42 protein-coding genes and 2 pseudogenes (1 of these 44 running past the window's edge) are annotated in these 57,671 nt (G+C 35.7%); 34 read left to right on the top strand and 10 right to left on the bottom strand.

Annotation, left to right across the window (positions count from 1 at the left end):
* The 3 genes and pseudogenes from HNS40_RS11940 to HNS40_RS11950 form a co-directional block, all read right to left on the bottom strand.
* Positions 1 to 1,757: pseudogene (locus HNS40_RS11940) on the bottom strand (hypothetical protein); the annotation flags it as partial.
* A 21-nt stretch (positions 1,758 to 1,778) separates the two neighbouring features.
* On the bottom strand, positions 1,779 to 3,128 hold the full coding sequence (locus HNS40_RS11945; protein WP_172281068.1) for a T9SS type A sorting domain-containing protein: 1,350 nt from the start codon (positions 3,126 to 3,128) through the stop codon (positions 1,779 to 1,781).
* 47 nt (positions 3,129 to 3,175) lie between these two features.
* Positions 3,176 to 4,957 (bottom strand): T9SS type A sorting domain-containing protein, encoded by a 1,782-nt coding sequence (locus tag HNS40_RS11950; RefSeq protein ID WP_172281070.1) that lies wholly within the window; start codon positions 4,955 to 4,957, stop codon positions 3,176 to 3,178.
* Positions 4,958 to 5,492: 535 nt separating this feature from the next.
* Here HNS40_RS11950 and HNS40_RS11955 point away from each other — a divergent pair.
* From HNS40_RS11955 to HNS40_RS11965, 3 genes are all read left to right on the top strand, one after another.
* Positions 5,493 to 6,323, top strand: a complete 831-nt coding sequence (locus HNS40_RS11955; protein WP_172281072.1) for a serine O-acetyltransferase — start codon at positions 5,493 to 5,495, stop codon at positions 6,321 to 6,323.
* Positions 6,324 to 6,335: 12 nt separating this feature from the next.
* Positions 6,336 to 7,241 (top strand): cysteine synthase A, encoded by a 906-nt coding sequence (gene cysK / locus HNS40_RS11960; protein ID WP_172281074.1) that lies wholly within the window; start codon positions 6,336 to 6,338, stop codon positions 7,239 to 7,241.
* A 256-nt stretch (positions 7,242 to 7,497) separates the two neighbouring features.
* Positions 7,498 to 8,190: an SOS response-associated peptidase gene (locus HNS40_RS11965; protein ID WP_172281076.1), complete on the top strand. Its 693-nt coding sequence runs from the start codon at positions 7,498 to 7,500 to the stop codon at positions 8,188 to 8,190.
* A gap of 2 nt (positions 8,191 to 8,192) precedes the next feature.
* On the opposite strand, the gene HNS40_RS11970 is transcribed toward HNS40_RS11965, so the two are convergent.
* Positions 8,193 to 8,993, bottom strand: a complete 801-nt coding sequence (locus HNS40_RS11970; RefSeq protein WP_172281078.1) for a cation transporter — start codon at positions 8,991 to 8,993, stop codon at positions 8,193 to 8,195.
* Between the two features lie 115 nt (positions 8,994 to 9,108).
* Between HNS40_RS11970 and HNS40_RS11975 the strand changes: the two genes are divergently transcribed.
* Positions 9,109 to 11,538 (top strand): mechanosensitive ion channel family protein, encoded by a 2,430-nt coding sequence (locus HNS40_RS11975; protein ID WP_172281080.1) that lies wholly within the window; start codon positions 9,109 to 9,111, stop codon positions 11,536 to 11,538.
* A gap of 3 nt (positions 11,539 to 11,541) precedes the next feature.
* Here HNS40_RS11975 and HNS40_RS11980 read toward each other — a convergent pair whose 3' ends face one another.
* Entirely contained in the window at positions 11,542 to 12,597 is a 1,056-nt protein-coding gene (locus tag HNS40_RS11980) for an aldose epimerase family protein (RefSeq protein WP_172281082.1), read from the bottom strand.
* An 83-nt stretch (positions 12,598 to 12,680) separates the two neighbouring features.
* Here HNS40_RS11980 and HNS40_RS11985 point away from each other — a divergent pair, with 83 nt between their 5' ends.
* The 3 genes from HNS40_RS11985 to HNS40_RS11995 all read left to right on the top strand — a co-directional run bounded on the left by HNS40_RS11985 (position 12,681) and on the right by HNS40_RS11995 (position 15,976).
* Positions 12,681 to 14,207 (top strand): GIN domain-containing protein, encoded by a 1,527-nt coding sequence (locus HNS40_RS11985; RefSeq protein ID WP_172281084.1) that lies wholly within the window; start codon positions 12,681 to 12,683, stop codon positions 14,205 to 14,207.
* Positions 14,208 to 14,353: 146 nt separating this feature from the next.
* Positions 14,354 to 15,259: a M48 family metallopeptidase gene (locus HNS40_RS11990; RefSeq protein WP_172281086.1), complete on the top strand. Its 906-nt coding sequence runs from the start codon at positions 14,354 to 14,356 to the stop codon at positions 15,257 to 15,259.
* 3 nt (positions 15,260 to 15,262) lie between these two features.
* Positions 15,263 to 15,976, top strand: a complete 714-nt coding sequence (locus HNS40_RS11995; RefSeq protein WP_172281088.1) for a porin family protein — start codon at positions 15,263 to 15,265, stop codon at positions 15,974 to 15,976.
* On the opposite strand, the gene HNS40_RS12000 is transcribed toward HNS40_RS11995, so the two are convergent.
* Together HNS40_RS12000 and HNS40_RS12005 are read right to left on the bottom strand one after the other, a co-directional pair.
* A complete protein-coding gene (locus tag HNS40_RS12000; RefSeq protein WP_216664172.1) occupies positions 15,973 to 16,737 on the bottom strand; it encodes an SDR family NAD(P)-dependent oxidoreductase in 765 nt (254 codons plus the stop codon). The genes HNS40_RS11995 and HNS40_RS12000 overlap by 4 nt on opposite strands.
* A 30-nt stretch (positions 16,738 to 16,767) precedes the next feature.
* Positions 16,768 to 18,327: a hypothetical protein gene (locus HNS40_RS12005; RefSeq protein WP_172281090.1), complete on the bottom strand. Its 1,560-nt coding sequence runs from the start codon at positions 18,325 to 18,327 to the stop codon at positions 16,768 to 16,770.
* Positions 18,328 to 18,588: 261 nt separating this feature from the next.
* Here HNS40_RS12005 and HNS40_RS12010 point away from each other — a divergent pair, with 261 nt between their 5' ends.
* The 14 genes and pseudogenes from HNS40_RS12010 (at position 18,589) to HNS40_RS12080 (ending at position 34,812) form a co-directional block, all read left to right on the top strand.
* On the top strand, positions 18,589 to 19,521 hold the full coding sequence (locus HNS40_RS12010; protein WP_172281092.1) for a M23 family metallopeptidase: 933 nt from the start codon (positions 18,589 to 18,591) through the stop codon (positions 19,519 to 19,521).
* A gap of 391 nt (positions 19,522 to 19,912) precedes the next feature.
* Positions 19,913 to 22,054, top strand: a complete 2,142-nt coding sequence (gene rnr / locus HNS40_RS12015; protein ID WP_172281094.1) for a ribonuclease R — start codon at positions 19,913 to 19,915, stop codon at positions 22,052 to 22,054.
* Positions 22,055 to 22,184: 130 nt separating this feature from the next.
* Positions 22,185 to 22,775, top strand: a complete 591-nt coding sequence (locus tag HNS40_RS12020; RefSeq protein ID WP_172281096.1) for an outer membrane beta-barrel protein — start codon at positions 22,185 to 22,187, stop codon at positions 22,773 to 22,775.
* On the top strand, positions 22,765 to 23,988 hold the full coding sequence (locus HNS40_RS12025) for a CotH kinase family protein (protein ID WP_172281098.1): 1,224 nt from the start codon (positions 22,765 to 22,767) through the stop codon (positions 23,986 to 23,988). The genes HNS40_RS12020 and HNS40_RS12025 overlap by 11 nt, the downstream gene beginning before the upstream one ends.
* A gap of 200 nt (positions 23,989 to 24,188) precedes the next feature.
* Entirely contained in the window at positions 24,189 to 24,794 is a 606-nt protein-coding gene (locus HNS40_RS12030; RefSeq protein ID WP_172281100.1) for a hypothetical protein, read from the top strand.
* A complete protein-coding gene (locus HNS40_RS12035; RefSeq protein WP_172281102.1) occupies positions 24,787 to 26,010 on the top strand; it encodes a CotH kinase family protein in 1,224 nt (407 codons plus the stop codon). The genes HNS40_RS12030 and HNS40_RS12035 overlap by 8 nt, the downstream gene beginning before the upstream one ends.
* A gap of 155 nt (positions 26,011 to 26,165) precedes the next feature.
* Positions 26,166 to 26,744, top strand: a complete 579-nt coding sequence (locus HNS40_RS12040) for a TetR/AcrR family transcriptional regulator (RefSeq protein ID WP_172281104.1) — start codon at positions 26,166 to 26,168, stop codon at positions 26,742 to 26,744.
* Between the two features lie 100 nt (positions 26,745 to 26,844).
* Positions 26,845 to 27,669 (top strand): annotated as a pseudogene (locus HNS40_RS23150) (metallophosphoesterase).
* A 153-nt stretch (positions 27,670 to 27,822) separates the two neighbouring features.
* Positions 27,823 to 28,410, top strand: a complete 588-nt coding sequence (locus HNS40_RS12055; protein WP_172281108.1) for a hypothetical protein — start codon at positions 27,823 to 27,825, stop codon at positions 28,408 to 28,410.
* Positions 28,411 to 28,541: 131 nt separating this feature from the next.
* On the top strand, positions 28,542 to 29,075 hold the full coding sequence (locus HNS40_RS12060) for a methylated-DNA--[protein]-cysteine S-methyltransferase (protein ID WP_172281110.1): 534 nt from the start codon (positions 28,542 to 28,544) through the stop codon (positions 29,073 to 29,075).
* A gap of 502 nt (positions 29,076 to 29,577) precedes the next feature.
* A complete protein-coding gene (locus HNS40_RS12065; RefSeq protein ID WP_172281112.1) occupies positions 29,578 to 30,489 on the top strand; it encodes a proline dehydrogenase family protein in 912 nt (303 codons plus the stop codon).
* A 141-nt stretch (positions 30,490 to 30,630) separates the two neighbouring features.
* A complete protein-coding gene (locus HNS40_RS12070) occupies positions 30,631 to 32,571 on the top strand; it encodes a T9SS type A sorting domain-containing protein (RefSeq protein WP_172281114.1) in 1,941 nt (646 codons plus the stop codon).
* A gap of 398 nt (positions 32,572 to 32,969) precedes the next feature.
* Positions 32,970 to 34,229, top strand: coding sequence for a peptidase U32 family protein (locus tag HNS40_RS12075; protein ID WP_253916330.1), 1,260 nt, complete (start codon positions 32,970 to 32,972; stop codon positions 34,227 to 34,229).
* Positions 34,225 to 34,812, top strand: coding sequence for a sugar transferase (locus HNS40_RS12080; RefSeq protein ID WP_172281152.1), 588 nt, complete (start codon positions 34,225 to 34,227; stop codon positions 34,810 to 34,812). The genes HNS40_RS12075 and HNS40_RS12080 overlap by 5 nt, the downstream gene beginning before the upstream one ends.
* Before the next feature lie 9 nt (positions 34,813 to 34,821).
* Here the strand turns inward: HNS40_RS12080 and HNS40_RS12085 are convergent, their stop codons facing one another.
* The 3 genes from HNS40_RS12085 to HNS40_RS12095 form a co-directional block, all read right to left on the bottom strand.
* Positions 34,822 to 35,574: a hypothetical protein gene (locus HNS40_RS12085; protein WP_172281116.1), complete on the bottom strand. Its 753-nt coding sequence runs from the start codon at positions 35,572 to 35,574 to the stop codon at positions 34,822 to 34,824.
* Between the two features lie 100 nt (positions 35,575 to 35,674).
* A complete protein-coding gene (locus HNS40_RS12090) occupies positions 35,675 to 35,920 on the bottom strand; it encodes a DNA-binding protein (RefSeq protein ID WP_371742942.1) in 246 nt (81 codons plus the stop codon).
* A gap of 122 nt (positions 35,921 to 36,042) precedes the next feature.
* The gene (locus tag HNS40_RS12095) at positions 36,043 to 38,313 is read right to left on the bottom strand and encodes an NADP-dependent malic enzyme (protein ID WP_172281120.1); all 2,271 of its coding nucleotides are present in this window, start codon (positions 38,311 to 38,313) and stop codon (positions 36,043 to 36,045) included.
* A 270-nt stretch (positions 38,314 to 38,583) separates the two neighbouring features.
* On the opposite strand from HNS40_RS12095, the gene HNS40_RS12100 reads away from it, so the two are divergent.
* The 13 genes from HNS40_RS12100 to HNS40_RS12160 all read left to right on the top strand — a co-directional run.
* Positions 38,584 to 39,120 carry an RNA polymerase sigma factor gene (locus HNS40_RS12100; protein ID WP_172281122.1) on the top strand — a complete coding sequence of 179 codons (537 nt, stop codon included), beginning with the start codon at positions 38,584 to 38,586 and terminating at the stop codon, positions 39,118 to 39,120.
* The gene (locus HNS40_RS12105; protein WP_172281124.1) at positions 39,113 to 40,927 is read left to right on the top strand and encodes a hypothetical protein; all 1,815 of its coding nucleotides are present in this window, start codon (positions 39,113 to 39,115) and stop codon (positions 40,925 to 40,927) included. Before HNS40_RS12100 ends, HNS40_RS12105 begins: the two co-directional genes overlap by 8 nt.
* 47 nt (positions 40,928 to 40,974) lie before the next feature.
* The gene (locus HNS40_RS12110; RefSeq protein ID WP_172281126.1) at positions 40,975 to 42,996 is read left to right on the top strand and encodes a T9SS type A sorting domain-containing protein; all 2,022 of its coding nucleotides are present in this window, start codon (positions 40,975 to 40,977) and stop codon (positions 42,994 to 42,996) included.
* Between the two features lie 541 nt (positions 42,997 to 43,537).
* On the top strand, positions 43,538 to 44,074 hold the full coding sequence (locus HNS40_RS12115) for an RNA polymerase sigma factor (RefSeq protein WP_172281128.1): 537 nt from the start codon (positions 43,538 to 43,540) through the stop codon (positions 44,072 to 44,074).
* Positions 44,067 to 45,683 (top strand): outer membrane beta-barrel protein, encoded by a 1,617-nt coding sequence (locus HNS40_RS12120; RefSeq protein WP_172281130.1) that lies wholly within the window; start codon positions 44,067 to 44,069, stop codon positions 45,681 to 45,683. Before HNS40_RS12115 ends, HNS40_RS12120 begins: the two co-directional genes overlap by 8 nt.
* Positions 45,684 to 45,748: 65 nt before the next feature.
* Positions 45,749 to 47,761, top strand: coding sequence for a T9SS type A sorting domain-containing protein (locus HNS40_RS12125; RefSeq protein WP_172281132.1), 2,013 nt, complete (start codon positions 45,749 to 45,751; stop codon positions 47,759 to 47,761).
* 171 nt (positions 47,762 to 47,932) lie between these two features.
* Complete coding sequence (locus HNS40_RS12130) at positions 47,933 to 49,678, top strand: T9SS type A sorting domain-containing protein (RefSeq protein WP_172281134.1); 1,746 nt, start codon at positions 47,933 to 47,935, stop codon at positions 49,676 to 49,678.
* A gap of 1,134 nt (positions 49,679 to 50,812) precedes the next feature.
* A complete protein-coding gene (locus tag HNS40_RS12135) occupies positions 50,813 to 51,349 on the top strand; it encodes an RNA polymerase sigma factor (RefSeq protein ID WP_172281136.1) in 537 nt (178 codons plus the stop codon).
* A complete protein-coding gene (locus tag HNS40_RS12140; RefSeq protein WP_172281137.1) occupies positions 51,342 to 52,982 on the top strand; it encodes a hypothetical protein in 1,641 nt (546 codons plus the stop codon). Before HNS40_RS12135 ends, HNS40_RS12140 begins: the two co-directional genes overlap by 8 nt.
* A 362-nt stretch (positions 52,983 to 53,344) precedes the next feature.
* A complete protein-coding gene (locus tag HNS40_RS12145) occupies positions 53,345 to 55,135 on the top strand; it encodes a PKD domain-containing protein (protein WP_172281139.1) in 1,791 nt (596 codons plus the stop codon).
* 505 nt (positions 55,136 to 55,640) lie between these two features.
* Positions 55,641 to 57,209, top strand: a complete 1,569-nt coding sequence (locus HNS40_RS12150; RefSeq protein WP_172281141.1) for a M81 family metallopeptidase — start codon at positions 55,641 to 55,643, stop codon at positions 57,207 to 57,209.
* A 4-nt stretch (positions 57,210 to 57,213) separates the two neighbouring features.
* Positions 57,214 to 57,573 carry a DUF4180 domain-containing protein gene (locus tag HNS40_RS12155; protein WP_172281143.1) on the top strand — a complete coding sequence of 120 codons (360 nt, stop codon included), beginning with the start codon at positions 57,214 to 57,216 and terminating at the stop codon, positions 57,571 to 57,573.
* 11 nt (positions 57,574 to 57,584) lie between these two features.
* Positions 57,585 to 57,671 carry the start of a TfoX/Sxy family protein gene (locus HNS40_RS12160; RefSeq protein WP_172281145.1) on the top strand. It continues 237 nt past the right edge of the window, so the window shows 87 of its 324 coding nt (coding positions 1–87); the start codon lies at positions 57,585 to 57,587; its stop codon lies beyond the right edge, outside the window.

The raw sequence follows: 57,671 nt of genomic DNA on the forward strand, positions 1-57,671 counted from the left end.
ACATGTAAAAACTCCATGGCTGATAAATCCTGATTACCATCCAATTGAATGCCTTGATAGTTGAAACTAGCATATTTCATCATTTCATTGCCACCAATATCTTCATTACTAACTACAGTTGTTTGTCCCCAGCCTGGATTAAAATCCGTTCCTGCAAGATTTGTATAGCTGTCACTGTAAACAGAGACTACATTTTCTGCATCCTCTGTTGGTAATGGTGCCGCTGCACTTGGTTCTGTGGCTGTTGTTGGCTCTTTATAGAAATAAATATTATCTAAATATATATTAGATGGATTGACTCCTGCTTGGCCATCAAACTTCAACTGATGGATATCGGCCATAGAAACATCTGTGAAATCACCTACTGGAATATCATAACTATTCCAAGTTCCTTGTGTCAGAGGAGTCAATTCATGAAGAAATTCTCCTGTACTAGCACTAATAGGTGTTAACTTCACCACTGTGGCATCTGCAGTCCAAATATCAACATGTAAAAACTCCATGGCTGATAAGTCTTGATTACCATCCAATTGAGTTCCTTGATAATTGAAACTAGCATATTTCATCATTTCATTGCCACCAATATCTTCATTACTAACTACAGTTGATTGTCCCCAACCTGGATTAAAATCCGTTCCTGCAAGATTCGTATAGCTGTCACTATAAATAGAGACTACATCTGCTGCATCCTCTGTTGGTAATGGTGCCGCTGCACTTGGTTCTGTTGCTGTTGTTGGCTCTTTATAGAAATAAATATTATCTAAATATATATTAGATGGATTGACTCCTGCTTGGCCATCAAACTTCAACTGATGGATATCGGCCATAGAAACATCTGTGAAATCGCCTACAGGAATATCATAACTATTCCATGTTCCTTGTGTGAGAGGAGTCAATTCATAAAGAAATTCTCCTGTACTAGCACTAATAGGTGTTAACTTCACCACTGTGGCATCTGCTGTCCAAATATCTACATGTAAAAACTCCATGGCTGATAAGTCTTGTACTGTACCATCATTACTACCTAAATTAATTCCTTGATAGTTGAAATTAGCATATTTCATGGTTTCATTACCTGCAACATCAACAAAAGAAATAGCCGTAGACTGACCCCAATTTGGATTGAAGTTCGTTTCAGCAATATCAGTATATGTTCCGCTATAAACGGAAATTACATCTGCCTGATCATGACTTGGAACTGGAGCTGCGATAACTGGGGCAGCAGGTGCAGAACCAGCATTAAAAGTCATTTCGTCAAAATAAATGATATTATCTTGGTCTCTAGCTGCAAAATCAGGAAAAACGACCAATTTATTATAGGTATTTCCAATTACAGCTGAAAAATCAAAAGTCAATTCTTCCCATTGGCCAGTAAGGGTATTTAGAACGTCATAACTTTCAACATTTCCACCTGTTCCTTCAAGTTTGATTTTTACTTGACTCAAGACATCTTTATAAACCCAAAGTTTAATAAGGCTATTGTCCTCATCAAAGGTAAAACTGCCAATGTCAAGAGTTTCACAACCTGCCCAATCCATTCCGGCATCTAGAGCTGTGAATTTAGCGACTGTAGTAGTGGTATTTCCATCACCATTAAAAGGATTTGGAATTATTTCTAGGGGAGGGTTGGTGCTGTTTTCGAAGGTAGCCCATGTCCAATCTGCTCCATTTCCACCAGCTTCAAAATCAATCGGATTATTTTGAGCAAAACCGAAAGCCAGTGAAAATATTAAAATAAACGTACTTATATATTTCATTGCGATAAGTTTAATATTTCATTATTGAATAATACATTTCTTAACATCCACAAAGCTTCCAGCCTCTATTTTAATAAAATAAATGCCCGCTTTTTCATTGGTGATATTCCATTCTACCTGATGAGTTCCTGCCTCAAATACAGTATTCACTATAGTTGAAATCCTACGTCCAGAAATATCAAGGATGCTAATCTCTGTTTGTTCCTGACTAGGAATTTCAAATTTTATAGTTGTAGCATGAGAAAAAGGATTGGGTTGATTATCATATAATTTATAGTTGCTTAAGCTGGAATAATCGTCAAGTCCCACTATATCTTGATAATAGAAAACATTATCAACAAAAATAGTTCCTTGAGGAGCTTTCACCAATATTAACTGAGCAATATGGTCTCTATTCAATAAATCTGTGAAATCACTTAGAGCAATATCGTAAGATATCCATGTTTCTATTTCTGGAGCAGCAAAAGTAATTTCATGTTCCGTATCATCACCCCCACCATAGGCAGCATCGGCTCCAAAATCTACAAGTTTCACTTTAAAATCATTAGCATCTGGAGTCCAAACATCTAAATGAAAATGAGTCATTGCAGTAGCATCTATCAAGTTTGCTCCAACCGTTTCGATTCCTACATAATTAAGTGCAGTGTATTTTTTTGTAGGATTTCCCTCAATCATTACATCTTCTAATGCAGCTTCAGACCAATCAGTTCTCCAAGTATCAACAGTTACATCATCATATACATCACTAAACATAGAAATTACGTTTTGAGAATCCTGAGTAGGTTCTACTGCAGCAGTTTCTGGCTCAGCACCTGTTCCACCACCACCTTGTTCAGAGAATGTAATATTGTCAAAATAGATAATATTATCTTGTGTTCTTCCTGCCAGATCAAAATCAGGAAAAATAACTATCTGATCATATCCATCTTGAACTTGACTGCTAAAGTCAAATGTTAGTTCTTCCCATTCATTTACAACTGTATTTGCCACTTTTATTTCGCCCATAGACCAACCATCGGGTTTTACGAGTTTAATTCCAACATCGCTGATAACTGATTTCCAAACCATTATTTTGATTGTAGCATTACTTGCATTTATTGAATAGCTGCCTATGTCTGATCCATGCATGGATTCACAACCTACCCAGGGGGCACCTGTTTGACGGGCTGTGATTTTGGCTACTGTAGAAGAGGTATTGACCCCTGTCATATCGGGGTTTTCGATAATTTCCACTGGTGGATTATCATCGTTTTCGAATACCGTCCAGGTCCATTCAGCACCATAACCACCGGATTCAAAATCAATAGGAGCATTCTGAGCATTCAATCCTATAACGGATAAAAGCGAAATAATAAGTATTAGATTTTTCATAGATTTTGTTTTGATATTATTTAATTGTTTTAATTATTTTCTTTTCTTTATTGGATAATAGTTTTCTTAACTACCTCACCAGAAGCTGTTTTTAAGTGAATGAAATAAATTCCAGGATTTAAATTTTTAGGACTCCAAGTAAACTCATATTGACCTGATGGTCTAAAACCTTTGACCAAATCTTCTATTTTACGACCAAAGATGTCATAAACTATCATTTCTATATCACCAGAGTCCTCTAATTCAAATGCAACAGTAGCCTGAGTCATTACGGGATTTGGATTTATAGATAATAAAGATTTATTACTTAGGTTTTGTGTCTCAATGGCAGCCACCATTCCCCCATCATAATAAATATCATCTAAGGCAAACTCACAATTGGCTCCATTCACCTCAAGTATTACAAATTCATAACTTAACATCCGCAGATCGATGAATTCTCCTCTTAAATCAGAGATGGGAATGCTGGCTTGTCCCCACTCACCATTCCTTACCAAATCATATTTAGTTTGGTTCGCTGGAAACTCTACGTAATTTTGATTTCCCCAAGCATCAATCACGCCTATCTGAAAACTCACATGAGCAGGAATTTTAATTCTGAATTTCAAATATCCTTCGCCAAAACCCAAAAGATTAATAGGTTGAGCCGACATAATTCCAGCACCAAACCAACCTAAACCATTACTAATCCAACTAATGCCATTTTCTCCTTCGTAAGGTGGGATATTACCATCTGATAGCGTACCTTCCCAAACATAAATATGTGCAGGTTCATTAGTAAATAGGGCATTATTAGTGGGTGTTTCGTCGGTAAATATTCCAAATGTTTCTAATTGTTCTTGAGGAGGTCCAACATTAACACTACCCTGACCATTCCATTCCATTACTTTTATATAATCAACATACATTTCAGCATCAAAAGGCATTGAAACAGCCTCTCCACTCCCTGGGTCGCCAAGATTATAAGCATCTGTAAAGGCTCCGCCAATAGCCATATTTACAATCAAGAAAAAAGGTTGATTAAACTCATCACTAATAGAATCTATGTAGAATGTCTCAGCAAATAAATCATATTCAATATCATTATCGATTACTGTAAATCTCAAACTATTTTCATCCCAATAGGTACGGTAAATAAGGTATCTATCAATAAGCGGATCGTTATGATTAAAATAAGGTCTGCAGTACTCATCATCCGGATCCCATGCAAGGCTAGCTGCTCCAGAAGGATTATCAGGATTTATAGCATCCTCACTAAAAAAGATGGCATTAGAACCAACCATTTGATTCACTGTAGAATTATTTAATCCATTGCCTCCATTATGTCCATCATGTAAGTCTCTGAAAGCTTGCTGATGTCCCATTTCCATGATGTCTATTTCTCCTTTAGTTGGCCATGAATAATTGGCGGTGCCTAACATCCAAACTGCTGGCCAACCACCTAAATCTATATTAGGAATTCGAACACGAGTTTCTACCACTCCATATTGAAGAGAAACTTTCGATTTGGTATTGATTCTCCCGGAAGTGTAATTTAAAGGGTTTCCCCATTGGTCCACTATATTTGCACCTGATTCTTGTCGTGCTGTTATACGAAGGGCGAAATTCCCAGGTTCTTCTGAAACTTCCTCAATAGTGACATTATCGCTCTGATAAAACTCTAATTCACCATTACCCCATCCCCAACTACCATTTCCAGTCTCAATGATCCAATTATCAAGATTATTAAAGTCTTCTTGCCAGATTACTTCGCCTACTTGGGAAGAAGCATTAACAACAAATAAAAAAACAAAAACATGGATAAATAAATAATGTAAAGTATTGCTCATATAGTCTTTTTGTTAAAGGTTAGTTAACAAAACTCGGTATAATTAACTGGTTAAGACAAACTTTCCACTACATAATTAATACATCATTATCAATAAACACTACACTATTTATACATCATTTTCATTTTTTAAACACTGTATATCTGGCTTTTATATTATACGCAATTTACTCAAAAGCTATACTACAATTTAATTGCTTTTTAATTTTACTAAAAATCATAGAAATAGATAATTATTCGAATGAGCAATTCATTGACAACCATAAAAACCTTACATTTTCATCCACTTCATTATTGATATCTTTAATGAAGTGGATGGTAAAAAAGGAATAAATTAACATGCCATCTATTTATTGAAAACCAAATAATCAATACTTTTGCCCCATGATAAAAAACATACACATTACTAATAATTGTTGTTGCTCTTGGGAAACCAATAGTGATAGGGTGATGTGTATTCGAGAAATTTAGAAATCAAGATATTAATATATACAGCCCTTTCGAAATTCGAGAGGGCTTTTTTTATGCTAGAAAAAATGAGAAAAAACAACTTTATACAATCCCGTGGTCAGTTTTTGGAAAACAGCTTAGGCAGAGTTCCCCGTAGAAAAAAGGTTCATGATTTCCTCAATGAAACCATAGGCTATCTATTTCCTATTTTATCATTCTTTGATAATGAAGATGAAGAAATAAGCTTGGATGATATTCTAGTTCTTCTAAAAGAAATACTGGAATCTTACGATTCGGGTGTAAGGGATACCAAAGAACTCATCCTCCAATTCAAAGAAGAGTTACCTAAAATCTATGAGACCTTAATCAAAGATGCCACGGCCATTTATGAAGGCGATCCAGCAGCAAAATCCATAGAGGAGGTTATTATATCATATCCAGGTTTCTATGCCATTTTAGTCTATCGAATTGCTCATGTTTTGAATAATTTATCAGTAACTATCATTCCCCGAATGCTTACCGAATTTTCCCACAGCAAAACAGGAATCGATATTCATGCCCATGCTAAAATTGGGGAGTCTTTTTGTATAGATCATGGCACGGGTATCGTGATTGGAGAAACTACCGAAATTGGTAAACATGTAAAGATATATCAAGGAGTAACGCTTGGCGCTTTGAGTGTTTCGAAGAGTTTAGGAGGTAAGAAGCGACATCCAAGCATCGAAGATCATACGGTCATTTATGCAGGTTCTACGATTCTTGGTGGAGAAACTATCATTGGACATCATTCAACCATCGGCGGAAATGTTTGGCTTACTCAGTCTGTAGCTCCCCATTCTGTGGTTCTAAATCAAGCAAAGATTCATTTAAGAAATAACCAACAAGAACAAAAAGATAGGATTGACTTTGTCATCTAAAAACGAAAAGACATGAAAACTCAAAATATATTAGAATTAATAGGAAACACTCCAGTTCTTCAAATCAACAGACTATTTAAACCCAATTTAGAAGCTTGGATAAAACTAGAAAAACAAAATCCTGGAGGAAGCATAAAAGACAGGATTGCTTTAGCCATGATCAATGATGCTGAAGAAAGAGGTGTCCTCCAGAAAGGTAGTATTATCATAGAACCCACTTCGGGAAATACAGGGATTGGATTGGCATTGGTTTCTGCTGTAAAGAAATATCGCTTAATCTTAACCATGCCCGAATCCATGTCCATAGAAAGGCGAAAACTTATGAAAGCTTATGGTGCTGAAATCATACTCACTCCAAAAGAACTAGGTATGAAAGGTGCCATTGATAAAGCCAAAGAATTGCAAGCCGACTTAAATGCTTGGATGCCCATGCAATTTGAGAATCCTGCCAATCCTGAAATTCATAGTCAAACTACAGCACAAGAAATCATAAATGACTTTCCAGAGGGATTAGATGTTTTGATAAGTGGAGTGGGAACAGGTGGACATATTAGTGGTATAGCCTTAGAGTTAAAGAAGCATTGGCCAAACCTAAAAGTAATCGCAGTAGAACCAAGCGACTCCCCCTTTATAAGCGAAGGTAAAGCTGGACCTCATGCCATCCAAGGCATTGGAGCTGGATTCATTCCCAAGAATCTAAATACAGAAATCTTAGACGAAGTGATTAAAATAACAAAGGAGGAGGCTTATTTATTCACCCAAAGAGCTGCTTTAGAAGAAGGTTTATTTATCGGAATTTCCACAGGCGCTTCCCTTGCTGCCATTCATCAAATACAAGAACAATTGGTCGGGAAACGAGTATTGACTTTTGCTTATGATACTGGGGAACGCTATTTATCATTGGAAGATTTGTTTTAAGAATCCTTAATCACTCCAGTCAAAAAAACCAAAGTCCTATTATTCATTATTGAGTCTACTCCAAAAAGCCTTTTTTAGCCACAAAGGCTCAAAGACACAAAGATGCACGAAAATTAAAGCGTTAACGGTAAGCCCTTTGTGTTTTTTTGGTGTCTTAGTGGCGATATCATTTTATTTACTTTTCGGTGTGGACTCATTATTGACATTCAAATGTTGTCCAAGAGTATCAATTTGTATATTTGTTCAAACTAAGGCTATGTGTGGACGCTATTCTTTTGCTCAATTAAGTTCGGAAGTCGAGAAACGATTTAAAATTCATGTGGATGGAAACACCTATGTGGCAAGGTATAATAATGCTCCAGGCCAAAAACTCGGAGTCATTACCAATCATTCACCCAAGCACCTGAGCTTATACCATTGGGGCTTATTACCCTCTTGGGCTCAGGATCCTCGTATGGCTTTTAAAATGATAAATGCCAGAGGGGAGACTATTCAAGAAAAACCAGCATTTAAAGAAGCATTCTCCTCCAAAAGATGTTTGGTACCAGCCGATGGGTTTTACGAGTGGAAGAAGCATGGAAAGCAAAACATTCCCCATTATATCTGTTTAAAATCGAAAGAAATGTTTGCTTTTGCGGGTTTGTGGGAAGAGTGGAAAGATGCAGAAGGAAGAATAAAAAACACCTTTACTATCGTTACTACAGCATCCAATGAAATCATGAAACCATTACATGCAAGAATGCCTGTCATATTACCTCCTCATTTGGAAAAAGAATGGGTTGAAAATCAAAATACAAAAGACTTACAAAAGATGATTCAGCCATTTGACTCTTTAAAAATGGAAGCTTTCGAAGTGAATACCAGAATCAACAAAGTGGAAAATGAGGATTCAGATTTAATTCTGCCTTTTCAAAACAATAAACAGATTTCTTTATTTGATGAAGACTAAACCTAATTGCCAAGCCTTAATATTCTATAAGCACCTTTAATAACAATAATAAATACTAGAGTCCCAATCACCAAGTCTGGAATACTCGATTGCAGCCAATAAACTAATCCTCCAGCCAAAATCACCCCTAAATTAATAATGATATCATTGGAAGTAAAAATCATACTTGCTTGCATATGTGCTTCTTTGCTCTTGGATTTTTGTAATAAAAACAAACTGACTGTATTTGCCAATAATGCTATGAAAGAAATGGAAATCATCATACGAAAATCGGGAGATAATTCTGGATAAATAAACCTCCTCATCACTTCAAACAAACCTACACTAGCTAAGGTAATTTGCAAATAACCTGCTACTCGTGCCACTCTCTTTTTAATTATTATTGAGGAACCAACAACAAGAAGGCTAAGCCCATATACCAAAGAATCAGCTAGCATATCTAAACTATCAGCAACCAAACCCATGGATCTGGAAATAAACCCAGTAACCATCTCTATAATAAAAAAGCCAAAATTAATAATCAAAACGGCCCAAAGCAATTTCCTTTGCTGCTTTTGGTCATGGACTTTTTCTATGCTTTCCCCATTGAATTCAACCGTGTTTAGCCTTTTCCCTCCAAGGTTTAAATCCAATATTCCTTGCTCTATTTTCTCTAGATCTTCAAAATGAATAACCTCAAGTCTACGTTTTGGAATATCAAAATTCAAACATTGGATTCCAGAAATAGATTCCAATTTCATACGGATTAAAGCCTCCTCTGAAGGACAATCCATTTGACTAACCTCAAAAGTTGTTTTCTGCATAAATATATTATTGATTTTACAATGATACTAAAATACCCTTTCCATGAAAGTTTTAAAAATCATTTTAATATTCTATATTTGTTTTGGATCAAAATCATCAACAAAACCTCATAAAATGAAAACTATACTTCAATATAAAAACACAAAGTACTCCTTCATTTTTTTAGTTTTGTTCTATTTAGTGCCCAATTTAGGAGTAGGTCAAACCAATGATAGCATACCAGCTATTAAACCCATACCCATATCAGAAATTACCTTTAAGTATGAAAGCTTATTAAAATCACTGGAAAAAATCCGTGAAAATTCCAAGCGACCCTCATTCGTGATTGAACTAGATACAAATTATCAGAAATATATTTTCGCTATTGATAGCCTGAGTACCAAGGTGATAAAAGATAGCAGCAGATATACACTTCAAAGAATTAATAATTTAATTGGCGAGTGGAATGGATATAGCCTTCGAATACATAACTGGCAAACGGATGTAAGTAGGCATGCACAACTATTGGAAGTCAATTTAGATTCTCTTGAATATAAAAAAAGCGTATGGCTCAAAAGCTTGAAATATGCCGATGAAAAAGAAGCTCCACAGGAAATTCAAAACAGATTAAAATCGGCTATTGATAGTACACAAATGATTGATGATGAAGTATCTGAGATAAACGATCATATGATACGTCTTCAAGATAAACTCATCTATGCACAAAACCAGGTGAGCAAAGTCATTGACTATCTAGAAATAGAGAAATCAAATTATCAAGGTCGTTTATTTATTCTCGATAGCCCTCCCCTATGGAACTACCAATCGGAGAAATCGGTTGAGGATTATTTTGCAGAAATAAAAGCCAATTGGGCAGACCAACAAAGGATACTCAAAATTTTTTATGCTGCATATACATGGCAATTCATTATTCATCTTTTTTCTTTCATTATCCTGATTATCGTATTTCTATATTTTAGAAAAACCTATTCCACCACAGAATTCCCTGGAAATGATCATCGAATAAAACTAGCCATTACCACTATTAATCATCCTATAATATGTGCCTTCGCATTAGCTTTGATGCTCAGCATCTATTTCTATGAAGGAGGTCCAGTAGTGTTTTTTAGTTTCGTTACCTTATTAGCTGCCATACCGGTCATCATCTTATTTCCTAAATATGTTAGAATCGAGAACAAATGGGTGCTCTATGTGGTTTTAGCCGTATTCTTGACCAATGAAATACAAGAGTTCCTGATCGTAAACCCATTAACTAATAGGATATTTCAATTAATCAAAGCCTTTGCCCTTGGTTTTGTTTTATACAAAGCCCATCAAAGCCAGATAAAGAGTAAGGAACATGTGATAGGAAATCCTTATTGGAAAAAAGCAATCTTGTTTTTAGCTCCCCTATTTATGTTATTAATTCTTTCATCTATACTTGCCAATATTGCAGGTGCCTATCAGCTTTCAGAATTATTAGTGAATGGGGTTTTAGATACAACTACTTACGCCTTGATTTTCTTTGTTTTTGGTGCAGTATTCTCTAGTGTTTTGGTAATCCTTCTAAGATCTAAATATGTAAGTTCCATAAAAGTATTTTCACATAAAAACTTGAAATTCGAATCTAGAATTAGCGGATTGATCTTTCTATATATTGCCTTTTTATGGATAAAGATAGTGTTTGGGGCCTTTCACCTCCTCAAACCAATGATAGATGCTTATGAGGCTTTCCTAGACTTGTTTTGGCAAATTGGAGGAGTAAAGATATCGGTAGGGGGAATTATGTCATTTGTCATTATTCTTGCTGGAACTTTCATACTTGCTCGCCTGGTAAAGGAATTGATCAACGATAATGTATTCCCCATTCGTAATTCAACCAGAGGATTGCCAAATGCCTTCTCCATGGTCATCAGATATATGATAGTGGTATTGGGAGTTTATGTGGCCTTATCGGCTGCGGGCATCAACCTGTCTGAATTTGGTTTAATGGCTGGTGCACTTGGTGTGGGTTTGGGGTTTGGTTTACAAAACATCCTCCATAATTTAGTATCGGGCTTAATTGTAAGCTTCGAAAGACCTATTCATGTTGGCGACACTGTAGAAGTTGATAAGCTTCATGGTACTGTTACTGAAATTGGAGTTCGAAGCAGTAAGATTCGTACTTTCGAGGGCTCAGAGGTGATATTACCCAATGGAGATTTGTTGAGCAAACAAGTCATCAACTGGACGCTCACCGATCAAAAGCGAAGACTAGAAATTAATATCAGAACCTCTTTTGATGCCAATCCACATGAGGTTATTGAACTATTGAAGAAAGAAATTTCATTACATCCGAACGTAAATCCAGAACCTAATCCTCTATGCTTATTTGAAGGATATGGCGATTCGGCCTTGAATTTTAGAATCTTGTTTTGGGTTCAATACAATGTAGGCTTATCTACCAAAAGCGATGTCGCTTTAGGTATTTATGATAAACTCAAAGAAAAGAAAATTGAAGCTCCTATTCATCAGCAACGCTTGATTTATCAGGATAGATTTCCTGATCATGGTCATCCCATGTAGTGTTTAATGATGATGGCTATGGCTCACAAGCCCAAATGTAAATTGATTGCGGCTTTTATATATTTCACCAGCCCTAACAGTAATACAAGGAAAGTTGTCATGATTTGGAGCATCAGGAAAATGCTGTGGCTCCAAACAAAAAGCACCATGTCTAATCAATGGTTTTCCATTTCTTCCCATTTCACTTCCATCAAAATGATTACTGGTATATAAGACAACGCCAGGCTGATCGGTAACTAGATCTAGAGTGCGACCACTCTTCTCGTCTACTGCTTTTGATGAAATTCCAAAAACACCATATGCTTTATTGATGATATATACTCTATCAATTCCCTCTTTCATCCCTTTTAAAGCCTCCCCTAGTTTGGCTCCTCTACTGAAATTATAGGGTGTTCCTAGCACATAATCAATCTGACCATCTGGAATCATTTCCCCATCCACATGAAGTGCTTTTTGGGCATTCATCATCACTAGAGTATCATAGATATTATCGTCTTCATTGGACATATTAAAATAAGAATGGGAAGAAAGATTAATGATGGTGTCTTTATCTGTAGTGGCATCAAAATAGATCAATAATTGATTCTTATTATTGAGGATATAGGTGGTTTTAAATATTCTATTACCTGGATATCCACCTTCACCATCTGCTGCTAAAAATGTTAAAACCAATTTCACAGAATCTGTTCGTTTCTCCAATTCTGCGGTCCATGTTTTTTTTCCTAGACCTGCAGCTCCACCATGCAGACTATGCTTTGCTCCATTATTATCTAAGGAGAAATCCCTATCATCAATTGTAAAATGACCCAAAGATATTCTCCCAGCTGTTGGCCCAACAATGGCACCCAGAGAGCTTTCATCTTTTTCATATCCTTCTAAATTGTCCTTACCTAGAACAATATTCTTTAAAAACCCCTTCTCATCTGGCGTGATTATGCTTTCTATAATACCTCCATAAGTAAGTATTTTAATGGTAATCTTATGGTCGTTGGAGAGTTCAATGATGTCGACATTACTGCCGTTTGAGAGTGTTCCGTAGTGTTTGCGAGTGATATTCATAGTCTTTTTTTGAAATGTAACTGTAACAAAAGTAAATATACTTCCGTCACATGGAAAACAACAAAATTATTAAAACAATAATTATGAAGACAAAAATGATACAATTTTTTATTTTAAGCCTGATAGTTCTTTTCCCATTTCTATCAGAAGCTCAAGATGCAAATATAAGCGAACGCACACCAGAACAAAACTTCACTGGTCTTATAGTAGGTGGATATTATAAAATCTATTTAATGAATGGCGATCCAAAATTAGTGATTCATGCTAAGCCTAGCGTTGCTGAAAAAGTTAAAACAGAAGTTAGAAATGGTGTTCTTGAGATTTCAAACCGTCCCATCAGACAAAGTAATCCCATCAGAATAGATATTTATAGTGATTATATTTCTGATTTCGATATCAGTGGTGCGGTGATAGTCGTTTCGGAGGAGCCTCAAAAACCAGAGCATATAAACTTCGAAGTGAGTGGTGCTGCACAAGTAAACCTAGAAGTAGAAACAGGTCATATAGATGGACAAGTAAGTGGAGCTAGCATCTTAGAATTGAGTGGAAAAGCAAAATCCATTAGCTGTAAAGCCAGTGGCGCATCTATTTTGAAGACTTCTCTTTTGCAAGCTGAAAGTAGCGATATCGTGGTCTCAGGTGCTGCTGGTGTTTTAGTAACCGACAAGCGTACCGAGATTCCTGAAGACAGAGAAGTAAATTATGATAATGAAATACAAGCTACCGATGAAGATGGCGAAAAAACAACCTATGGAGTTACTTATGATGGTTCTACTGCAAGAGCAAAATTCTTAGGAATTAAGGTAAATGTAGACGAAGATGATGAGACTGGTGAAGTAACAGTGGGTAGTCACAAATGGGTTTATGATAGTGAGGGTGAAGTAACCCATAAGCGAATTCGTCACAATAGATTTAATGGCCATTGGGGTGGAGTTGGTATAGGAATCAATGGGTATGTAAACGATAAATATTACTATTCACTACCTGAGGAGTATGAATATCTAGATCTTTTATGGCAAAAATCAATAAATGTAGATTTGAATATCTATGAGCAAAATATAAATCTCTCAGAAAATAGAAACTTCGGGTTAGTCACTGGAATTGGATATTCCATCCATAATTATAGCTTTACCAAATCCTTTACCGTCATGCAAGATTCTAACTATTTTGTTGGTGCCTATAACAAAGGAGTTAATGTTCGCAAAAGCAAAATCGTCACCAATTTCATTACCATTCCAGTTTTATTCGAATTCCAAGATAAAAATCCAAGTCCTTTAACAAAGCATCGCTGGCATGTAAGCCTTGGAGCTATTTTTGGCGTTCGTGTTCATGCCCATCAGAAAACCTATTTCAACGAAAACAACAAAGACTATAATTTAGTTCATGCAGTAAGTGGCGATGTAATAGCTACAGCTACTTCACCATCTTATAACAAAGCAAAAGTTCACGACAACTTCTATATGCGTCCTTTTAAAATGGATGCCAGTTTAAGAGTGGGTTGGGGATGGATTAATTTATATGCGAATGTATCCTTAACAGAAATGTTCAACTCAAGTAAAGGCCCAAAACTTTATCCTTTCTCAGTTGGAATTATGTTAGTGAGTTGGTAAAACATCTTGATTATTGATCATACCTTTTGAAGACCCAATGCTATTATAGTGTTGGGTTTTTCTATTAACCTTAATATGATTAAAGAGATATTCTTATATGTAATTGTTCTTATCTTTGCCACGAGATAATATAATGATACCAAATGATGAAGAAACCTATATTGGCTTTTACCGCCTTATTGATTGCGCTTACTTTTCTAAATTCTTGTAGCACTGTTCCAGTAACAGGTCGTTCCCAGTTAAATATGATTCCATCTAGTGAAATGCTATCTATGAGCTTTCAGCAATATGACCAATTTTTGGCTGAAAATCAAGCCAGTCAGGACCAAGCTAATGCACAAATGGTAAAACGAGTAGGCCAAAAAATACAAGCCGCTGTGGAACAATATCTACAACAAAATGGCTATGCTGATTTATTAGAAGGCTACGAGTGGGAGTTTAATTTGGTAGATAACGAACAAGTAAATGCTTGGTGTATGCCAGGCGGAAAAGTAGTAGTGTACACCGGAATCCTTCCTATTACTAAAGATGAGACTGGATTAGCGGTGGTCATGGGTCACGAAATTGCTCACGCTGTAGCTGAACATGGTAACGAAAGAATGAGCCAACAATTAATGCAACAAGCTGGGGCAACTGGCCTAATGCTAGCACTAAGCGAAAAACCAGCCGAAACACAAATGATTTGGTCCACAGTATATGGCTATGGAAGCCAATACGCGGTGATGCTTCCATATAGTAGAACTCATGAAAGCGAAGCCGATCATTTGGGATTGATATTTATGTCCATGGCAGGATATAATCCACAAGAAGCACCAGCTTTTTGGGAAAGAATGTCATCAGTTGGTGGAGCAAAACCACCAGAAATATTAAGTACCCACCCCAGCGATGATACCAGAATCAGCAATTTGAATAAATGGATGCCTGAAGCCATGACCTATTATAATAAATCGGGCGGAACAAGTACTGGAGTGAATAGCAATACCAGTGGTTCGAATAATTCAAATAACTCAGGAACAAATGGAAAACCAGTTCAAATTATTCGTAAAAAATAGAATATGAAGAAACTTCTTCTAGCCATTTTATTATTGGGTATGGCTCCCTTAGCAAATTCGCAAATATTGATCTCATTGCTTTTAGGGGATAAACTAAACTCCGGTGGTATAGAGTTTGGACTAGAGGGAGGTATTAATTGGTCGAAAATTAATGGCTTTGAATCCCATAAATACAATAGAGCATTAAATCTTGGCTTTTACTTCGATATAAGATTAAAAAAGCAATGGAGCTTAAACACAGGAATATTGGTGAAATCCAAGTTGGGAACAGCAAAACTCAGTGCGCATGATTTAGAAGTTTTAGAAGCTCCTACTTATGACTCCATAGGGAATTATGCTCAAGTGATTAATTATTTTATCCTTCCTGTTTTAATTAAATATAAATTTAAGAACCACATGTATGTGGAGCTTGGAGCTCAAGGAGGATTAATGTATAGTGCTTGGACAGAGTTTATTCGCAAATCGGATAATTCTGATGTCAGCATTCGAAATTTTAATGAAGAAAAAATCAACAGAATAGATGCCGGAATGACCATTGGAGCAGGATATAGACTATTGAAGGGGAAAGGGTTTACTCTTGGTGCCAAATATTATCAAGGATTCACCAATGTATATAAAGGCAAATCTGGTTCTGTAAATAGTGGTTTCTTTTTAAAAGTGAATATCCCCATTGGTGCTGGTGATAAAGAAGATAAAAAAGTAGAAGAAAAGGGTTAAGACCTTAAATAAGAAGCCCCATTCACATCAATTATTCCACCGGTAAGGTAATCAGTACCTTCGGATGCCAGAAAAGCTATAGTTTTGGCTATTTCCTCTGGTTTAGAGAATCTCGATAATGGACTTTGATTTTTATAGAAATCTGCATCTTCTCCATCTAATAAATACTGTACCATTTCGGTTTCTATAAAACCTGGAGCCACCGCATAAACAAATACATTTTTGTTTCCTAAAGCTTTGGCCATGGACTGGCTCACTGAGTTTAAACCTGCTTTTGCTGCACCATAGGCTGTAGCTGTGGGCTCACCTCTAAAAGCGCCTCTACTGGTGATGTTTATGATTTTTCCGCCTCCATTCTTAATCATATATGGCGTGGCGGCATAAGAAATATGAGCAGGTGCCAAAAGACAAATATTGATGGTCCGCTCCCAAACATCCATCCAAGATTCTAGGTCGGTTTCTTCTTGGGGATGCTCTTCATAAATACCTGCATTGTTGATTATGATATCGATGTTTCCAAATGCATTTATCACTTGTTCTACCAGTTCAACTCCAGCTTCTTTTCTCACCAAATCTGCTTGAAATAATTGATGGTTTTCACCAGATAATGAACCTATAACAGCCTCCGCCTTTTCTTTGTTTTGATTATAATGCAAAGCTACTCTAGCTCCAGCATTGGCAAATAATTGAGCGGCAGCAGCTCCGACTCCTCGGCTTGCTCCCGTAATTAAAACCATTTTGTTTTGAAAATTGAAATTCATGATATCTGTATTTATGGGCTAATGTCGCCATTATTCATCAATTAGAAATAGTAGAGATATATTTATTTTCTGCTTTGATAACTGAAGCAAATAATAACCTTTATGATTCTGGAATGGAATTTCGCCTCTTCCACCTTCTATAAAGACTTCTCCTTCTCGAATATATTGTCCTTGAAGATTATAAATCTTAAAACCCATAGCTCCTGATATTTCAGAAGAAATAAATATTTGCTTATTGGAATAGTATATTTGAAATACTTCTTCCTTTATTTCAGGAATGTCATCGAATGCCTTTATCACAAAGCTCTGCCTCTTTCCCAAATGGCAGCTATTTGCTGGCCTCACCATAATACTATCTCCTTCATTAAAATTAAAGGCAAATTGTAAATCTACAGCATCCTCCCAAAATGAGGAATCAACAAAAGAAACACCCGGTGGCAATACCCAATAAAAACGATTGGCATTTTCATAATCCATCACCTGAAAAGTATAAATGGAATCTTTGAGCAATTCGCCCTCTGGTCCATCTAACCAGCCTTCTGCTCCCAGAGAATCAAAACAAAGGGGCATATTAGAATAATTATACCAAACATAGCCTTGTAGATTTATATTCTCGGTATAAGCAGAAGTATCCATTAAATAATCTTGTGTATAATCCTCATATACATAAGGAACATTGCCAATAGAATCGAGCCAATCACCTAAATCATTGCCTTCACTTTCTTTACTTGCAAAAATGGGTAAAAATTTGATTTGAGTATTCTGATTGCCCAAAAAACTCATTCTTCTCAATTGGTGATAGAAATAGTAAAGATTCAAGCTTCCATCCTCCAAAGCGGGTTTATAAATGGCTCCCAGAATTCTATCAATGATACCCTGCTCCATTTTATCAGCCAAAACTTCTGCATGATATTCATTTATCCAACCAATATATATTTCAGTACTTACGACACTTGGCACTTCTGTTAAACTGGTATCAGCAAGTATTCCTGCTATAGAATCGATTTTCACCATTTCATCCATAGCAAACTCGAAAGCACCAATACTATCGCAGCTATAAGAATTAGGCTCTAGGTAATAATCACAATAATAGCCTTCATAAATTCCAGCATTATAAGACTTCCAAAACTCAAACTCCAAATTATAGGAATCTAGTCGTTCAATGGAATCTACAATTTCTAAACTTTGGTATTTCTGGTGTATTCTATCGAAGAACTTGGAGGATTGCCCAATGCAGCCCACCTTCATATCATAATTCTCATGCGCTCGTCTCACAAAACTTCGTAAAGCATCCACAGCATCAGGATTATTTCCCAAGGGAACTTGCGAAAGTCCATAAAGAATCATGTAATTAAAACCACAATTCTCCGCATAATCAAATAATTCTTGCTCAGCCATGGAATCACCTAATAGGATCTCAGAACTATCGGCTGAGAAGAAATTATCAATATACATGGCTTTAATCAAAGTATCTTTTTCCATTGATAGACTTGAAGATTCCATGTTGAACAAAGCTCCTTTCGCCATCATATTTTCGGTAAATAATATAGACAAAGCAATAAACAGGAGTATTTTAAGTTTTTTTAGCAATTGTTCAAATTTAAGTTTTCTTGGTATTTCAAATATAGTATAAATCAAGCTCTAAATGAATGTTTTTGCATCATGCTTATCAACAGAAGCCTTTTGAAAACTAGTATTAGGGGCCTTTAATAGTAATGAAAATTATTGCTTTATTTGCCAGATTACGAGAAGTCTTGCTCCAAGTAATCGCACTTAATCAGCTGAACAACACCGATTTTGTGGTTTAAAAAATAATATTACTTTTGCAGCCCGATTTTTTAAAACGGATTTATGATAAGAAGAAAATATTTTTATAATCAAAAAACACTCTCTTATGAAAGAGTAAAACCAAGCGCAAAGCGATTTTTTATGCAAGCAGGATTGGTTTTAGGATTGAGTGTTGTTTTGGCCATTGTTTTCACTTGGACATACTCTCTAAACTTTGATACTCCGGAGGAGGCCCAATTAAAATCACAGAATAATAAACTAGAAACTCAACTCTATGTATATGGACAGAAGTTGGATAGTATTCATGGTTATTTGAGTCAGGTAGAAAAACGAGACGAGGACTTATATAGAGTTTTATTAGGTGAAAAACCTTTGGAAGAGGAAATCAGACTTGCTGGTATTGGAGGTTCTGAAAGTTTTACTTTTAATGAAGACCAATTTATCTCACTATTAGACATGGATAAAGCTCAAGCTCGTGTGGCTGTTCAAAAGTCCTCATTAGATGAGTTGACTTATAAAGCCAATAAACTAGCTGGAGAAATAGTAAGCAGACCAAAAATCACTCCTATTCGCAAAAGCGATATTGTAAGGTTTACTAGCGGTTTTGGCTATAGAAATCATCCAATATATCACATCAGGAAATTCCACGAAGGAATTGACATCACCGCCAGAAGAGGTACCCCTGTTTATGCAGCTTCAGCTGGACGAGTAGTTATTGCAGGTAATATGAAAGATGGTTATGGGAATAAGATTGTGATTGATCATGGAAATGGATATCGCACCTTATACGGTCACCTCAACAAGATTAATGTAAAATTTGGCCAAGAAGTAAAACTAGCTACTAAAATTGGTGAGGTAGGAAATACAGGTGGCTCCATTTCTGCACACTTACATTATGAGGTTCAAAAAGACAGGAGGGTCGTCGACCCTGTTCCTTATTTATATGAGCATTTTAGCGATGAGGAATTCGATGACTTGGTGAGTTTGGGAAAATAAGCTCAAATACATAAGATTTTATAAGAGTTGGGGGTTTCTCTGGCTCTTTCTGTTTTAGAATATTACCATATCTTCAGATTTACAAGTGATACAGATCATTTGAGTAAGTTTACATTTGTCCGAATTTGTATTTAAATCTTTTAAATAATATTGGATTAATATTCTCTTAATCAAGTATTCCACAAATAGTGTATCTTTGCAGCAAATAATAACACATCCGTTTCTATGACGGACAATTTAATACCGTAAATATCCCCCTCTCGAATTTCCGGACTCATATCTAAGATTGCCCTTCATTTCACGGAAAAATAGAATACATATCATTTCGCTATTATTTATAAATTTGATGAATAACAAGCACATATAAATAGCGGAATAAAATTAACGAATAATGAAGAATAAAAACAATAACACAATAGAAAAAAACATACTAAAAGAATTTGCTAATAATCCATTTAGTGCGTTCAATTACAAGCAGATGTCTAAAAGATTAGGGATTAAAGATACGGCTGGAAAAATGCAAGTATTAAACCTAATCCTCAGCTTTTTTGAGCAGAAAATAATTGTAGAATCCAAAAGAGGGAAGTTTCAAATTTCTCCAAAATATATTACTACCCACGGGCAAAAACAGACTAAAATCACTGGAAAAGTAGATATGCAATCTACCGGAAAGGCCTATATCATAAATGATGAAGGCGGTGACGATATTTCTATTTCGGCAGGAAATACCAAAAATGCACTTCATGGCGATAAGGTGAAGGTTTTCATCTTTCCAAAACGAAAAGCTCGCAAGTTAGAAGGACAAATAGTAGAAGTATTAGAGCGAGGTAAAAATAAATTTGTAGGTTCTATAGATGTATCTAAAAACTATGCATTTGTTATACCAGACGATCCTAAAATCCATGTAGATTTCTTTATCGGAAAAGAACATTTGAATAAGGCTAAAAATGGCCAAAAAGTTATCGTTGAATTGCTCGAATGGCCTGAGCATGCTCGTAATCCATTTGCTAAAGTAACTCAAGTTCTTGGAGAGCCAGGCGATCATAAGGTGGAAATTGAAAGCATCGTTTTCGATTATAATTTCGAGAGTGAGTTCCCAGCTAATGTGGAAGCCGATGCCGCCAAAATCCCTAATGAAGTAGACAAGGCCGAGATTAAGAAACGTAAAGACCTTAGAGATACTTTTACCATCACCATTGACCCTTACGATGCTAAGGATTTTGATGATGCTATTTCTTTGAAGAAGTTGAAAGATGGACTCTGGGAAGTTGGTGTACATATTGCCGATGTGAGTCATTTTGTAAGACCAGGAAGCGCCATAGAAGAGGAGGCTTATAAACGAGCTACTTCTATTTATTTGGTGGATAGAGTTATTCCTATGCTTCCAGAGAAGCTTTCTAATCAGGTTTGTTCCTTACGTCCTCACGAGGAGAAACTGGCATTTTCTGCTATTTTCACCATGAATGAGGAAGCTGAAATTAAGTCAGAGTGGTTTGGAAAAACAGTAATAAAATCTGACCACAGATATAGCTATGAGGATGCCCAGCAAATTATAGAAGGCGGAGAAGGTCCTTTCCCAGAAGAAATTTTGAAGATGAACGAGTTATCAACTAAGTTGAGGGACAAGCGCTTTAAAAGAGGTAGCATTAGGTTCCATTCCACCGAGGTGAAGTTTAAGTTGGACGAGAAAAGCAATCCCATAGGCGTTTATGTAAAAGAGCAAAAAGAAGCTCATAAGCTTATTGAGGATTTCATGCTATTGGCCAACCAAAAAGTGGCTGAGCTTATAGGTAAAGTGGATGGTAAGCACAAGGCCAAAACCTTTGTTTATCGTGTTCACGATGAGCCAGATCCAGAAAAGCTAAATACCTTCGCCAGATTTGTGAGCAAGTTAGGCTATAATCTGAAATTGAATAACCGGGAAGACGTGGTGAATTCCTATAATCAGCTTTTTAAAGATATAGAAGGCAAAGGTGAAAAGAATATGATTGAAACCATTGCCATCAGAACCATGTCGAAGGCTTATTATTCCACCAATAATATTGGTCACTATGGCTTGTCCTTCCCCTATTACTCTCATTTTACCTCTCCTATTCGTCGTTATCCCGATTTAATGGTGCATAGATTATTGCAGCATTATTTGCAAAATGGAAACGATATGTCGGCAGTGGATTACGAAGAGAAATGTAAGCACTCCTCCGAAATGGAACGCAATGCAGCTATGGCCGAAAGAGCTAGTGTGAAATATATGCAGGCCGTTTATATGGCCGATAAGGTTGGACAAGAGTTCGACGGTGTCATTAGTGGAGTGAGTAAATGGGGTGTTTATGTGGAAATTCAAGAATCTAAAGTAGAAGGAATGGTTCGTATGAAAGATATGGAGGATGATTTCTATTTCTTAGATGAAGAAAACTATCAGGTGATTGGTCAACGACATGGTAAAGCCATAAAGCTAGGAGACCCTGTTCGTATTCAGGTAAAAGCCATTCATGTTCAGAAAAAGCAATTGGATTTCGTGATGGTGAATGACTGAATATAATTAAGAACATAAATATTAAACTATCATCCGCAGGTTTCTATGATTCCTGCGGATTTTTTTTATTCAATAATATATTCAAAATTCAGACATTTTTTTATTTTTGTGTGCCTTTATAGTGGATAAAATGAAACTCAAAAAATTCATACTCTTATTCCTCATTTGTTTGAGCATAACTGTTTCTGCCAAGGGGAAATGGAATCTTGGCGTGGGCAGTACCTTTGGATATAATCCTACTGAACTATATATTTGGGATTATTCTGTGGAAAAGACCTTTTCAAGTGGCCTATATGTGAAACTAGGATATGAGTGGACTTTGTTTAAAAACTTTGGCATTGGTGTGTTTCCAGGTTTTCAACAACATTACGATGAGGTGGGGATTAATAATATAAATGTCGAAATCTTTAGTTATAATTTTGATTTGCCTGTCGAAATCTATTATCACTTTTATAATGATTGGAGTGTTTATGCGGGAGTATCACTTCAAGACTATAGAGTTATGGAAGAGTTTGCATTAGAGAGAAGTTATAATGCCCGCTTGAATCTAAATTTGGGATTATCCTATTATTTTAATCCTCATTGGTCCATGGAGATTGGATTTTCTACCATTCTCAGCGATCAGCGAGATGCTTTTCTACTTCGCAATTATCCCAATCACCTGATTGTAGGTATGAGGTATCGTTTCAATTTAAAGAGAGGATTGAACAATGATAAATAGATTTTATGCTGCAATTTTTACCTTGATACTTCTGTTGAGTTTCTCCTGCTCAAAGTATAAGGTTAATACCGAAACCAATATTGATATTGAAAACCTAAGTATAGATAATATAGAAACTCAGTTGGATATCATTCATATTACTGCCGATTCTGCTCCATTTGCCTATATGATGGCTTATCCTCATGAGGACATCGAGATAGATGCTGTTTTTAATATGTATTCCCAAGGGGATACCATCATTAGTCATAAAAATATTGAGCTGAAAATAAAGGGAACTTCCACCGTTTTCTATGATTTGAAAAGTCTGAAAATAAAATTCATTAAGAAAGTCAATAATCAAATTATTTCCATCATTCAAGTGGATAGTCCACTTCCGGGTCATCATCTAGAAGTTTTAAAAAAGATCAGCTTAAGAAACTCAGGCAACGATTTTCACGGGACTTTTATTAAAGACATTTCCTATACTGAATTGGCTATTCAGCTCGGACTCGACTTAGAATTGAGTTATTATAAACCAGTGCAAGTGTTTATTAATCATCAATACTACGGCCTTCTCAACCTTAGAACTGAAAAAGATGACAACAGCCTAGGAAAACTTCTTGATGTGGACAATGACGATATAAATATCCTAAAAATATCACATATAGGAGATGGACAAGAAATCATTGGTTTTAGTAGTGGAGATTCCCTCATTATTCAAAATTTTATTGATGCTGTAAAAAGAAATGATACTCCCTATTTACTGGAAAACATTGATCTCAAATGTTTTGCCGATTATATCATTTTCGAAGATTATATAGGAAATAGCGATTGGCCTTATAATAATGTTCAAATCTATAATGTAGGACCACAAGGAAAATTCAGGTTTTTCCTCTATGACTTAGATTTTGCCGCTGATAAAGACAAACTGTTTGTAGCAGAATCTTCCTATAATGGTTTTTTGAAACTTCTTTATGATGCACTAATACAAGATGCTCATTTTGTAGAATTACTCCAAAAAAGACAAGCCTATATTTATGAAAAAGCTACCGTGGAATTGTTTGATCACATCCTAGATATTAATGGGCATCGCATAGAAAAAGACATCATTTATAATATTGGAAAATACCAAACACCCACCAATGAAATCATGTGGTATTATGAACTACAAAGATTGAGTGAGAAGTTTGAAACTCGAAGAAAACTTTTTAAATGGTATTATCAATTGGATTAAATTTTCCATTCACCTCATGTTTTCAGAATGATTTTTATTAAGTATTTTGATTGAAATGGCTTCTTTATTCATCATAAACTCGATAATAATTGGTCTTTATGTACTATTATCGTGTTTACGTACAAATAAGTGTTCAAATATTAGAATGATTAGTTACATTTGCCGCCACAAAAACATCAAATAATACCAAATGTGATTCATTGGGAATTAAAGAATATAAAGTGAAGAAATACATCATTATAGGAGTACTAATCGCATTTAGTTTTCAAACATCGGCAAAAGGGAAATGGGATGTCGGTTTGGGAAGTGTTATCGGGTATAATACCAAAGAATTACAGCTTTGGAAATACACAGCAAAAAGCACTTTTTCCAGAGGCATCTATTTAAAATTTGGATATAAACTATCCCTTGGAAAGAAATTTTCCGTTAGTATTACACCTGGGGTTCAACAGCACCGCGATATTATTGAACTCAATGAAACCAAAGTGAGTGGTTATAGTTATAATTTCGATATTCCAATTGATATTCATTATTGCTTTCTACCCAAATGGAGTACTCATATCGGTTTCTCAATACAAGATTATAGAGCCCTAGAAGATGTGGCTTTAAACAAAAGTTATAATGCGAGATTAAATTTAAACTGTGGTTTTATTTATCATTTTAGTGAAATCTGGGCAATGGAATTAGCATATTCTAGGATTGTAAGCGACAAAATAGATTCTTTTCTATTTAGAAACTATACCAATCATGTTTGTTTGGGTGTTTGTATGAATCTTCAAATACTAAAAAAGAAAAATCATGACTAAACCAGTAATCATTATTAGCATACTCATTATGTTTTTATGCCTATTCTCATGCACAAAATACATAGTAAATGAAGAATATAGTATAGATCCAGCAGCTTTAACCATAGAAAATATTCAAACAGCTTTGAATGTGATTCACATAACTGCGGATACTGTTTTACTTGATTCCATGATGCATCATCCTTCTTCTGATGTGGAAATAGATGCTTTTTTTTCCTATTTCTCTCAAGACCAAAGTATAATAAAAGACAAAAAGATAGAACTCAAAATAAAAGGGACATCTACTGTTTTTTATCCTCTTAAAAGTCTGAAAGTAAAGTTTAAAAAGAAAGTGAATAACATATCCTCTCCCATTTTACAAGTTGATCAATTGCTGCCAAACCATTCAATTAATGAATTAAAAAAAATAAGCCTGAGGAATTCGGGAAACGATTTATATGGCACCTTTGTCAAAGACATCTCGTTTACTGATTTGGCCATCCAACTAGGTCTCGATTTGGAGTTAAGTTATCATCAACCTGTTCAAGTATTTCTGAATGAATCCTTCTATGGCCTCCTCAATTTGCGTACTGAAAAAGATGATAATAGTTTGGGAAAGCTCCTGAATGTGGATAATGATGAGGTGAACATTTTGAAGATATCACATATTAGAGACGGACAAGAAGTTTTAGAGTTTGGCAGTGGTAACGAGCAAATCATCAATAATTTAATAGAGGCTGTTCATACCAAGGATTCAGATTTTCTGCTGAACAATATAGATTTAAATTGCTTTGCAGATTATATCATTTTTGAGGATTTTATTGGCAATAGCGATTGGCCTTATAATAATGTGGAAATCTATAATGTGGGTCCCAATGGCAAATTTAGATTCTTCCTATATGATATGGACTTTGCAGCTAGTGCAGATAGACTTTTTGTGGACGAGACTGGCTATAATGGATTTCTTAAGAAATTATTCGATACCTTAAAAACCGATGCTGATTTTGCGACAAGTTTAAAGCGAAGACAAAAAGAAATTTATCATCAAGCCAGTCCAAATCTTTTTAAATCCATTGTGGAGAAGAATGCCAATAGAATAGAGGATGAGATCAAATATAATATGGCCAAATACGATATTCCTAGAGACCATATAGCTTGGTATTATGAACTGGAAAGATTGCAAGAGCAATTTGAAATGCGTTATCGCAATTTTGGAGATCATTATAAAATACACTAGTCTTTAGACTCCTTTTTCATCGAATTGTTCCAAAGACATTTTATCATATCTATCGTCATCAAAACAATATGAATTAATTATTCTTAAAACTCTTGCACAATTCATAAACTTCTTTTAAGTTTGTACCGAAAAACTAATATAGTCAGGAAATACGAATGAGCGACAAAACAAAAGATAAGATCTTAACAGTAGCCACCAAATTATTTGGTCGTTATGGGTTTAATAAAACATCCATGGATGAAATTGCCAAAATTGCTCGTAAAGCTAAAGGCTCGCTATATTATCATTTTCATAGTAAGGAAATCTTATTTACAGAGGTGGTTAAAAGAGAGTTAACTAATCTTCAAACCATCTTGAATAAGATCAGTCAGAACAAAGAAATGCTGGCAGTTGATAAACTCAAGCAGTATATTGTGGTGAGGATGGATACCATTGCTAATGCTGTAAACTATAATGAAACAGTGCGTGCTGATTTTTTTGAGCATTACGATTTTATTGATGATTTAAGAGAAAATATTGACAATTGGGAAAAAGCTCAGCTCAGAATCATTATTGAACAAGGGATTCAAGAAGGGGTGTTTAAAAACCCTTCAGACTTTGATGTGGCTTTAGATACCATCATCATGCTGCTTAAAGGAATGGAACTCACTTATTTCTTGAAAGACAATCCAAGAAAGACGAATCCACCTTTGGAAAAAGTTGCAGAAATATTAATTAACGGGGTAACTCGTTAATTTTTTTATTCATGATTTGACTAATAAACGATTTAAGTATAATCAAACCATTTCAACTCTGAGTCTGTTCAGGATAATTAATAATTAATACACAAATACGATGAAAATATCACCATGCATATTACGATACTTCGTCTTAGGGGTCTTTTCTACAATCATTCTTTTAGGAAGTCAATCCTGCAGTAAATTATTCGAGTACAGCCCCTATGATGCCAATGTGGAAAATGATCAGCTAAATACCAATGAGATTCAGCTACAGGGTATCAGTAATCAATTCAAATCCCCTTCAGAATTTTCTTTTGGGGTAATTGCCGATGTACATTATCATTATACCAGTTTGGCCAGCATTGTGAAACAAATCAATAATGATGATGAAATCGACTTTGTGATTATCGCTGGAGATATTTCTGATCAAGCCCTATTGACGGAGTATGAGCTTTTTTATTCTGTGATGAAAGACCTAAACAAGCCCTATTAAAACCTCATAGGGAATCACGATTATAATGCCAATGGAGAGAAAATATATGCACAAATGTTTGGAGAAACCAATTATGATTTTGTTTTTCAGAACTCCCATTTCATCATGTTCGATGATGTATTTTGGGAAAGCAATAGAACACCAGATTTTGATTGGCTAGCATCCAAATTACAAGAAAAAAACCAATATGAACATCAATTTGTAATTGCTCACATTCCTCCTTTTGGTGACCAGTTTGATGAAGATTCAGAGGCGAAGTATGCAAAAATAATGGCAGACAACAATGTTTCTCTATCCATACACGGTCATACGCATTCTTACCTCTCTAGAGATTATTATAAGGATGGTATTCCCTATTTGGTGGTTCCATGGCCCAAGAATACAGAATATGCTAAAATATCTGTAAATCAAGAAACCATTATTTACAGAATAGAAAATGCTAATTGAGAAGGTCTCAAATATGAGTTAAATATTGAGCAAATTTAGTAGTTGATAAAGCAAATGATAGTTCTTAAGTAGCTCCATAAATTTAGCTTTTACAGCATAGAAAGTGGGCCTTTCGACTCCGATCAAGGACCACTGAATACAGCAATGTAAAACATGAAAAAAATCATATTCATCCTTATGAGTTTTCTTCTTTTGACCACTGATTTATGGTCACAGAATAAAGCAGAAAGCCAAGAGCATCACTGGATAATTCCTGACTATGCTAAGGTCCAATTTGCAGGGAATATAGGCTATTTTTCAGGAGGTTTTGCTTATCAATTATTCAAGAAAAAACTACAGACGGAGTTTATTTATGGATATGTGCCTAAAAAATTTGCCCATACAGAAATACATACCTTAAACTTAAAAAACACTTTTCCACTCTTACGAAAACAATATTTAGGTTTGGAGTTTACTCCCTACTTGGGTTTTACCTTTAGTTACGAAACCGGAAGAAATTCATTTGTGGAACTCCCCTGCCAATACCCAAGTGGATATTATTCTCCCAATGCCTTTCATCTTTGCTTTCTAGCTGGAGTTTCTGCCAAGAAAAACCTCAATCCTAAGTATTTCATTAAAGGAATAGAATGCTATGCTGAAGTGGTTTCGGTGGATTCCTTTTTTTGGTATAAGCTCAATTCTCGACAGATTAAGCTATACCAAGTGGTGAGTTTGGCTTTGGGTGTAAATTTTTATTTCTAGTTTGGTTTTGGCCATTATTGCATAAATTGTAATGTCTAATCCCAATTTATTTACAGGAGTGTTTTGTAATGAAGGTTTAAAGATTCTCGAAAACAAACTATCTTTACACCAATAAACAAATCACAAACTCCATGTCAGAAAACATCCTCATCAAATATCACAAAACTCCATATGGAGAACTTATGCTAGGTTCCTACGAAGACCGATTATGTCTTTGTGATTGGAGATTCCGAAAAATGAGACCGCAGATTGACAAGAGGATTCTTACTCAGTTAAAAACCGACTATGAAGAAGGTAATAGCGAAGTTATTGAGAAAGCCATCATTCAGTTAGAGGAGTATTTTAGTGGAACAAGAACCCAATTCGACCTTCCTATTTTGCTAGTAGGCTCCGATTTTCAGAAGACAGTTTGGGAAGCGCTATTAGCCATCCCTTTCGGGGAAACCAACACCTATTTAGGATTATCCAAAGACTTAAACAACGAAAAAGCAATCAGAGCAGTAGCTACTGCCAACGGTGCCAATGCCATATCAATCATTGTTCCTTGCCATAGAATCATAGGCAGTGATGGGAAACTGGTAGGTTATGCCGGCGGCCTCTCAGCCAAAAAGAAACTCCTAAAACTAGAAGGCAGTTGGAACCCCTCTCAGTTGTCTTTGTTTTAGTTTCTTACAATGGTATAATGATTTAATGCTACAATAGTCTGGCTATTCTATCATTTCCTCATTCAATCATTTCCACCTTCTTATCTTCTCTCATTCCACCCTTACTTCACTTTACAATTCCTTACTAATCTTTACAAATCCTTAATTCTCTTTACGATTCTCCATAAAATGATATAATGATTGAATGATAAAATGGAACAAAAGCGAGCAACTATGCTTTACAACTCTTTACTATCCTTTGCAATTATCCTAAAACGAAAAGGTCTAATGTGAATGACAGGGAATAACAAATTCTCACAGATAAACAGAGATATTTTCAGCGCTACTCAACAATGAACCTTAATCATTGAACATCAAACATTGAATCTCCTCCACCTACCACTTGTAATTCAGTATTTTACTGACAATATTTTTATCTAGAAAATAGCAAGTATATTGTCCTAAATATTACATTTGCCGCAGACACAAACGTTAAAGTATTCACAATTTAAATGTAAGGGTTATGTTCAACAAAATGATAGCTGGAATGTTGCCTTATATGCCAAAGAAACTGGTATGGCTTTTTTCTAAGGAATATATTGCAGGTGAAACCATTGAGGAAGCCATTAAGTCGGCAAAAAAACTCAATGATGAAGGCATTCTAACAACTATTGATGTATTAGGTGAGTTCATTGAGAATCTTAATGAAGCTGAAGCTAATAAAAAAGAGTATTTAGAGGTAATTAAAGCTGCTGAGGCTGCTAAAATCCAAGGAAATTACTCCTTAAAACCTACTTCTTTCGGTTTATTGATTGATGCAGAAGTAGCTTACAAACATATCAGAGAGATTGTAGCTTATGCCGCCTCCTTCAATAACTTTGTGAGAGTAGATATGGAAGACAGTCCTTGTACTGATCTAGAAATTGATCTTTTCCGTAAATTAAAAGCAGAATTTCCTAAGAATACAGGATTGGTTTTACAAGCTTATATGAAACGTACTTTAGACGATATTAAAGGATTAGAAGATATTCATTCTAAAGACAATCCTATCAACTATCGAATTTGCAAAGGAATTTATGTAGAGCCTGCTGAAATAGCCTTTAAAGGTTATGATTTGGTGAACGATCATTATCTCAAGGATTTAGATTATATGATGCAAAAAGGAATGTATCCTGCCATTGCAACTCACGATAAGCCTTTGGTAGATGGAGCTTATAAATTAATTGAAAAATATAATTACAAACCAGACCAATACGAATTCCAGATGCTTTATGGTGTAACCCCAGCATTGCGTAAAAGCATTATGGATAAAGGCCACCGCATGAGAGTTTATGTACCATTTGGTAAAGAATGGTTTGGATATTCTACACGTAGATTAAAAGAAAATCCTAAAATGGCCATGCTGATCATTAAGGCTATTTTCTTTAAAGGATAAAAAGAAGATAAACACACAAAATATTTTCAACCCACTAGTTTTCTAGTGGGTTTTTTTATTAGAAATACTTTTTGAATTTAAGGTTGCATCTGTAAAACGTTTTTTATACATTTGGTGTTATATATTGTAAAACCATATCTCATGAAAAAAACTTTACTCCTTTTTGCCCTTATTTTTGGAATCATTTCCCTTTCTTCAGCTCAAATATCTAAAGAATCCTATCGGAAATATATGAAGAAACCGGTGGAGCCTAGTCAGAGTAAGGTGGATTATCCTAAGAGGGATATTAAGTTTCCAAATAATAATAACTCAAAAAACGATATTAGCCGGATTCATATAGGAAAATCACCTAATGCATTTTCTATATTAAATTCTGAGCAAAGGCCATTATCATTTGATTGGTTAAATAATACTAATGATCTTGCCCTCTTGATGGTATTTGAAGGCGATCCAGAATCATATTCTGAAATAAATCAAAAAGGAACTATAGTTTCAGCATATTCATTTGAAGGTGTAAGTTGGGATGAATCATTTTTAACACAGACTTCCAATTTTATTACCAATCCATCAGCCGTTTTCATCAATCCAAACGAAAGTGATGATCTTGAAGAATTCTATTCTCTTGTTGTTGGGCAAGATTCAATAAATGAACTATGGTCAAATACTGCATTTGTGTCCTCTCAAATTAATAATAATAATTACCAAGAAAACATATACAATTGGGAGGGTGATAACGATTGGGCTCGTTCCTCCATGACCTTTAAAGACGGTGAAGCCTATATATTTGGTCAAGATTTTGAGAGTATTGGAGCATATGGAAAAAACCAAATTCTTAAACATTATAGGGGAACTACCAATAACCCTGAAAATGGCTATGATTGGGAAATAAATACAGTTCAGCCTGATTGGCTTATTGATCCTGATGAAGGCTTTGCATATGCGCTATACACTACTTGGTCAGCATGGTCAAATGATGGGAGTATTGGTTATATGTGGATGATTGGAGTTACCAATGAGTCCTATGAATACGGAGTTTACCAACCACAAGTTTTTTATACTACAAATAAAGGTGAATCATGGAATGAAATAGAATTGAATTTGGAAGATCATTATGCATTAACTGAATATTTACAACCTTGGATTGATGAAAACGGAAACCCTGGCACTGTAAGGCCATCTTTTATTAACGGTGATAGGGATTTTCCAGGAATTGTCAACTATCAAGGTAAACTGCATATTGTTGCTAATGTTTATGGTTCAACAAAAGGAGATGTATTGAACCCAACTGATGGTAATTGGGTAGAAGATGATGCCTTAGGTGGTCATTTATTTGAATTTACAATCACTCCAAACGGACTACAAGATATTTTCTTTATTTCAAAGATAAAAACAAGAGTTTCAACCAACATGTTTGGCAATCTAGGATTCGATCATCGTTTACAAATGGGAAAAGAAAGAGGAGAATGCTTTTATGTAGTTACTTGGAACGACGATGTAATATCAGGAGCAGATAGTTTAATTAGCCCAGATATTTTTGGAGCAAGCCTATGCTTGGGTGGTGGTGAAATTTATATCAAAAACTTCACTGAAAACACATTATATGAAGGGTTCTATTTTTATCCGTATTTGGCGGAAAATATTTATATAGATGGGTGGAATTATATGTTAGCACTCCCAATGACAACAAGTGTAGGCCCATCAGAATGGGCATATAATAACCCATCACTCCCTATTAAACATAATTATATAGATGGTTTACGATTACCCTTTGACTATCTCTGTTGCGCTGATAAGATAACAGAAAATGAAATGCAATCACCTCATGTTCGCATCTCCCAAAACACCCCAAACCCCTTCTCTGGAGAAACAAAAATAGAAATCACCTCTAGTTTCCAAGAACCCAAAGAAGTGAATATAGAAATTACGGATTTGCTTGGCCATACAGTTTACCAAAGCTTCGAAGGAAAAATAGAGGAGGCTAAAGTGATTAACATTCAGGCTCAATATTTAAAATCTGGTGTGTATTTCTATACCATATGTGTGGATGAGGAATGCCAGACTAAGAAAATGATTGTAGAATAGTATGAGCTGGTAAGAATTTGAAAAAAATAGTTACCACGAATACACGAATTGAAACAAACAAATTTTTTTCTGAATAAACACTAATAAGCTCTGCGGCTTTGCGTGAGCCAATTAAAATCTTCATCCGCATATATAAACTTTCGCGACTTGGCGACTTTTCGTGATATATTTACATTCCCATTATCATAAATCATACTAAAGCTATTTCACAAAAAACACAAAGGAGACTCAAAGTTCCGCTAAGAGATACATTTTTATTATTCGCGGATTTGAGGCTTTTCGTTAAATATTAACATCCTCCAATAAATAAAAACAGCCCAAAACCAAGCAAAAACACATACCTTTCACTTCCTTAAAAAAAACTATTTTTGCAGCCGAATATTAAAAACACCGAATACATGCTTAAAACATCTCATGCTGTGGAGATTATGTCTCCTGTGGGTTCTTATGAATCTTTAATGGCTGCCATACAAGGTGGAGCCAACTCTGTATATTTTGGGATTGGTAAATTAAATATGCGCAGCAAGTCCTCAAAAAACTTCGGAATAGAGGATTTAGTAAAAATAGTAGGAATTTGTAAAGAGCATAATATCAGATCTTATATCACCCTAAATACTGTGGTATATGATGCGGAATTAGAGGAAATGAAAAAAGTGATAGATGCAGCAAAAGAGCATGGAATTACTGCTATTATTGCTTCTGATCAATCCGTTATTCACTATGCTTTTTCCAAAGGTATGGAAATCCACATGTCTACCCAGGCCAATATTACCAATATAGAGGCGGTGAAGTTTTATAGCTTATTTGCTGACGTGATGGTAACAGCTCGCGAGCTAAACTTGAAGCAGGTAAAAGCCATCACCGATGCCATAGAAAAAGAACAAATAAAAGGCCCCTCAGGGGAATTGGTACAGATTGAGATATTTGCCCATGGTGCGCTTTGTATGGCCGTTTCTGGCAAGTGTTATATCAGCCTCGATACCATGAATAGCTCCGCCAATAGAGGCGCTTGCTTACAACCTTGTCGTCGTCCTTACGATGTAAAAGATAAAGATGGTGGATTAGAACTGGAAGTGGATAATGAGTATATCATGTCACCAAAAGATTTGAAAACAGTAGACTTTATCGATAGAATCCTCAAAGCAGGTGTTCGAGTTCTGAAAATTGAAGGCAGAGGCCGCTCTCCCGAATACGTAAAGACAGTAACAAAAGTTTATCGTGAAGCAGCTGATGCATGGTTGACTGGAGCGTATACCCAAGAAAAAATAGTCAAATGGAACGAAGAACTTGGGGAAGTTTATAATAGAGGATTCTGGGATGGTTATTATCTAGGTAGAAAAACAGGAGAGTGGACAGAGCGCTATGGTAATCAAGCGACCAAGAAGAAACTTTTTTTAGGAAATATCACCAATTACTTTACAAAAATAGGCGTTGCAGAAGTGAAGATTCAGACCAATGAGCTATTGGCTGGTGATGAAATCAATATCATTGGTCCAACCACTGGTGTTTATGAGGATGTGGTAAATGAAATGCGAGTTGATTTAAAGATAGTATCACAAGCTAATAAAGGAGAAGCGGTTTCTTTTAAAACCAAGGAATTGGTAAGAAGAGGAGATAAAGTTTATAAGATTGTAGAAAACACAGAAGAAGATGATTAAACGTCTTTTTGATATCATAGCTTCTGTTTTGGCCTTGTTTTTTCTTTGGCCTGTCCTATTACTGATTGCGCTTTCCATAATTATAGAAACCAGAGGAGGTGTGATTTTTAAACAACAAAGAGTTGGAAGAGGTGAACAAGTATTCTGGATTTACAAGTTCCGAACCATGCGTCCTGATAGCGAATCGAAAGGATTGCTGACTGTGGGAGGTCGAGACACTCGAATAACTAAAGTGGGCTATTATTTACGAAAATATAAGCTGGACGAGATGACTCAACTATTAAACATCCTCAAAGGAGACATGAGTTGGGTAGGACCCAGACCTGAAGTTCTCAAATATGTAAATATGTATAACGAGGAGCAAAAAAAGGTATTATCGGTAAAACCAGGTTTAACAGATTATGCAAGTTTAGCTTATATTAACGAAAATGAGATTCTTCAAAAAAGCCCTCATCCTGAGCAGACCTATATCCAAGAAATCATGCCTGCCAAATTGCAAATGAACCTGCGATATATCAAAGAAAAAAGCCTTCTCACCGATTTAAAAATCATGTGGAAGACTTTCCTTAAAATTTTATCTTAGAGAAGATTCCTAGGGCATAGTAAAGCTTCCTGTTGGAACAGTTTGTCCTTCTAAATACCCTAAATTAGGCAACACCTTTCTTTGTGCATAATCGTCAAAATAAGAATTGCTATAATAAGAATCCCCATAAGCTTGAACATAATAACTTACACCACTTTCTAATCCAATATCTTCCAGCATTTCCTTAGTTAGCGTTATGGATTGACTACTCGCATTTAAAGTATACTTGGGAGAGTTATGACTAAATGTTTCGTTGCTAATAAGAGCAATGGTATGAAATAATAAGCGAAATACTCTTTTACCATTATAGGATCCTCCAGCAACGGCTAGTTGGAATTCTACTTCATCATCTGCAACATTGGTAAAAAGGGCTGTACAATATGCCGAGGATTTCTTTGACAAACGAGGAACCTCGTCTATCTCTCCTGCAGCGCCTGTATATTGATGATCAAAACTATATATTTTATAGGAGCCGAATCCTTCTTTTTCATAACTTATAGTGTAATTTAGGAAATAAGGAACATTTGGCACTAAAAAACTGCCGTCTTTTTGCGTTTCTCCAATATAATATTGACCATTTCCTTCTGCTTTCACAAACATTCTTTCACTACTGGTGGTGTTACCAAATTCATCATACAAACTCACTTGACCATTAATATTTGCTAATGTCAATATAGAATCACTATTAGTTTTTGTATCGTCTTTTTCACAAGAAACCAACACAATAGCCATAAAAGAAAATAGATAAATAAGCTTTTTCATAGTTTAGAAATACTGATGAATTGATACAATATGATACCCCATGCCAAAATCACTCATGGTGTTTGGCCATTAATAAAAATAAAACTCTAAGAAATGCTTTTTACGATTGCGCTAAAATCTCTTGCGCTTTTTTTAATATGGTATCATCAGCTATATCAACTATTCCACCATCAGGTCCTTGCTCAATGCTTAAACCCATAGTTTCGCCTTTTTCATAATTGGCTCCACCAAAATAATTGCGTACCGTTTCTGTTGTCACTTTTAATTCGTCTGCTATTTGATGCATACTTCCATCAGGTAAACTATCTTTTATCTTACGTAATTCGTTGAATGTTATCTTCATAATCTTAATTTAATGTTTGGAGCTAAAATAGCAAAAAAACAAAGGCTCTTGGCAAGCTTTAACAAAAATTAAGTCACCAGAAGAGCCTTTTTTATATCAAAAAACTGAGGATGTCTCGTATTGAATTATTTATCTAATTTTATGGCATCATTCACTGCTACAAAAATCATATCTACAATTTCTTCTACCGAACTTCCTAATTGCAATATATGAACAGGTTTTTTTAAACCATTCAAAATGGGGCCTATCACTTTTATATCTCCCATGGATTGTAGCATTTTATAAGCGATATTTCCTGAGCTTAGATTTGGGAATATCATGGTATTTACGGGTTTTCCAGCTAATTTGCTAAAAGGAAATCTTTCGCTTAATAATTCATTATTGATGGCGAAATTGGCTTGTATTTCACCATCTACAATTAAATCAGGGTGATTCTTGTGAAGATATTCTGCTACCTTCTTCATCTTACCTGGTCCAAAACCATCATTAGAACCAAAGTTTGAATAAGACAACAAGGCAATATGTGGTTCAATATTGAAATCTTTTACCATTTTGGCAGTTTGTAAGGTGATTTCAATTAATTGTTCTGTACTTGGGTTTTTGTTTACTGTGGTATCGGCCAAAAACACAGGACCATCCTTTGTCAACAAAATATAGAGACCCATTACCAAAGATTTGTCTTCTTTTCTGCCTATAATTTGCATGGCAGGTCGAATGGTTTCAGGATAAGTTCTTTCTAATCCCGATATCATACCATCAACCAGTCCAGCTCTTACCATTGAAGGTGCAAAATAATTTCTGCTTCGCATCATCTGACGTGCTTTCTTAAGGTCTATCCCTTGCCTTTGTTTTCTTTGATAGAAATCGTTTGCAAATTCTTCGCTTAAGCTTTGTACAATTGGATCTCTTGGATCAACTATTTCAACGCCTTCTAACTCTAAATTATTTTCCTCTATAATCTCCTCAATTATTCTCTTTTCCCCCAAAAGTACAGGAATGGCGATATTTTCATTCTTCACAATCTCTGCAGCCTTAAGCATTTTATAATTATCTGCATCGGAAAGTAAAATACGTTTTGGATTCTTCTTGGCATTTGCCTTCAGCTTTCTTAATAACGGATCTCCAATACCAAGCCGTTTCCTTAAATTCTCCACATAGGCTCGCCAGTTTCTAATGGTCCTTTGGGCTACTCCACTATCCATGGCGGCCTTAGCAACGGCAGGGGCAATAGTTTCTAATAATCTAGGATCGGTAGGTTTTGGCACTAGATAATCCTTACCAAAGGTTAGGTTCCCGTCAGAAAAGGCTACATTTACTTCTTCAGGAACAGGTTCTTTAGCCAAGTCAGCAATAGCCTTTACTGCAGCCACTTTCATCTCTTCATTAATATCTGTAGCTCTAACATCTAAAGCGCCTCTAAAAATATAGGGGAATCCCAAAACATTATTGATTTGGTTGGGATAATCACTTCTTCCTGTAGCCATAATTAAATCGGGACGAGTGGCTATAGCTAAGTTGTAATCAATTTCTGGATTGGGGTTGGCCAAAGCAAAAACAATAGGATTATCATTCATGCTCAATAGCATTTCTGGTGTAATCACATCTGCAACAGAAAGGCCTAAAATCATATCAGCACCTTTACAGGCATCTGCTAAAGTATGTAAATCTAAATCTGTAGCAAACTCTTTTTTCTCCAAGCTTAGCTTTTCTCTATCTGCTCGTATCACTCCTTTGCTGTCACACATGACTACATTTTCAGCTTTTATCCCAAGCCTCTTGTAAAGTCTGCAACAGCTCACAGCTGCAGCGCCAGCGCCATTTACAACTATCCTAACATCCTCTATTTTTTTATCGATGATTTCAAGGGCATTCAATAATCCAGCAGAAGAAATCATGGCTGTACCATGCTGATCATCATGCATTACAGGAATATCTAACTCCGCTTTTAATCTTGTTTCAATTTCGAAACATTCAGGAGCTTTGATGTCTTCTAGGTTAATTCCTCCAAAAGTTGGAGCTATCATCTTTACGGTTTCGATAAATTTGTCCACATCTTTGGTGTCCACTTCAATATCAAAAACATCTAAGTCGGCATAAATTTTAAAGAGGAGGCCTTTGCCTTCCATCACTGGTTTGCTGGCCAAGGGTCCTATATCTCCAAGTCCTAAAACCGCAGTTCCATTTGAAATCACCGCAACTAAATTACTTTTAGCAGTGTAGGTGTATACTGTTTCTGGGTTTTTTTCAATTTCTAAACATGGCTCTGCAACTCCTGGCGAATAAGCCAATGATAAGTCGCGTTGAGTGGCATGTGGTTTTGTGGGTTTAACTTCAATTTTCCCGGCTCTGCCTTGAGAATGGTAGCGGAGGGCATCTTTTTTAAATAAATTATCCATGAGGAAAGTTTTTGATATTCTGAAAATTTGCAATGGCGATTTTCAAATTCGTCTAACAAATTGAATTCTGTTATTTGCTGCAAAAATACACATTTTTATTGGAGGGCTGTCAAATGACTCATGGGTGATTTTACGAATATGAAAATATTATCACCTTTTTGTTATACATGATAGAATCATAGTTAAATTAGCCCATCTAACAAAAAAACATCATTTTTTGAAAAACTCAGACAACCAATTCGTAAAACACTTCGTTAATTAATTTGAGAGATGGAGTGGAACCAAGAGAACATGATATTAGCCTGCAAGAAGCAAGATAAGCAAGCTCAGATGGCTGTGTTCAGTAAATACCATGAAAAGTTTTTAGGTATTTGCATGAGGTACTTGTATAATAAAGAGATTGCCGAAGAAGTGGTGATGGATGCGTTTATGCTCATTTTTCAAAAAATAGATACATATAATAAGAATTCCTTTGAGGGATGGATGAAGACCATTGTTATTCACAAGGCTATTGATTATTATAGAAGTCATAAAAACGACCCCAAGCTTTCTGAATATGAAACCAGCGAATGGAAGACTACTGGAAAAAATCCGCAAAATCATTTAGAGGCTCAAGATTTAATTAAAATGTTAGACTTTTTACCGCAAGGTTATAGGATGGTATTCAATATGTATGCTATTGAGGGATTTAAGCATCATGAAATTGCCAAAAAAATGGGTATTAGTGTGAGTACATCTAAAACCCAATATCATAAAGCTAGATTGCGCTTACAGGAGATATTGAAGAAGGGAGGATATCATGGATAAGGAATTTAATGTGGACAAGTTATTTAAGGAAGGATTAGAAGATTATTCTGCTAAGCCTGCCGAGGGTATGGAGGCAAAAATGGCCGCTATGATTGGCCTTTCTGCAGCAGCAACCGGAACAGGTGCCGCAGCAGGATTGAGCTCAACGTCTGGAGCAAGCGGGGCAGCCGGAGCTAGTGCTAGCTCAGGAGCATCTGCGGTTTCTGGAGCTGCTAGTAGTGCTGGAGCAAGTAGTGTAGCGGGCTCAGTAGCCACCACTACCACTGGAGCTGCTGTAAGTTCTACTGTGGCTGGAACTACAGCAACAGCGGTGAAAAGCACTGGAATTATTGCAAAAAGCCTGAGCGCTATTAAAGTCACCGCTTTAAAATCAGGACTAATTAAAGCAGGATTAGCAAAAGCTACTGTAGTTTTAAAATCAGTAGGAATCATAAAAACCATTGGTGCTGTAGCTATAGTAACTACAACTACTGCTGTGGTAGTAGAAGAGGTGAAAGAGAGTAAAGCTGAAACTTCTCCACAAGAAACCACTCAGTTTACCAGTTTAAACACTCATGATGATCAATTGAATACTAGAAAACACGATACTAGTGAATGGACCTATTTAATGTCTCCTCAAGAAATAGAAAAAATACAATTAGAAGCATATAGAAAAGAATTATGTGCCAGTACTTCTGGATTATCGTGTCACGTTTTACTTCCTGAAGAAATGGAAGAACATTCATCAGAGGGAGAAGAAACAATAGCTTCAAATATTGAACTTGATGAGGAAATGATGACTGAAGCAGCTAATTCTGAGAATTCCAATCTAATTCACAAAAACACCAAAACTAAAACTTCGAAGGCATCAATATTTAATAAAGATAAGAATGTAGAGGATGTTATTGAAGAAGAAAACATACTTCAGAAAGCAAATAGCCTTTCCATGCAAAGTTTATTCGTGGAATCAGATGATGTGTTTTTTGAGAAGGATAGTTTGATATTAATAAGCTCTGTTCCTCAACCTAAAACCATGAGTTCGCTTGAAAAGGGCTTCTATCTGCCCAACTACTTGATACAAGCGGAATTTTCTGTGATGCCCATGATGTTTTCTAATCTCATAAAACCAGAAGCATTAAGTAATGATCCGGTCACCCTTCAAAGTTCTAGTGAATCTCAGAATATATCCTATCAATTTGGAGCTGGCTTGAGAATTCAAAAGAAAAGACATCCTCTATTTCTCCAATTGGGATTAAATTATCAAAGGCTGACAGAAGATATTGAATATTATTTTAAGAGGGAATATGATGATTTGGAACAAAGTTATTGGCAGGTGGATACCAGCTTTAGTTATGTGATCAACCCACCTACTATTGACACCAATATTGAAAGAATAGATTCGGCATATATGGCTCACTGGATTAGGACAGAGGAGACCAAGAAGGCAAGCAATACTTATCAGTTTCTAGAAATCCCAATCCGCTTTGGCTATCAGTATCATAAGTATTCGAGTAAATGGAGTTTTGAAGCCTCTGCTGGAATGAGCTTTGCATTTCATTTAAAGAGTCAAGGATATGTTTACGATAATTATGGGCATATTCTAAATATAGACGAAGTGAAAGCAAGTCCACAAGTTTATTATTATGGATTATTCAATATGGGTATTAATTATCAATTGAATTCCACAGTGTTATTTATAGAGCCATCCTTGCGTTATCAATTCAACCAAAAAGAAATTGAAAACACATCATATCGTAGTAAATATTTAATATATGGGATGAAGTTTGGAGTAAGAATCAAACTTTTTAAAAATGCTGGGCAACCATAAAGAATATTAAAACGTTATTCTATGTATAACCCCTAAAATATTTTGATATGAAAAAATTTATACTTTTTAGTTTTTTAATGGCTATATCCTTTAGCTTATTGTCACAGACACAGGTGCCTGTTGACGATACAGTATATGTTAACTTCGGAGACATTATAACTATAAATCCTTTACTCAATGATTATGATACAGAAGGAGGTGATTTGATTATAAGTGATGCTGGTGTTCCAGAATATTTTGAATTATTGAGTTTTAATGATTCGCTGGTGAGTTTTAAAGTATCTGATTATAATCTTTCGAGCAACGTAAAAGTTATTTACCAGTTGGAATCAGATTACCCAATCCCACCTAGTGGGAAGATCTGGGTCATGTTTAAAGACTATTCAAATGCTCTTGAAATTAATCAGGTAAGTGCAGCTGTTTATCCCATGAATATTCAATTTTGGGATGCATATACAGGATTTGGAGATGTGCCAGTATATAATTATCCTAAAGATGCAACAACAACAACCATGTTTAATATGGGCCTTTGGATAGGTGGAAAGAATACTGAAGATGATTTGCACTTTGCTGGGGAAAGATATCGACAAATGGGAGCTGACTTTTGGCCTGGTCCATTATCACAAGGTAATGAGCTAACATGTGATTCAGTAGTTGCAGGAGAATGGTTAAGAACCTGGAAAGTAACAAGGGATGAAGTAAATATTCACATGACTGAATTTGCAGATCCTGATTATGAAATGCCAGAAGCCATATTAAATTGGCCAGCACATGGAGATCCTGCTAAAAACCAAGCTGAGTTTATAGCTCCATTCGTGGATGTAGATCAGGATTTAGAATACCATCCTGAATTAGGGGATTATCCATTTATTAAAGGAGATGAAAGTATATTCTTTGTTTATAATGATCAATTGGAACACACAGAATCTGAAGGATTGCCAATGGGTTTAGAAATTCATTGTATGGCTTGGGGATTAGATCATGATGGAGACAGTCCTTATGAAAGCACGATTTTTTACAGTTATAAAATATTCAATAGAAGCGATGAAACCTATTATGACACCTATTTAGGCTTGTTTGCTGATATAGATTTGGGCTATGCTGGAGACGATTATGTGGGTTGTAATGTAGAACAAGGGTATTATTTTGCTTATAATGGTACAGAAATTGATGGAAATGGGGAACCAGGAAGTTTTGGTGAAAACCCTCCTTCACAAGCTATATGTATGCTTGGTGGTCCATTTATGGATGAAGATAACTTAGATAATCCATTAGGTTTGTGTGATGAAGGCATTAATGGAGCAGGATTTGGAGATGGTGAAATAGATAATGAACGCTATGGGATGGGTAGTTTCTTTTATTTTAATAACGGTGGGCTTCAATATCAATACGATCCTAGTACTGCCGATGAGTATTATAATTTATTACAAGGAAACTGGATAGATGGTTCACAAATGTGTTATGGTGGTAATGGGCATTCATCCGCCGGTGGTGATAGTTTATTTCTAACTAAGTTTATGTTTCCTGGAGATAGCGACCCATGTCATTGGGGAACAGGTGGTCTTGATCCTAATGTAAGCCAATCGTGGACTGAAGATAATGCAGGAAACAATCCAGGTGATAGAAGAGGAATGTCCTCGATGGGACCATTCACTTTCGAAGCAGGTAGTGTAGAATATTTAGATATTGCTTTAGTAACAGCACCAGGTGATCAGGTAAAAAGTAGTACAGAATTATTGCAAGATTTTATCAGCGAAATAAAAACGGATTATTTAGTGAACCCAGAAAGTTTTGGTAATCAGCATGTGGGAATAGAGGATGGTATAGAAATAGAATCACTCTTAGAAGTTTATCCTAATCCTATCAATGGAAATAGAATCCATTTTAAAATTCCTCAATCAAATACTGTTTCTTATAAAATCTATAATACAGCAGGTCAGTTGGTTCAAGAGGCTGATTTAGAAGCACAAGAAAATCAGAGTATTGAAGTAGGAAGCTTAAAGGCTGGATGGTATATTTTAGAAGTACAAGCAGATCATAAGATATTTAGATCGAAATTAATTAAATAGAAGCATTAATACAATTTGAATAGTATCGGATGTTTTCTCCTCAGTCAACATCCACTCTCATCCATTATAATTACAATTAATTTTTGTGCCCTCATCATTTTATGGTGGGGGTTTTTTGTTCATTTCTTTGCGTGCCCAGCCTTCAGAATAGTTCTGCTCAGACGGAATTGTATTTTGTCTTTAGTTTATGCTTTGAGAACAGAGTATGGGTCGGCAGGAAAAGTAGTTTCCTTATAAGATTCTCTAGCCGACCTAAAACATTCGGTTTGTTCATTACCGCGGGCTTTACCCGCGTTTATTCACATGTCAGGCCTTCAGCCTTCTGTTCTTCAAAGCTGTTAGCCATTATCCTAAATCTAAAGGAAAGAAAACCCTGCTCCTGAATTTAATGACCTCAGCTGGTGAGCCAAAAAACAAGCTAGAGTTATGGTTCAGAAAGAAGAAAACCACACAGCATTTATTGTCGTTTATTCCGTTAGAATAGAAATTATTTTTATATCTTGCAGGCAACCCCAAAGCACCAAATCTCGACTGAACACATATGGAGTGGAACCTAGCTGATATCATTAAATCCTGCAAAAAGCAAAATGCTCAGGCACAGCTAGCCTTGTTCCGCCATTATAAAAAGCAACTTCTGGGTTTATGTTTGCGATATGTGAACAGCCGAGAAGTGGCAGAGGAGGTCTTAATGGATGCTTTTGTTATCATTTTCAAAACTATAAAATCGCAAAAAGGTGCTTCATTCGAATCGTGGATGAAGTCGATTGTGGTACATAAGGCTATTGATTATTTTAGAAAGCATAAAAACGACCCCGCCTTTGAAGAAATAGAATATGTGCTGGATAAAAAAGTGCAAGAACATCAATCGGAGCAATTGGAGCTGGACGAATTGGTGAAGCTTTTACAATGTTTGCCAGCAGGTTATAGAATGGTATTTAACCTTTATACTATTGAAGGATTTCAACATAAGGAAATAGCCGAAAAGCTAGGTATATCGGTCAATACTTCCAAATCACAACTACATAAAGCCAAAGTGAAGCTCCAAGAAATATTGCAGAAAGGAGGTTATCATGTCTAAACAAGTAGATATAGATCAACTCTTTAATCGCGATTTTGATAATTTCCAAAAGGATACCTCCTCCAATTTCGACTTGGCCATGGAGAGCAAAATTAAAAGAATGCAGTGGTTTAAATACTGGAAGTGGATTCTAGGTTTGACCATCATCTCTGCAAGCTTGTTAACTACTATTATTTTAATCAATAAGGAGGTGGATGCAGTTCAAACTCAATATCACTCTACAGAACTCGTCGAACTAAATGAAACAAAAACGACTACTGAAATAGAATCGATTAAAGAAGGAGAATTGGAGGAGTCAATTCCAAAAAGCAGCACTCAGTCTGGAGTTTTAGAGGATAGTTTTATTCATGAACCTCCTCAGAGAAACAATAAAGAATCTATTATTCTAAGCATGAAAAGCAAATCTATTGAGGATGATTTAAGTCCAGTAAAAGAGCTTAATATTGAAAATTCGAGGAGCCTAGTATTTGAAAAAATCCCTTTTCATTCAGAAGTTATTTATCTAGATTTTCAGGTGGAAAGAGAAGTATTAGCGGAAAAGAGTGTTTCAGCCTTGCCGTCTATTCCAATAAAGATTGAGCAAGTAAAAAAAGAGAAGAAGCATAAAGAAAAGCAAAAAAAGAAGAAGGAAGAGAATATTAAGACCAGTAGTTCTTCAATGAGCTTAGAAGCTAAGAAAGACAAAAAGAAACGAAATAAGAAGGAAAAGAAAGAGAATATCAGCATGGCCGCTTCTGTTGAAGTAAAAGATACTTATCATAAAACTAAATCACAAAAACAAAAAACAAGTAATCAGAAAGCACAGAATGAGCCCAGTTCTGCATTAGTTTTGAAATCATCAAAACCACCCAAGGAGAAAAAACCATTGAACTTTTCTGGGAGTATTGAATTGGGATTTACACCTGTTTTCTTTAAAAATATGGCAGCTCCTTTAGAACCAGAAAACGATACCGTCACCTTTTTTCTCAATAATAAAAAAACAAAGCTTTCCTATGATTTTGGTATAGAGTTTCTATTTAAGCCTGTGGATAGTGATTGGAGTTTTAAAACTGGATTGCATTACCAGCAATTAAACGAGGATATCGATTATTATTTCCTTCGAGAATATGTGGATGAGGAATTAAGTCATTGGCAATACGATTCCATTTTCGAGTATCATATCGATCCACCCATTCATGATACCATTTTAGTGGGTATAGATTCTTCTTATTATGAGCATTCCATAAGTGAAGTACATCAACAAAAGTATAGCAATCAGTATACCTATTTGAATATTCCCTTATTAATTGGCTATCAAATAGATTTACCCAGCCAACATTTTAAGGTGCATGTTTTGGCGGGTATCAATATGGCCATATTATTGCAAAACGAGGGCTATTATTATAATACTGATGGTTATATTCTCGCTTATCCTCAAAAGCAGAAAGCATTGATTAACTGGGGCTTAAATGCTCAAATGAGTTTCAATTATCACTGGAAGAATTTATCGGTTTATGCCAAGCCCTCCTTACAATTTCAGTTGAAAGAAAAGGACTTACCCAGTTATTTCGAGAAGCGACAATATGTGATTTATGGCTTGGAATTAGGAATAGCTTTCAAATTATTTTAATACTCAGGCACCCTATCATAGAATATATACGACTAAACATATATAAGCACCAAATTCTATTTATTATGAAAAAGCACTTGTTTCTATTTGGATTATTATTTTGCACAATTGCTCTGTTTTCCCAAGTAATTCTTGTTAATGATACAACATCAGCAAAACATGGAGAACTCGCATCTATTAATCCTTTATTAAATGATATTAACCAAAGTGGTTCAAATCTCGTTATTGATACAATTATTAGTGAAGACTTAAATATGGTCACCTATAATGATTCAATTGTTTTGTATAAAATGCCCGATTATTCATTAGTTACTTATAGTATTAAGTATAAAATTGTTGGTGTTGATGGGTTTGCTTCAATAACTATTTTTCCCAAGTTCACTTTTGATACATTAGATTGCAACCAGATAGAGGCTCCAATATATCCCTGTAATTTACAATTTTTCGATGACTATTACCATTATCAACTTAGTCCAAACTATTTTGGAAGCCAGTATTATTATCCAAATGAATCTACTTCGAAAACAATGTTTTCGTATGGATTGTGGATGGGAGGGCTAAGCCGAAATACAGGGGAATTACATTTAGCAGCAGAAAAATATAGACAAATTGGCACCGATTTTTGGCCAGGTCCATTAACAGATAATGGCTTGGCTATAACTGATTCTTTAAATGCAGGAATATGGTGTAGAACTTGGAAAGTCACCAAGCAAGAAATAGAATATCACCTTAAAAATTATAATCAACCAAATTATATCATACCTGAAGCCATTGCCTCTTGGCCAGCTCACGGAGATCTCAATATTGGCCAAGCAGAATATCTTGCTCCCTTTGTGGATGTTGATTTAAATTCACAATACAATCCTAGCCAAGGTGACTATCCTTTAATAAAAGGTGATGAATCGGTGTTTTTTATTTTTAATGATCGTTTGGCTCATACAGAAACTGAAGGTAGTAATATAGGAATGGAAATACATTGTCTGGCGTGGGCTTATGAAGAGCAAGCAGATAATGAAGAATTAAATTCCACTATATTTTATAGTTATAAGCTCTTTAATAGGAGTATGATTACCTATGATGATTTCTATATTGGAGTATTTTCAGATATAGACTTGGGATTTGCCAATGATGATTATATAGGTTCTAATGTGCAACAAGGATATTATTATGCTTATAATGGCCGTGACATTGATGGTAATGGCGAGCCAGAAAGCTATGGTGAGAACCCACCCTCACAGGCGACTTGTATTCTCGCTGGTCCATTTATGGATAAGGATAATATGGATAATCCAAGTGGAGATTGTAATGAAAGTATCAATGGTTCAGGCTTTGGAGATGATATTATAGATAATGAAAGGTTGGGAATGAGTTATTTCTTAGCTTATAATACAGATGGCCTGTTGACAGACCCCACAATTGCTCCAAGATACTATAATAATTTAAAAGGGCTACTTACATATGGTTCGCAATTTTATTATGGAGGTAATGGTAGTCCTACTGGTGGTGACAGTTCGATCCCAGCAAGATTTATGTACCCTGGAGGTAGTGATACTTGCAACTGGGGAACGGATGGAATGGACGTTTATCCAGGATTATGGACGGAGGAAGCCTCTGGCAATCAGCCAGGCGATCGCAGAGGGATGGCAAGCATTGGTCCTTTCACCTTCGAAGCAGGAGCAGTACAATATCTAGATATAGCTCTAGTAACCGCTCCTGGCGATCAAGAAAGAAACAGCAAAGACCTTTTGGAAGAATATGTGGCCAGTATTAGAGCCGAGTATTTAAAAAATCCTGAAGAATTCGGCAACCAATATGTGGGATTAGAGGAGGCCATAGAACAAGAATCAATACTAGAAATATATCCCAATCCAGTGAATGGAGACTTTATCCATTTCGATTTACCCCAATCCAATTCAGCCATTTATAAAATCTATAATACCACTGGGCAAATCATGATTACTGGGCAATTACCGCAACAAAAACATCAAAACTTGTTTGTGGGTGATTTGGAGTCGGGCTGGTATATATTAGAGGTACAAGTAGGAAAGAGTACATACAGAAGTAAATTGATTAAATAAGCATTAATAATGGATATTTTCCCCTCAGTCAATATCCGATCTCTATTATAATTACAATTAATTTTAGCTCCCTCATCAAATTTATTTGGTGGGGGTTTGTTTATATGGTATTTAAGTTTTGATAATAATGATATTTTTTTTAATATTTGTAGTGCATTTAAAACCCTTATTATGAAAGCCAAAATCCTGATATTACCATTCCTATTTGTCTTTACCATAGCATATTCACAAAAGCTACACCTTCCCCCTACCGATACGATTAGCTGTAACGAAATACTGGCACCGATATTCCCTCGCGGAGCTCAGTTTTATGGGAATGACATGCCAACTTATCTTTATCCAAAAACTAGCACAAAGTCTCCCCTATATACTTTTGGTTTGTGGATAGGAGGAATGTTTAATGATGAACTACACTTAGCAGCTGATAAATATTATCAAAATGGGCGTGATTTCTGGAGTGGACCTTATACAGATGCAGGGTCTAATAGCCTTAATTCTGCCATCTCAACTCTATGGTATAAATCATGGAAGGTAACTAAGGTTCAAATAAATAACCATGTTCAAAACTATTCCTTACCAGGATACCAGATGCCTGAGTGTATTTCATCTTGGCCTGCACATGGGAATTTAGAATATAATCAAGCACAGGATTTAGCTCCTTTTGTTGATGTTGATTCAGATGGGGTTTATCACCCAGAAAGTGGAGATTATCCACTCATAAAAGGTGATGCTAGTGTCTTCTACATTATTAATGATAATAGAGAGCATACTGAGTCGGAAGGGAAAATCATGGGTGTCGAAATACATTGTATGGCATGGGCAATGAACCAAAGTGCGAGCAGTGTCTATAACACGACGATCTTTTTTAGCTATAAGATAATCAATAGAAGTGAGAATACATATCAAGATACCTATCTGGGAGTGTTTGCCGATTTTGATATTGGTAAATCAGATGATGATTATATCGGATGTCATGTTGAAAATGGTAATTTTTACGGATATAATGCAGATGATTTTGATGGTCCAGAAGGCTATCCATATGGATATAGAGACACCATTCCATCTCAAGCTTGTTGTATTTTAAGTGGACCCAATTTAGATGCTGATCATATTGATAATCCATCAGGGGAATGCAATGAAAGTATTAATGGCTCTGGATTTGATGATGGTATAATAGATAATGAACGCTTCGGAATGAATAGGTTTGTAGCATTTAGTAGTGTTTGGAATGATGCAATGACAGATCCAAGAAATGATACAGAATTCTATAATTATATGAAAGGATTTTGGAAAGATGGGAGCCCAATATTATATGGTGGAAATGGCCATTCTAGTAGTGGGGCGACAGGTCCTGAAACAAGGTTTGTATTTATGGAAGATAGTGACTCATGTCATTGGAGTATTGAAGGTGAAGAACCTCATAACGAAATTCTTTGGAGTGAGTATTCCGCAGGGAATCAGCCTCAAGATATAAGAGGACTGGCTTCAATGGGACCTTTTACCTTTGAAGCTGGGAGTACTCATTATTTGGATCTGGCTTTGGTCACAGCACCTAGTGACTTAAGAAAAAACAGCAAAGATTTATTACAAGACTATGCTCACGAAGTCCGAGTAGATTACCTTAAAAACCCGCTTCATTTTGGTGATTATAATGTAGGTCTAGAGGAGGATCTTTATAAAGAAACACTCTTAGAAATTTACCCCAATCCCATAAATGGAGATTTTGTCTATTTCGATTTACCAGAATCCAATTCAGCCAGTTATAAAATCTACAATGCCGCAGGGCAATTAGTTTTAAGTGGACAATTGCCAAGTCAAAAGCTACAAGATTTGTTTGTCGGTGATTTGGAGTCGGGCTGGTATATATTAGAAGTTCAATCAGGAAACAAAATATTTAGAAGTAAATTAATTAAATAATACTCCAATATTGGATATTTTCTCCTCAGTTAGTATCTGATCTCATTACAATTAATTTTAGCTCCCTCATCAAATTTATTTGGTGGGGTTTTTTTTGCTTACTCAGATTTCAAAATCGATCTGCTTAGACGGAATTGTATTCCGTCCTTTATGTTTAGCCTATGCTTTGAGATTAGAGTATAGGTCGGCAGGAAAAGTAGTTTCCTAATATGATACTCTGGCCGACCTAAAACCTTCGGTTTATTCATCACCACGGGCTTTGCCCGCGGCTAGTCATAATTGAAGTGCTGACGCATCGATACAGCATCGTGCCGAGCCCTCAGCCTTCTTTAAAATTCCTTAAGCAAACCAGGGCCTCAATCCTTTCACTTTGTTCAAGGCTTTGATCCCTTTGAACTGCAGAAAAATACTTCCCTGCTCCGGATTTTAATGACCTCAGCTGGTGAGCCAAAAAACAAGCTAGAGTTTTCGTTAAGAAATGCTTTCTGCTTGAAATTTTTAATTCGCATTAAAAATTGAGGTTTAAGCATTTTAGAAAATCTAGTGTAGCTTTTTTGAGTGAAGCAGGTGGAGTCTTGACTTTTTTTGCTTCGTTTTTTGTGTCAAGACAAAAAATGACGACTTCATGTTCATTTCTTTGCGTGCACATACTTCGGTACCGCTCAGCATGAAAGAAACAGAACCAAAGAAAGGGCACATTTTTCAATGTGTTATAATTCTCCCTGCATTGATGGTTGCGAATAGTATCGTTCGAGCCCTCAGCCTTTTATAAAATCCCTTAAGCTAACCAGGGCCTCAATCCTTTCACTTTGTTCAAGGCTTTGATCCCTTTGATCTGCAGAAAAACACTTCCCTGCTCCGGATTTTAATGACCTCAGCTGGTGAGCCAAAAAACAAGCTAGCGTTTTCGGTAAGAAATGCTTTCTGCTTGATATTTTTAATGCGAATTAAAAATTGAGGTTTAAGCATTTTAGAAAATCTAGCGTAGCTTTTTTGAGTGAAGCAGGTGGAGTCTTGACTTTTTTTGCTTCGTTTTTTGTGTTAAGACAAAAAATGATGAACCAAAATCACAAGGAATTCAAAAAAAAGTATTCTTGGGGCAACTATTACCAATAAAATTACGACTCCATAGATATGGAGTGGAACCAGTCTGACATCATTAAAGCATGTCGGAAACAAAATAAAACAGCACAAAAGGCTTTATTTCAGCGCTATAGTAAGCAATTCTATGGCCTGTGTCTCCGCTATGTCAATAATCGAGAGGTGGCTGAAGAAGTATTAATGGACGCTTTTATGGATATATTTAAGAATATAAAAAAGTATAAAACCAAGTCTTTTGAGGCCTGGATGAAGTCTATTGTGGTCCATAAATCTATCGATTATTATAGAAAACACAAAAATGACCCTATGTTTTCTGATGTGGATACTGTTTATGCTGGTGGTCTTTCGAACCCGCAAACCAATGATGTGGAAATGGATGAATTACTGAAAATGCTCTATACTTTGCCTGCTGGATATCGAATGGTTTTTAACCTTTTCGCTATTGAAGGTTACCAGCACAAAGAAATAGCTAAACAGCTAGGTATCTCTGAAAGCACATCGAAGACACAATTTTTAAAGGCTAAACAAAAATTACAAATCATAATGGAGAAAGGAGGATATCATGGATAAGAAGCAAGATGTTGAAATGCTATTTAATGAAAAGTTCAGCCAATTTTCTCCTGAACTATCTCCTGATGCCCTCACTACTTTGGATGCTAAGCTCAAAACGGCCATGTATTTCCGTTGGGCAAAATATATTTTGATGGCCGGAATCATCGCTGTTTCTTCTTGGTTGGTTTATGAGGCCTTGCAAAATGAGGAACTATCCAATGAGGGAACTCATCTAGAACTCCCACTCTCAAATACTCAAAACACCATTACTAAAAGTGTTACAAAGGAAGAGAATGCTGAACCTACAGCTGAATCTCAAATGATAGACTCCCCTAAAATATCTGATGAAGAAATGATAACTCTACAAGAAGAGCAGTCAAATCCCTTACAGAAAAATGAAGAGAATATTTCCGAAACTATTATAGTGGATTCTGAACAAAAAGAAATTATTTCATCTAGTGAAAATCATAAAGAGCCTCAAGCTATTTTGCTAGATGAGGAACTTGATATTGAAGAAAAAACCTCATCTGAAATTCTGATAGCACCGGAGTTGACAAATGAATCAGAAGAAAAAACCAAAGAGAATACCAAGCCTGAAACTCCAATTTTTGAAGAAAATGAAAGCATTTCTTTAGAGGAGGCCATTCAAGAAACATTAGCAGAAGAATTAGGAATAGCTGTGAGCATTGAAATTGGAGAAGAAAGTGCTTTAACAAGTGAGGAGAGTAATACAAGTATAGATGGAAACAATAAAGAAATAGATTCAAAAGATAAAAAGAAAACAAAGCCCAAGAAGAAAGCTAAGAAGACAAAGTTTGCCAAAACTACAGATAGGAGTGCTCAAGGTACAAAAACAAAGAAACTAAATGCCTTTCTTGATATTCATGTAGGTGGATTTATGTTTGATAATACCGCATCTTCTCCTGCTTTATATAGTGATAGTTTAACATCAACAGCTTATACTCAAACGCCTCAGTTGTCCTACGAATTTGGAATGGGATTTCAGTTAAAATTAAAAGATAAACCTTGGTTATTATATACCGGAATCGATTATCAAGTTTTTAAAGAGAAAATAGACTATAAATGGTCACAGAGCTTCGAAGATATCGAACTGAGTTATTGGAATTACGATTCTACTTTTAGCATAGAGCAAGTAATTGATACCTTTTATATCATAGTCGATACCAATCACTTTGTAATAGATACCATTTTCAGGCAAGATACGCTTCTTTCTCATGTAGATTCAACCTATAACAAAGTGATGTCCACTGACGAAAATAGCAAGAAGTATACCAATACTTATACTTATTTAAACATTCCTTTGATGATAGGTTATGAGTTTAAAACCCATAATAAAAAATGGAGTTTCCAGGTATTAGGAGGAGCGGCTATTGCACTTAATCTGAGCAATGAGGGTTATTATTATAGCAAAGATGGAGGTATTCAGGAATATAGCGGAAAGGTGAATCCATCGCTTACCTGGCGATTAATGGCCGCAGCAAATATCAACTATCAATGGAAGAAGTGGCAGTTCTATATTCAACCCGAATATCAATATCAACTGAACGAAAGCCAAGTCCTCAATCAAGATATGAGAAGGAAATACCAATTATACAAAGTAAAAGCGGGTATTCGATTTAAATTGTTTTAAAATAGTTGTTTTAGGAAGCTCAGACTTTGTGGATTGATTAAGCCTCATAAAAAATAATTATAGAGGGTTTTTAATTATTTGCTTAGCTTAATGGGGTCTAACAAACTGTAGAACTAATTATTTTTGAGCATGCTTTTTTCGCTCCCCTTGGGGTTGGGGAAAATGAAAAAAGACTAAAAATCATTATGTTAGGTGTTTACCTTCTAGTTTTGAATAAGCACTTATCTAAACACCTCAATTAAATTAAATAGAAAATATTTTTAGAGACAGGCAACTATTGTGAGCAAATCCACGATTACCCCTTTGAAAAGGCAAAATGCCTAAAAGAGTGGCTTCACAATTTTAATTTAAAATAATTAATCATGAAACGTATTTATTTATTCTTTGTCCTAGTTTTTTTAGGAACGCAAATCATGGCATTAGATTTAGTGGTCAACGGAACGGTAGTTGATGAAAATGGAGATGCCATCTCTGGCCATATGGTCAATATTTATAGCAGCGACTCAATTGCTGGATTTTTCTATTCTAATTCTGTATTTACCAATAGCGATGGTTATTATATTGATGAAATTACTTTAGACGATGAAAATACTCAAGGAGAAATCATCCTCTCCACAGAAACTTGTAATGACTATTTAGTGGTTTCACAGTTTTTCAATCCTGGCAATATGGAAATCTATTATGATTTTGAAGTTTGTACAGATACTTCTGGTGGAGGTGGAGGAAATGATACCACCAACTATAGTTGTGAAAACTTCTTCTATTACATAGGTGAAGGTCTAGAATATCAATTTGCAGGTGAGATATTTAGCGAAGGTGATGCCATATTCTCATGGAACTTCGGTGATGGAACAACAGCTGAAGGAATGGAAGTGAACCATACTTTTGCAGAAGATGGAACTTATTCAGTAAGCCTAGAAACTGTTCTTAACGATACTTGTGAATATATTTCTACACAAACTATTTATGTGATGCAAGACACCACAGGTGGAGGAAACGATTCTACCAATTGTCAGAATGCATTTGAATTTGAAGTAGATGATATGACGGTTACCGTTTGGGGTTACGGACTCGATAATACTGAAATCATAGACTTTGCATGGAGTTTTGGTGATGGTACAAGTGCTGAAGGTCAAGAAGTCACTCATGAGTATGCCAATGGTGGTGATTATATGATTATATTGACTACTACTAATGTTGAAGGCTGTGTAGCAACATCTAGCCATTGGGTGAATATTGTAGGTGGTAGCTCTGGAGAATTCCTATGGGGGCAAGTATTTGCAGAAAACATGCCTCTTGACTCAGGAATAGCTAGCCTATATGGTATTATGAACGATACTGTTTCTGGTCAAGACTTTGTATTAATAGCTCAGTGTGTAATAGATTCTATTGGGGCTTACTATTTTGCTGATATACCTCAAGGTAGCTATTTAATTTTAGCAGAAGCTGACCAATCTTCATTACATTTTAATACTACTTATCCGACCTATTATGGCGATGCTATCTATTGGTTAGATGCAACTATTATTACTCTTGGTGAACTAGAGAACCCATATGATATTATTCTTCAGACTACTTCTGGTGCCAACTCTGGCGACGGTGTCATCAATGGAGATATTATAGGGGATGGTTTTAAAAGTCAGTTGTCAGCTGATGATATTAGTTTATTCTTATTATCTGAAACTGGAAATCCATTAGAGATTACATCTAGTATTGACGCAGGATTCGATTTCTCTAATATCGCTTTCGGCACCTATATGGTATATGCTGAAGTAATAGGTTTAACAACTCAGCCAGCTATTATTACCTTAAGCGCTGACAATCCTACTTCTCATGTGGAAATCAATATTACCGAAAATGGAGTCACCACAGGATTAGAAGATATCGCATCAAGATATATCGCTCGTATTGGTGATATTTATCCTAATCCAGTAGGCAATATAGCTTATCTCGAAGTAGAAGCTCAAGAAGCTACTCAAGTTGAGGTTTTAATTATCAATCAACTAGGACAAGTGATGTATGAAGCCCAAGAGCAATTAAGTATGGGAACACAAAGATTAGAAATCAATACCAATCAATTAAAATCTGGTTTATATTTCCTACAGCTAAGAAACGATGGAAAGAATATGATAAGCCAGAAGTTTATTAAATAATAAATACTCAAACTCTTTTATAATCCACTCTATCATTAGAGATAATGATGCACCCTTGCCAATTTTGGTGGGGGTGTTTTTTTGTTTTCAGTAGATATTTTGAAATTAATGTATTGGCAAGAAAAGTATTTTCTCTTAAAAACATTCTGGCCAACTATGCCAAGGGAATATATCTCAATCAAATGAAGGTATTTTAGCCACAAAAAAACTTATTGTTCAATAAAACCAATCTGCCAATTTCTGCTTCAAAAATCATCAAGAAAAACTCAAAAAAAACCCGGGCAAAGACATTATTTTCCTTTGTGCCTCTTTATGAAATCCTCTGAGTCAATTTGTGGTACAGCTATTCAATAACTTGTCCCGCAAAACAAGAAAGTTTCACAACTTGTCTCGAGAAACGGGAAAGGGGATTCAATTATATTGAAACGATTTATAGTACTCAATATGGTTTTTAATTGGTATAGTTGTACATTTACTTTTCCAAAAAAACACACAAACAAATCGCATGAAAAAAGTACTCTATTTCCTATCACTAATCTTATTATTATCCTGTGGAACATCAGTAAATAAAGAAGAACAACAAAAAGATTTACCTCGCATTGCCATAGCTGGAATTGCCATTGAATCGAGCACCTTTTCTCCGGCTCAAACCCACAAAGAAGCTTTTCATGCTCGTCGTGGCGAGGAGGTATATACCTATTATAATTTCCTTTCGCCAGATTCCATCAACAGAAAAAGAGCAACCTATTTCCCTAGCCTTAGAGGTCATGCCATCCCTGGTGGAATTGTTACCCGTGAAGCTTACGAATCATTACTCAAAGAAACGCTAGAAAGACTCAAAGAAAACCTTCCCTACGATGGTTTATTCCTCGATATTCATGGTGCCATGAGCGTGGTAGGTTTAGAAGATCCAGAGGGTGACTTTATCATCAAAATAAGAGAAGTAATAGGTTATGAAACCATCATTTCTACTTCAATGGATTTGCATGGAAATGTTTCGCCACGATTGGCCGAGAATAGTGATTTAATCACTTGTTATCGTTTGGCTCCCCATGAAGATGCCACAGAATCAAGAAAACGAGCTTTGACTAATCTTTTAGATAGATTAGAAAGTGGAAAAGGAAAACCAGCCTTTAAAGCTTGGATTCCTATTCCCATCTTACTTCCAGGAGAAAAAACCAGCACCAGAATTGAACCCGGAAAAAGTCTTTATGCGCAGGTAGCTCCAGTGGCTGATAAAGAAGGGATTTTAGATGCTGCCATTTGGGTCGGTTATGCTTGGGCCGATGAAAAACGCAATCATGCAGTGGTGATGGTTACGGGTGATGAAAAACAAAAAGTAATAGAAAACGCAGAAGCATTGGCACAAAGCTTTTGGGAGGTGAGAAATGATTTTGTATTTGTAGCACCAGTTGCCCCATTAGAGGAATGTTTAAATATGGCTATTGCCAGCAATAATCACCCATTCATCATTAGCGATATGGGCGATAATCCTACTGCTGGTGGTGCAGGGGATGTAACTTGGACATTAAATGAAATACTAAGCCATCCTGAATTTAAAACGGAGGAAGGTTCAAAATTAATATATGCTTCTATTCCTGGTCCCGACCTTGTTAAAAAAGCTTTAGAAGCTGGAGTAGGTGGACAAGTAAAAGGAGAAGTGGGAGCCGCTATTGATGATCGATTTTCACCACCAATTCAGTTAGAAGGAAAAGTAATGGCCATAAAGCATGGCGATAAATATGCTGAAACCGAAGTAGTGGTACAAGTAGGTTCTGTTTCAGTCATTGTTACCAAAATACGTAAGCCCTATCATCATGAAAGCGATTTCACCAATCTAGGTTTAAATCCTAGAGGTGCAGATATTGTCGTAGTGAAAATTGGATACCTAGTACCAGAACTTTATGATATGCGTGCCGATTGGATTATGGCCCAAACCCCAGGCGGTGTGGATCAAGACCTAGAAAGATTGGGGTATAAACACATAAAACGCCCTATGTTTCCATTGGATGCAGATATGGCAGATCCAGACCTCAGCGCGCGTTTAATCCCAATCTCTGGATCAAAAAAATAATGCTATGGAAATCAAAACTCATCTTACTCCCTCTACTAAAATTGCTGAGCTAATTTCCGATAAGAAGCTAGTGAACTCAGTTGAAGAGGGTTTTCAAATTATGATAGACCTTTATTATCAGGATTATGATAAAATCATCATGCAAGAGTATCATTTTAATGCAAAATTCTTCGATTTGAAAACTAGAATATTCGGAGACCTCCTCCAAAAATTCTCCAATTACAAAGTAAAACTGGCTATTATTGGCAAGTTCTCAAAATACGAAAGCAAGAGTTTTCAAGACTTTATAAAAGAGAGTAATCAACAAAAAAGAGTATTTTTCCTTTCAAATTTAGAGGAAGCTATTCATCAATTAAATTCTTAAAATTATAAATTATGGCAACAGATAAAGACTTTGTAAATTACGTGGCAGACCAGATGGAGCAGGCTGGAGAGATCAGAACGAGAGCCATGTTTGGGGAG

This window comes from Lentimicrobium sp. S6 (genome assembly GCF_013166635.1).
Lineage (GTDB): Bacteria > Bacteroidota > Bacteroidia > Bacteroidales > UBA12170 > UBA12170.

Excerpts from the sequence above, each read along its gene's own strand:
- HNS40_RS11945 (WP_172281068.1), bottom strand. The coding sequence starts at position 3,128 with ATGAAAAATCTAATACTTATTATTTCGCTTTTATCCGTTATAGGATTG.
- HNS40_RS11950 (WP_172281070.1), bottom strand. The coding sequence starts at position 4,957 with ATGAGCAATACTTTACATTATTTATTTATCCATGTTTTTGTTTTTTTA.
- HNS40_RS11955 (WP_172281072.1), top strand. The coding sequence starts at position 5,493 with ATGAGAAAAAACAACTTTATACAATCCCGTGGTCAGTTTTTGGAAAAC.
- cysK (WP_172281074.1), top strand. The coding sequence starts at position 6,336 with ATGAAAACTCAAAATATATTAGAATTAATAGGAAACACTCCAGTTCTT.
- HNS40_RS11965 (WP_172281076.1), top strand. The coding sequence starts at position 7,498 with ATGTGTGGACGCTATTCTTTTGCTCAATTAAGTTCGGAAGTCGAGAAA.
- HNS40_RS11970 (WP_172281078.1), bottom strand. The coding sequence starts at position 8,993 with ATGCAGAAAACAACTTTTGAGGTTAGTCAAATGGATTGTCCTTCAGAG.
- HNS40_RS11975 (WP_172281080.1), top strand. The coding sequence starts at position 9,109 with ATGAAAACTATACTTCAATATAAAAACACAAAGTACTCCTTCATTTTT.
- HNS40_RS11980 (WP_172281082.1), bottom strand. The coding sequence starts at position 12,597 with ATGAATATCACTCGCAAACACTACGGAACACTCTCAAACGGCAGTAAT.
- HNS40_RS11985 (WP_172281084.1), top strand. The coding sequence starts at position 12,681 with ATGAAGACAAAAATGATACAATTTTTTATTTTAAGCCTGATAGTTCTT.
- HNS40_RS11990 (WP_172281086.1), top strand. The coding sequence starts at position 14,354 with ATGAAGAAACCTATATTGGCTTTTACCGCCTTATTGATTGCGCTTACT.
- HNS40_RS11995 (WP_172281088.1), top strand. The coding sequence starts at position 15,263 with ATGAAGAAACTTCTTCTAGCCATTTTATTATTGGGTATGGCTCCCTTA.
- HNS40_RS12000 (WP_216664172.1), bottom strand. The coding sequence starts at position 16,737 with ATGAATTTCAATTTTCAAAACAAAATGGTTTTAATTACGGGAGCAAGC.
- HNS40_RS12010 (WP_172281092.1), top strand. The coding sequence starts at position 18,589 with ATGATAAGAAGAAAATATTTTTATAATCAAAAAACACTCTCTTATGAA.
- rnr (WP_172281094.1), top strand. The coding sequence starts at position 19,913 with ATGAAGAATAAAAACAATAACACAATAGAAAAAAACATACTAAAAGAA.
- HNS40_RS12020 (WP_172281096.1), top strand. The coding sequence starts at position 22,185 with ATGAAACTCAAAAAATTCATACTCTTATTCCTCATTTGTTTGAGCATA.
- HNS40_RS12025 (WP_172281098.1), top strand. The coding sequence starts at position 22,765 with ATGATAAATAGATTTTATGCTGCAATTTTTACCTTGATACTTCTGTTG.
- HNS40_RS12035 (WP_172281102.1), top strand. The coding sequence starts at position 24,787 with ATGACTAAACCAGTAATCATTATTAGCATACTCATTATGTTTTTATGC.
- HNS40_RS12040 (WP_172281104.1), top strand. The coding sequence starts at position 26,166 with ATGAGCGACAAAACAAAAGATAAGATCTTAACAGTAGCCACCAAATTA.
- HNS40_RS12055 (WP_172281108.1), top strand. The coding sequence starts at position 27,823 with ATGAAAAAAATCATATTCATCCTTATGAGTTTTCTTCTTTTGACCACT.
- HNS40_RS12060 (WP_172281110.1), top strand. The coding sequence starts at position 28,542 with ATGTCAGAAAACATCCTCATCAAATATCACAAAACTCCATATGGAGAA.
- HNS40_RS12065 (WP_172281112.1), top strand. The coding sequence starts at position 29,578 with ATGTTCAACAAAATGATAGCTGGAATGTTGCCTTATATGCCAAAGAAA.
- HNS40_RS12070 (WP_172281114.1), top strand. The coding sequence starts at position 30,631 with ATGAAAAAAACTTTACTCCTTTTTGCCCTTATTTTTGGAATCATTTCC.
- HNS40_RS12075 (WP_253916330.1), top strand. The coding sequence starts at position 32,970 with ATGCTTAAAACATCTCATGCTGTGGAGATTATGTCTCCTGTGGGTTCT.
- HNS40_RS12085 (WP_172281116.1), bottom strand. The coding sequence starts at position 35,574 with ATGAAAAAGCTTATTTATCTATTTTCTTTTATGGCTATTGTGTTGGTT.
- HNS40_RS12095 (WP_172281120.1), bottom strand. The coding sequence starts at position 38,313 with ATGGATAATTTATTTAAAAAAGATGCCCTCCGCTACCATTCTCAAGGC.
- HNS40_RS12100 (WP_172281122.1), top strand. The coding sequence starts at position 38,584 with ATGGAGTGGAACCAAGAGAACATGATATTAGCCTGCAAGAAGCAAGAT.
- HNS40_RS12105 (WP_172281124.1), top strand. The coding sequence starts at position 39,113 with ATGGATAAGGAATTTAATGTGGACAAGTTATTTAAGGAAGGATTAGAA.
- HNS40_RS12110 (WP_172281126.1), top strand. The coding sequence starts at position 40,975 with ATGAAAAAATTTATACTTTTTAGTTTTTTAATGGCTATATCCTTTAGC.
- HNS40_RS12115 (WP_172281128.1), top strand. The coding sequence starts at position 43,538 with ATGGAGTGGAACCTAGCTGATATCATTAAATCCTGCAAAAAGCAAAAT.
- HNS40_RS12120 (WP_172281130.1), top strand. The coding sequence starts at position 44,067 with ATGTCTAAACAAGTAGATATAGATCAACTCTTTAATCGCGATTTTGAT.
- HNS40_RS12125 (WP_172281132.1), top strand. The coding sequence starts at position 45,749 with ATGAAAAAGCACTTGTTTCTATTTGGATTATTATTTTGCACAATTGCT.
- HNS40_RS12130 (WP_172281134.1), top strand. The coding sequence starts at position 47,933 with ATGAAAGCCAAAATCCTGATATTACCATTCCTATTTGTCTTTACCATA.
- HNS40_RS12135 (WP_172281136.1), top strand. The coding sequence starts at position 50,813 with ATGGAGTGGAACCAGTCTGACATCATTAAAGCATGTCGGAAACAAAAT.
- HNS40_RS12140 (WP_172281137.1), top strand. The coding sequence starts at position 51,342 with ATGGATAAGAAGCAAGATGTTGAAATGCTATTTAATGAAAAGTTCAGC.
- HNS40_RS12145 (WP_172281139.1), top strand. The coding sequence starts at position 53,345 with ATGAAACGTATTTATTTATTCTTTGTCCTAGTTTTTTTAGGAACGCAA.
- HNS40_RS12150 (WP_172281141.1), top strand. The coding sequence starts at position 55,641 with ATGAAAAAAGTACTCTATTTCCTATCACTAATCTTATTATTATCCTGT.
- HNS40_RS12155 (WP_172281143.1), top strand. The coding sequence starts at position 57,214 with ATGGAAATCAAAACTCATCTTACTCCCTCTACTAAAATTGCTGAGCTA.